General features: G+C 42.7%; 57 protein-coding genes and 3 pseudogenes (2 of these 60 running past the window's edge). 40 read left to right on the top strand and 20 right to left on the bottom strand.

The window, feature by feature from the left end:
* The 5 genes from HMPREF9708_RS01615 to HMPREF9708_RS01595 all read left to right on the top strand — a co-directional run.
* Nucleotides 1-521, top strand: partial view of a hypothetical protein gene (locus HMPREF9708_RS01615; protein ID WP_006308274.1) — the 3' portion only. Its footprint begins 40 nt before the window's first position; 521 of the gene's 561 nt are visible here — the last part of the coding sequence; its start codon lies beyond the left edge, outside the window; the stop codon is at nt 519-521.
* 201 nt (nt 522-722) lie between these two features.
* A complete protein-coding gene (locus HMPREF9708_RS01610) occupies nt 723-1487 on the top strand; it encodes a tRNA threonylcarbamoyladenosine dehydratase (RefSeq protein WP_006308273.1) in 765 nt (254 codons plus the stop codon).
* Nucleotides 1488-1494: 7 nt separating this feature from the next.
* Nucleotides 1495-2310 (top strand): TatD family hydrolase, encoded by an 816-nt coding sequence (locus HMPREF9708_RS01605; protein WP_040447719.1) that lies wholly within the window; start codon nt 1495-1497, stop codon nt 2308-2310.
* Nucleotides 2311-2369: 59 nt separating this feature from the next.
* Entirely contained in the window at nt 2370-3083 is a 714-nt protein-coding gene (locus HMPREF9708_RS01600; RefSeq protein WP_006308271.1) for a GTP pyrophosphokinase, read from the top strand.
* A 29-nt stretch (nt 3084-3112) separates the two neighbouring features.
* Nucleotides 3113-4516, top strand: coding sequence for an MATE family efflux transporter (locus HMPREF9708_RS01595; protein ID WP_006308270.1), 1404 nt, complete (start codon nt 3113-3115; stop codon nt 4514-4516).
* Between the two features lie 52 nt (nt 4517-4568).
* On the opposite strand, the gene HMPREF9708_RS01590 is transcribed toward HMPREF9708_RS01595, so the two are convergent.
* Nucleotides 4569-5480, bottom strand: coding sequence for a diacylglycerol/lipid kinase family protein (locus HMPREF9708_RS01590; RefSeq protein WP_006308269.1), 912 nt, complete (start codon nt 5478-5480; stop codon nt 4569-4571).
* Between the two features lie 99 nt (nt 5481-5579).
* Between HMPREF9708_RS01590 and HMPREF9708_RS01585 the strand changes: the two genes are divergently transcribed.
* Nucleotides 5580-6965, top strand: a complete 1386-nt coding sequence (locus HMPREF9708_RS01585; RefSeq protein ID WP_006308268.1) for a hypothetical protein — start codon at nt 5580-5582, stop codon at nt 6963-6965.
* A gap of 113 nt (nt 6966-7078) precedes the next feature.
* Here HMPREF9708_RS01585 and HMPREF9708_RS01580 read toward each other — a convergent pair whose 3' ends face one another.
* A complete protein-coding gene (locus HMPREF9708_RS01580) occupies nt 7079-8011 on the bottom strand; it encodes a ZinT/AdcA family metal-binding protein (RefSeq protein ID WP_006308267.1) in 933 nt (310 codons plus the stop codon).
* Between the two features lie 215 nt (nt 8012-8226).
* Here HMPREF9708_RS01580 and HMPREF9708_RS01575 point away from each other — a divergent pair, with 215 nt between their 5' ends.
* The 4 genes from HMPREF9708_RS01575 (at nt 8227) to HMPREF9708_RS01560 (ending at nt 10784) form a co-directional block, all read left to right on the top strand.
* Entirely contained in the window at nt 8227-8835 is a 609-nt protein-coding gene (locus HMPREF9708_RS01575; protein WP_006308265.1) for a ribonuclease domain-containing protein, read from the top strand.
* A gap of 5 nt (nt 8836-8840) precedes the next feature.
* Nucleotides 8841-9110 carry a barstar family protein gene (locus tag HMPREF9708_RS01570; RefSeq protein ID WP_083826833.1) on the top strand — a complete coding sequence of 90 codons (270 nt, stop codon included), beginning with the start codon at nt 8841-8843 and terminating at the stop codon, nt 9108-9110.
* Between the two features lie 104 nt (nt 9111-9214).
* Nucleotides 9215-10345 carry a radical SAM family heme chaperone HemW gene (hemW, locus tag HMPREF9708_RS01565; protein WP_006308263.1) on the top strand — a complete coding sequence of 377 codons (1131 nt, stop codon included), beginning with the start codon at nt 9215-9217 and terminating at the stop codon, nt 10343-10345.
* Between the two features lie 106 nt (nt 10346-10451).
* Nucleotides 10452-10784, top strand: coding sequence for a hypothetical protein (locus HMPREF9708_RS01560; protein ID WP_006308262.1), 333 nt, complete (start codon nt 10452-10454; stop codon nt 10782-10784).
* A gap of 80 nt (nt 10785-10864) precedes the next feature.
* On the opposite strand, the gene HMPREF9708_RS01555 is transcribed toward HMPREF9708_RS01560, so the two are convergent.
* Both HMPREF9708_RS01555 and HMPREF9708_RS01550 read right to left on the bottom strand, forming a co-directional pair.
* On the bottom strand, nt 10865-12178 hold the full coding sequence (locus tag HMPREF9708_RS01555; protein WP_006308261.1) for a ClC family H(+)/Cl(-) exchange transporter: 1314 nt from the start codon (nt 12176-12178) through the stop codon (nt 10865-10867).
* Between the two features lie 239 nt (nt 12179-12417).
* Nucleotides 12418-12891 (bottom strand): hypothetical protein, encoded by a 474-nt coding sequence (locus HMPREF9708_RS01550; protein WP_006308260.1) that lies wholly within the window; start codon nt 12889-12891, stop codon nt 12418-12420.
* 269 nt (nt 12892-13160) lie between these two features.
* On the opposite strand from HMPREF9708_RS01550, the gene HMPREF9708_RS01545 reads away from it, so the two are divergent.
* Together HMPREF9708_RS01545 and gloB are read left to right on the top strand one after the other, a co-directional pair.
* Complete coding sequence (locus HMPREF9708_RS01545; protein ID WP_198004220.1) at nt 13161-13682, top strand: methylated-DNA--[protein]-cysteine S-methyltransferase; 522 nt, start codon at nt 13161-13163, stop codon at nt 13680-13682.
* 55 nt (nt 13683-13737) lie between these two features.
* Nucleotides 13738-14439 (top strand): hydroxyacylglutathione hydrolase, encoded by a 702-nt coding sequence (gene gloB, locus HMPREF9708_RS01540; protein WP_006308258.1) that lies wholly within the window; start codon nt 13738-13740, stop codon nt 14437-14439.
* A gap of 89 nt (nt 14440-14528) precedes the next feature.
* On the opposite strand, the gene HMPREF9708_RS01535 is transcribed toward gloB, so the two are convergent.
* The gene (locus HMPREF9708_RS01535; RefSeq protein WP_006308252.1) at nt 14529-15995 is read right to left on the bottom strand and encodes an NCS2 family permease; all 1467 of its coding nucleotides are present in this window, start codon (nt 15993-15995) and stop codon (nt 14529-14531) included.
* Nucleotides 15996-16220: 225 nt separating this feature from the next.
* On the opposite strand from HMPREF9708_RS01535, the gene HMPREF9708_RS01530 reads away from it, so the two are divergent.
* The 9 genes from HMPREF9708_RS01530 (at nt 16221) to HMPREF9708_RS01485 (ending at nt 22925) form a co-directional block, all read left to right on the top strand.
* On the top strand, nt 16221-16691 hold the full coding sequence (locus HMPREF9708_RS01530) for a polymorphic toxin type 50 domain-containing protein (RefSeq protein ID WP_006308245.1): 471 nt from the start codon (nt 16221-16223) through the stop codon (nt 16689-16691).
* On the top strand, nt 16679-17041 hold the full coding sequence (locus HMPREF9708_RS01525; RefSeq protein WP_083826832.1) for a Rep family protein: 363 nt from the start codon (nt 16679-16681) through the stop codon (nt 17039-17041). The genes HMPREF9708_RS01530 and HMPREF9708_RS01525 overlap by 13 nt, the downstream gene beginning before the upstream one ends.
* Nucleotides 17042-17333: 292 nt before the next feature.
* A complete protein-coding gene (locus HMPREF9708_RS01520; RefSeq protein ID WP_006308241.1) occupies nt 17334-17867 on the top strand; it encodes a GNAT family N-acetyltransferase in 534 nt (177 codons plus the stop codon).
* Nucleotides 17868-18069: 202 nt separating this feature from the next.
* A complete protein-coding gene (locus HMPREF9708_RS01515; RefSeq protein WP_006308237.1) occupies nt 18070-18237 on the top strand; it encodes a cop-6 protein in 168 nt (55 codons plus the stop codon).
* An 80-nt stretch (nt 18238-18317) separates the two neighbouring features.
* Complete coding sequence (locus tag HMPREF9708_RS08475) at nt 18318-18764, top strand: Rep family protein (RefSeq protein WP_006308229.1); 447 nt, start codon at nt 18318-18320, stop codon at nt 18762-18764.
* Between the two features lie 247 nt (nt 18765-19011).
* Nucleotides 19012-20361, top strand: coding sequence for an MATE family efflux transporter (locus HMPREF9708_RS01500; protein WP_006308227.1), 1350 nt, complete (start codon nt 19012-19014; stop codon nt 20359-20361).
* A gap of 58 nt (nt 20362-20419) precedes the next feature.
* Entirely contained in the window at nt 20420-21247 is an 828-nt protein-coding gene (locus tag HMPREF9708_RS01495; protein ID WP_006308226.1) for an exodeoxyribonuclease III, read from the top strand.
* Nucleotides 21248-21547: 300 nt separating this feature from the next.
* The gene (locus HMPREF9708_RS01490) at nt 21548-22081 is read left to right on the top strand and encodes a DUF1836 domain-containing protein (protein ID WP_006308225.1); all 534 of its coding nucleotides are present in this window, start codon (nt 21548-21550) and stop codon (nt 22079-22081) included.
* The gene (locus HMPREF9708_RS01485) at nt 22074-22925 is read left to right on the top strand and encodes a DegV family protein (protein WP_006308224.1); all 852 of its coding nucleotides are present in this window, start codon (nt 22074-22076) and stop codon (nt 22923-22925) included. The genes HMPREF9708_RS01490 and HMPREF9708_RS01485 overlap by 8 nt, the downstream gene beginning before the upstream one ends.
* A 77-nt stretch (nt 22926-23002) precedes the next feature.
* Here the strand turns inward: HMPREF9708_RS01485 and HMPREF9708_RS07985 are convergent.
* Nucleotides 23003-24173, bottom strand: a pseudogene (locus tag HMPREF9708_RS07985) (5-methyltetrahydropteroyltriglutamate--homocysteine methyltransferase).
* A 170-nt stretch (nt 24174-24343) separates the two neighbouring features.
* On the opposite strand from HMPREF9708_RS07985, the pseudogene HMPREF9708_RS01470 reads away from it, so the two are divergent.
* The 5 genes and pseudogenes from HMPREF9708_RS01470 (at nt 24344) to HMPREF9708_RS01450 (ending at nt 27701) form a co-directional block, all read left to right on the top strand.
* Nucleotides 24344-25243, top strand: a pseudogene (locus tag HMPREF9708_RS01470) (LysR family transcriptional regulator).
* Nucleotides 25244-25252: 9 nt separating this feature from the next.
* Nucleotides 25253-26089: an NAD(P)H-hydrate dehydratase gene (locus tag HMPREF9708_RS01465; protein WP_006308220.1), complete on the top strand. Its 837-nt coding sequence runs from the start codon at nt 25253-25255 to the stop codon at nt 26087-26089.
* The gene (locus tag HMPREF9708_RS01460; protein ID WP_006308219.1) at nt 26086-26610 is read left to right on the top strand and encodes a hypothetical protein; all 525 of its coding nucleotides are present in this window, start codon (nt 26086-26088) and stop codon (nt 26608-26610) included. The genes HMPREF9708_RS01465 and HMPREF9708_RS01460 overlap by 4 nt, the downstream gene beginning before the upstream one ends.
* Nucleotides 26601-27083 (top strand): GNAT family N-acetyltransferase, encoded by a 483-nt coding sequence (locus tag HMPREF9708_RS01455; RefSeq protein ID WP_006308218.1) that lies wholly within the window; start codon nt 26601-26603, stop codon nt 27081-27083. The genes HMPREF9708_RS01460 and HMPREF9708_RS01455 overlap by 10 nt, the downstream gene beginning before the upstream one ends.
* A 207-nt stretch (nt 27084-27290) precedes the next feature.
* Entirely contained in the window at nt 27291-27701 is a 411-nt protein-coding gene (locus tag HMPREF9708_RS01450; RefSeq protein WP_006308217.1) for a hypothetical protein, read from the top strand.
* Nucleotides 27702-27852: 151 nt separating this feature from the next.
* Here the strand turns inward: HMPREF9708_RS01450 and sdaAB are convergent, their stop codons facing one another.
* From sdaAB to HMPREF9708_RS01420, 7 genes and pseudogenes are all read right to left on the bottom strand, one after another.
* Nucleotides 27853-28563 carry an L-serine ammonia-lyase, iron-sulfur-dependent subunit beta gene (gene sdaAB, locus HMPREF9708_RS08470; protein WP_269534838.1) on the bottom strand — a complete coding sequence of 237 codons (711 nt, stop codon included), beginning with the start codon at nt 28561-28563 and terminating at the stop codon, nt 27853-27855.
* Between the two features lie 36 nt (nt 28564-28599).
* Nucleotides 28600-29454, bottom strand: a pseudogene (gene sdaAA / locus HMPREF9708_RS08465) (L-serine ammonia-lyase, iron-sulfur-dependent, subunit alpha); the annotation flags it as partial.
* Between the two features lie 146 nt (nt 29455-29600).
* Nucleotides 29601-30554: a DUF697 domain-containing protein gene (locus HMPREF9708_RS01440; protein ID WP_006308215.1), complete on the bottom strand. Its 954-nt coding sequence runs from the start codon at nt 30552-30554 to the stop codon at nt 29601-29603.
* Nucleotides 30555-30847: 293 nt separating this feature from the next.
* Nucleotides 30848-32182: a DUF438 domain-containing protein gene (locus tag HMPREF9708_RS01435; protein WP_006308214.1), complete on the bottom strand. Its 1335-nt coding sequence runs from the start codon at nt 32180-32182 to the stop codon at nt 30848-30850.
* Between the two features lie 40 nt (nt 32183-32222).
* The gene (locus HMPREF9708_RS01430) at nt 32223-32471 is read right to left on the bottom strand and encodes a DUF1858 domain-containing protein (RefSeq protein WP_006308213.1); all 249 of its coding nucleotides are present in this window, start codon (nt 32469-32471) and stop codon (nt 32223-32225) included.
* A gap of 2 nt (nt 32472-32473) precedes the next feature.
* A complete protein-coding gene (locus tag HMPREF9708_RS01425) occupies nt 32474-32950 on the bottom strand; it encodes a threonine/serine exporter family protein (RefSeq protein WP_006308212.1) in 477 nt (158 codons plus the stop codon).
* The gene (locus tag HMPREF9708_RS01420) at nt 32941-33732 is read right to left on the bottom strand and encodes a threonine/serine exporter family protein (RefSeq protein WP_006308211.1); all 792 of its coding nucleotides are present in this window, start codon (nt 33730-33732) and stop codon (nt 32941-32943) included. The genes HMPREF9708_RS01425 and HMPREF9708_RS01420 overlap by 10 nt, the downstream gene beginning before the upstream one ends.
* Before the next feature lie 120 nt (nt 33733-33852).
* Here HMPREF9708_RS01420 and HMPREF9708_RS01415 point away from each other — a divergent pair, with 120 nt between their 5' ends.
* From HMPREF9708_RS01415 to galE, 11 genes are all read left to right on the top strand, one after another.
* A complete protein-coding gene (locus tag HMPREF9708_RS01415; RefSeq protein WP_006308210.1) occupies nt 33853-34797 on the top strand; it encodes a RecX family transcriptional regulator in 945 nt (314 codons plus the stop codon).
* Between the two features lie 4 nt (nt 34798-34801).
* The gene (gene mutY, locus HMPREF9708_RS01410) at nt 34802-36022 is read left to right on the top strand and encodes an A/G-specific adenine glycosylase (RefSeq protein ID WP_006308208.1); all 1221 of its coding nucleotides are present in this window, start codon (nt 34802-34804) and stop codon (nt 36020-36022) included.
* A 146-nt stretch (nt 36023-36168) separates the two neighbouring features.
* On the top strand, nt 36169-36723 hold the full coding sequence (ntdP, locus tag HMPREF9708_RS01405) for a nucleoside tri-diphosphate phosphatase (protein ID WP_006308205.1): 555 nt from the start codon (nt 36169-36171) through the stop codon (nt 36721-36723).
* Between the two features lie 116 nt (nt 36724-36839).
* On the top strand, nt 36840-38717 hold the full coding sequence (gene pulA, locus HMPREF9708_RS01400; protein ID WP_006308203.1) for a type I pullulanase: 1878 nt from the start codon (nt 36840-36842) through the stop codon (nt 38715-38717).
* A gap of 271 nt (nt 38718-38988) precedes the next feature.
* Entirely contained in the window at nt 38989-40782 is a 1794-nt protein-coding gene (gene glmS, locus HMPREF9708_RS01395) for a glutamine--fructose-6-phosphate transaminase (isomerizing) (protein ID WP_006308200.1), read from the top strand.
* Between the two features lie 118 nt (nt 40783-40900).
* On the top strand, nt 40901-41806 hold the full coding sequence (locus tag HMPREF9708_RS01390) for a YitT family protein (RefSeq protein ID WP_006308198.1): 906 nt from the start codon (nt 40901-40903) through the stop codon (nt 41804-41806).
* A gap of 108 nt (nt 41807-41914) precedes the next feature.
* On the top strand, nt 41915-42565 hold the full coding sequence (gene fsa, locus HMPREF9708_RS01385) for a fructose-6-phosphate aldolase (RefSeq protein ID WP_006308190.1): 651 nt from the start codon (nt 41915-41917) through the stop codon (nt 42563-42565).
* Between the two features lie 77 nt (nt 42566-42642).
* Nucleotides 42643-43707: an aldose epimerase family protein gene (locus HMPREF9708_RS01380; protein WP_006308188.1), complete on the top strand. Its 1065-nt coding sequence runs from the start codon at nt 42643-42645 to the stop codon at nt 43705-43707.
* Nucleotides 43694-44857, top strand: a complete 1164-nt coding sequence (locus tag HMPREF9708_RS01375; RefSeq protein WP_006308186.1) for a galactokinase — start codon at nt 43694-43696, stop codon at nt 44855-44857. The genes HMPREF9708_RS01380 and HMPREF9708_RS01375 overlap by 14 nt, the downstream gene beginning before the upstream one ends.
* Nucleotides 44858-44869: 12 nt before the next feature.
* Entirely contained in the window at nt 44870-46372 is a 1503-nt protein-coding gene (galT, locus tag HMPREF9708_RS01370; RefSeq protein ID WP_006308184.1) for a UDP-glucose--hexose-1-phosphate uridylyltransferase, read from the top strand.
* On the top strand, nt 46360-47349 hold the full coding sequence (gene galE, locus HMPREF9708_RS01365; protein ID WP_006308183.1) for a UDP-glucose 4-epimerase GalE: 990 nt from the start codon (nt 46360-46362) through the stop codon (nt 47347-47349). The genes galT and galE overlap by 13 nt, the downstream gene beginning before the upstream one ends.
* Before the next feature lie 151 nt (nt 47350-47500).
* Here the strand turns inward: galE and HMPREF9708_RS01360 are convergent, their stop codons facing one another.
* The 3 genes from HMPREF9708_RS01360 to HMPREF9708_RS01350 all read right to left on the bottom strand — a co-directional run bounded on the left by HMPREF9708_RS01360 (nt 47501) and on the right by HMPREF9708_RS01350 (nt 51226).
* Complete coding sequence (locus HMPREF9708_RS01360) at nt 47501-48529, bottom strand: ABC transporter permease subunit (protein WP_006308179.1); 1029 nt, start codon at nt 48527-48529, stop codon at nt 47501-47503.
* 15 nt (nt 48530-48544) lie between these two features.
* The gene (locus HMPREF9708_RS01355; protein WP_040447909.1) at nt 48545-50032 is read right to left on the bottom strand and encodes a sugar ABC transporter ATP-binding protein; all 1488 of its coding nucleotides are present in this window, start codon (nt 50030-50032) and stop codon (nt 48545-48547) included.
* A 123-nt stretch (nt 50033-50155) separates the two neighbouring features.
* Nucleotides 50156-51226 carry a galactose ABC transporter substrate-binding protein gene (locus tag HMPREF9708_RS01350; protein WP_006308170.1) on the bottom strand — a complete coding sequence of 357 codons (1071 nt, stop codon included), beginning with the start codon at nt 51224-51226 and terminating at the stop codon, nt 50156-50158.
* 200 nt (nt 51227-51426) lie between these two features.
* Between HMPREF9708_RS01350 and HMPREF9708_RS01345 the strand changes: the two genes are divergently transcribed.
* A complete protein-coding gene (locus tag HMPREF9708_RS01345; RefSeq protein ID WP_006308169.1) occupies nt 51427-51789 on the top strand; it encodes a Spx/MgsR family RNA polymerase-binding regulatory protein in 363 nt (120 codons plus the stop codon).
* 40 nt (nt 51790-51829) lie between these two features.
* On the opposite strand, the gene HMPREF9708_RS08340 is transcribed toward HMPREF9708_RS01345, so the two are convergent.
* The 4 genes from HMPREF9708_RS08340 to HMPREF9708_RS01330 all read right to left on the bottom strand — a co-directional run bounded on the left by HMPREF9708_RS08340 (nt 51830) and on the right by HMPREF9708_RS01330 (nt 55155).
* Complete coding sequence (locus HMPREF9708_RS08340; RefSeq protein ID WP_006308168.1) at nt 51830-51988, bottom strand: hypothetical protein; 159 nt, start codon at nt 51986-51988, stop codon at nt 51830-51832.
* A gap of 331 nt (nt 51989-52319) precedes the next feature.
* The gene (locus HMPREF9708_RS01340; RefSeq protein ID WP_006308167.1) at nt 52320-52922 is read right to left on the bottom strand and encodes a TVP38/TMEM64 family protein; all 603 of its coding nucleotides are present in this window, start codon (nt 52920-52922) and stop codon (nt 52320-52322) included.
* Between the two features lie 88 nt (nt 52923-53010).
* The gene (locus tag HMPREF9708_RS01335; protein WP_006308166.1) at nt 53011-53907 is read right to left on the bottom strand and encodes a selenium metabolism-associated LysR family transcriptional regulator; all 897 of its coding nucleotides are present in this window, start codon (nt 53905-53907) and stop codon (nt 53011-53013) included.
* 105 nt (nt 53908-54012) lie between these two features.
* On the bottom strand, nt 54013-55155 hold the full coding sequence (locus HMPREF9708_RS01330) for a cysteine desulfurase (RefSeq protein ID WP_006308165.1): 1143 nt from the start codon (nt 55153-55155) through the stop codon (nt 54013-54015).
* A gap of 203 nt (nt 55156-55358) precedes the next feature.
* Between HMPREF9708_RS01330 and HMPREF9708_RS01325 the strand changes: the two genes are divergently transcribed.
* Entirely contained in the window at nt 55359-56444 is a 1086-nt protein-coding gene (locus HMPREF9708_RS01325) for a sulfurtransferase (protein WP_006308164.1), read from the top strand.
* A gap of 126 nt (nt 56445-56570) precedes the next feature.
* Nucleotides 56571-57671 carry the 5' portion of an ABC transporter substrate-binding protein gene (locus tag HMPREF9708_RS01320; RefSeq protein ID WP_006308162.1) on the top strand. The gene runs 126 nt beyond the window's last position, so 1101 of the gene's 1227 nt are visible here — the first part of the coding sequence; it begins with the start codon at nt 56571-56573; its stop codon lies beyond the right edge, outside the window.

Below are 57671 nucleotides of genomic sequence, written 5' to 3'. Positions count from 1 at the left end.
ATGTAGGTCTTTTTGAGACTTTAGATCATGGAAGAGAATTTGTGAGTCAGATTCCAGGCTATCAATGTATTGAAGAAGAGGGGTTTATCGACGAATCGATTGATCCAGGACAGATTCCATCCTATTTGGAAATTGAATATCATGGTCATCTTATTCCATTGACTCGGTGGATGTTTGTAGACCAAGGAAAAGTCCTGATCGATTGGCAGGAATTACCGAACCTTTCCCAAGCAGGGCAAGGAATGATCCAAGGATCAACCCGCTTAGATGCTTACCATATTGAGAATCGCGAGCTAAAAGATTATATTAAACAGCGCGAAGCTAACTATGAATGGGTTAAGGATTATTTACAAGCTAAGGGTTACCAAGTCGATCGGGCCTATCAAGGATCTGAGGATGGCGAAGCCATTGTTTATCAAGCCAAGGATCATTCAGATTGGCACTTCCTCTGTCATATGGACCCTTCGTTTGTAGCGGAAAGAGATCTTGAAACGGCCATCGAAGCCTGGTTGGTTGACTAAATGAGTGAGGCTTCTATTTACTTTGGCGGCTGGTAAATTATCTGGCTGTCCAACCATTGTGGTCTAGATAAGCGTCTAATATAAAGTGGCCTTGAGCCACTTTTTTTATTCTTGGATTTAGGACTTTTAACCTTGCTTGATATAGGGTATCTTATAAGTAATGACGAAAGACTGGATTGAAGTGGACGAAGGGGGGAAAAGATGGTAGCGAGTGATTATGATGAACGTTTTTCACGCTTACATTTATTACTACAAGATGAAGGGCTAGACCGTCTACAAGCCGCCCGAGTCATGGTTTTAGGTTTGGGGGGTGTCGGCTCATCTTGTGCGGAAGCACTTGCCAGAGGGGGGATCGGCCATCTGATGTTAGTCGACCGCGATATTATTGAAGCAAGTAATATCAACCGGCAAGCCTTAGCCTTTACCTCGACTATTGGGCGAAGTAAGACTTCCGTAATGGAGGCAATGGTTCATGCTATCAACCCTGAGTGCAAGGTGATGACCGCCCAGACCTTCTTGAACCAGGAGAATATTGAATCCGTTCTGTCTGGATTCCCTCGTCCAGATTATGTCATCGATTGTATTGATACGATTTCACCCAAATTAATGGTTGCTCAATGGTGTATGGACCATAAGCTCCCGCTCATAGCTTCGATGGGTGGTGGGAATAAATTGGATCCCAGCTTTTTGAAATTTGATTTGATTGAGAATACCCGCTATTGTCCCTTGTCTAAGGCCATCCGACGAGAATGTCGACGGCGAGGAATCGGTCAATTAGAAGTGCTTTATACAGATGAGGAGCCGGTTAAGATCGACCACCAAGCAAGTTGCTTAAAGAAAGAAACGCTCGGGACGATGAGTTATTTTCCACCGATTATGGGTCAGATGCTGGCAGGGAAGGTGATCCGACGCTTAGTTGGCTTCGAATCTTATTCGGTCCGGCCAATTCCCTTAAGTCGGGGGTAGATTAAAGATGGCAATACTTGATACCCATTATCATTGGGATTTTATCCCATCATCTAGACTTAGACAGCAATTTGCTGACCACTTAAAAAATAGAGGCTATGGACTAGTGGCCCAGACAGTCCGGCCGACTGATTTTGATCGAATCTTGCGTGAAGCTAATCAGTTGCCACTTACAAGCCGTCCTTTGCTCTCTCTAGGCTTTCACCCATGGTATATTCAAGACCGAGACCAAGTTGCATCTGAAATGGCGGCCTTTCAAAAAGGTCTAAAGGCCACTCACTTGATTGGTGAGGTGGGCCTGGACTATAGTCCAAACCGGCTAAAAAATGTTGAGATGAGTTTACAAAAAAGTGTTTTTAAACAACTATTACAAGCAGTGGCGGACCAATCGACCGATTCGAGCCCCTATCTTTTATCGATTCATACGGTTCGCTCGGCAAATGATGTCCTCGATATCTGGACCGAATTGGGGCTAGCAGATTCCAGTATGATCCCAATCCTTCATCGTTTTAATGGAACCAGTGATGAATTGACGCGTCACCTGCGGTTAGGAGGCTACATCTCGGTTCATCCCCAGATGTTTAATTCCAAGAAGGGGCGGGCTTATCTTCAGCAAATCCCTCTGGACCGTCTCCTGCTTGAATCGGACTTACCAGAGGGACAGACAGACCAGGATTTAGCGAGTCTTGTGGATTCAATTATTTGCAGTCTCACGTCGACTCTACAAACTTTGGTTGAAGTTAGAGGGCAAGAAGTAATCGACCACTTAATGGCCAACCAAGAAAGGCTCTATAATTTCCCCTCCCGAATGAAAGATATCTAGAAGTGACTGGTTCAGGAATCAAAGTGGTCATTCAAGCGATAGAATAAAGGAGAATGTTCATGTCAAAAGAGGCAAAATTATCGATTCATCGTGATATTAATCTTCCCTTAGATGAAGAGCAATTGATCGAGACTGGTTTGGAGATGACGCAACCTTTCATGCAGCTTATGATGTGCTATAAAGGAGCAATGATGGAAGTCGAGACGAAATTCAAGGTCTTGAATGAACAGTTCTCGCTACAATACGACCGTCAGCCGATCTCTGCGATTAAGTCACGGCTAAAGAATCCCTTGAGCATTGTTCGTAAATTAAGACGCTATCAATTTCCCGTTTCCGTTGAGAGTATCGAAGCCAATCTGAATGATATTGCAGGGGTGCGGGTCATCTGTTCCTTTAAGGATGATGTTTATGCCTTGGCACGTGCCTTATCTGATCAGGATGATATTGAGATTCTGAGGATCAAGGATTATATTGCAAACCCTAAACCGAATGGTTATCGGAGTTTGCACTTGATTGTCGCCGTTCCAATCTTTCTCAAGGATGAGAAAAAGGTAATGCGGGCTGAGATTCAATTTAGAACGATCGCGATGGATGCATGGGCGAGTTTAGAGCACCAGTTACGCTATAAGAAAGATATGTACTTCTCAGAGGAGATGGCCAGAGAACTGAAAGCCTGCGCTGATTTGAGTGCTGAAGTGGATCAGCGGATGAATCACTTACAGTCAATTGTCTTGAAAGAAGAGGATAACAAAACTTATAAAGATTCAATTTAAATATAATACTGTGAGAAGGAGTTCTTCGCTTGGTTGATTATTTAGAAAGTATTCGTTCAGGAAAAGGATTGACTCGGCGCCAGGCCCTGTCAATGATTGTTCATTTAAGTATTCCAGTTATTCTAGCTCAAATATCGTCGATCATTATGCAATACATTGATGCCTCTATGGTTGGACATATTAATGTGAATGCCTCTGCATCGATTGGCTTGATTTCAACCACCACCTGGCTATTAGGAAATATGGTAAGTGCTTTGGCGATTGGCTTCTATGTTCAAGTTGCCCAGCAAATTGGGGCGAATAAGAACCAGGCAGCCCGCAATATTGTCCGGTATGGTCTTATCACCAATCTGGTTTTGAGTCTTATTTTGATGGCGATTTCGATCCTAATTGCTGGCCCCTTGCCTCACTGGTTAGGCGGAAATCCGGAGATTAATGCTCAAGCCAGTGCTTATTTCTTTGTCTTTGCCTTTACGGTTCCCATTCTAGCGATCAATTATACCGTTGCGGGTATGCTACAAAGTTCGGGGAATATGCGGGTGCCGAGTCTCTTGAGTATCCTAATGTGTGTATTAGATGTTGTTTTTAACTTTTTTCTTATCTTTCCGACACGTCCCATACAAATGTTTGGGCGGACTTTTGTGGTTTGGGGTTTTAACCTAGGGGTCGTTGGAGCCGCTCTCGGGACCTTGTTGGCTGAGATTGTGGCAGGGGGCTTGATGGCCTATTTTCTTTTGACCAAATCTCCAAGTCTGCACTTGCGCAAAGAAGGCTATGTGACCGGCTATTCAGATGTTTTGAAGCGGGCCCTAAAGATTGCCTTACCTGTTGGTGTCGAGTCGATTGCGGTTAATTTTGCTTATATCGCCCAAACAATTATTGTTTCCCCTTTAGGCACTGTGGCAATTGCTGCCCATTCTTTTGCAGTGACAGCTGAGAGTTTATGTTATATGCCTGGCTATGGGATTGGGGCTGCTGCGACGACTATTGTTGGCCAGTCTATTGGGGCAGGTCAACGTCATTTGGCTATCCGGTTGGGGTGGTTATCGACGGCTTTTGGTGTGGCTTTAATGACTGGAACGGGCATCCTGATGTATATTTTTGCTCCTGCCATGATTGGGATGTTATCACCTGATCCTCAAGTTATTGAATTAGGAGCTCGACTCTTACGGATTGAGGCCTTTGTTGAACCGCTCTATGCAGCTTCGATTGTTATTCTTGGCGTCTTTCGTGGGGATGAAGATACCCTAGTTCCTGGAATTATGAATCTAGCCTCCATGTGGCTGGTACGGATTCCTTTGGCGGTCCTATTAGTCGGATCATTTGGTTTAATTGGTGTTTGGATAGCCATGGCGAGCGAACTGGCTGTTCGAGGCCTGATCTTTATTGGTCGGTTTTGGCTTAAGACTCGTCGGACATTAAAGTCGGTATAAACAAACACAACAGTCAGACATCCTCGTAATTAAGGGGTCTGACTGTTGAGATTTAAGGGGTCGATTCGGCCTGCAAAGGGACAAAGACTTCAAGTGCCCTGGGGATCACTTTTATCTGGAGGGGTAGAAGGGGACCCTGGTCACCATCCAGATTACAGTGGCTCTCACTGGTTGAATCCGCCAGATGGATCTGACATTCTTCCAGCTGGTCATAATCGATTAGATCGTTGGCAAGGACCCCTCGATTAAGAATCTGAGTAGCTAGACCGATTTTTTCACTGATGGTCGACTCCTTCAACCCTACTAGATTAAGTAATCCATCATCCAACCTAGCGTCTTGAAAGAGATGCTGCATTCTTAAGAGAGCGTTACCTAGAGAAAGAACAATCAAGCTATACTGGTATTCTTGAGTTTGACTGTGCTTAGTAATGCGATAGGATTGAGCTTGACCCTCTTCGAGTGAAGATAGGACCTGCTTGAAATAGTCTAAGCTACCCAACTCAGCCAATTCGTAGCTATCCATTTGTTTGATTGATTCGACAATTGGGCCGATGGCGACTGAAGAGAGAAAGCAAGTCTGGTTACACTGGCCAATATCGATCCACTGCTTTTTAACGGATTGATAAGCTTGGATGGCTTGGTTGTAATTCCGAGGGAATCCCAGCATGCTGGCAGCATTATTGAAGGTTCCTAAAGGAACAATCCCTAGAGTTGGACGGGTAGGGTATGGAAGAATGGCATTCATACCGGCATTAATAGTGCCATCTCCCCCCATAAGAAATAAAGCGTCATACTGGTCTGTAGCACTTTGTTTAGCCCAAGCGCATAGGTCCTCCATACTCTGACTTTGGATAAGATGGACTGAGTCGTAGTCTGTCTGGAGAATTTCTTGTAATGGCTCAACCAAGTCTGGAGCCTTTTGTTTACCAGATTCTGGGTTCATGATGATCATGGCCTTAGGCATAGGAACCATCCTTTCAATAAAGCTAGGTATATTGTCTTTCATCATGTATTATAGTGGATGAGAAAGATTTTTTGAATAATTATGTAGGAGGAATGAAGGATGAAATCAGTCGTAAAAGCCCTAGTAAGTATGGCTATAATTGGACTCTTATCCGGGTGTGATCAGGAAAAACCTGCCGACCCAGACCCTCAAATGGAACAATTGGAGCAGACGATTGAGCAGCAACTTATCGCTGAAGACCTGCAAGCGATCCACCAGGTTTTTAACCAGAGTCAGTCTACCAGCTTCGAGGGAGAAATGACAGTCGAAATGGACGATTATATTCTCACTAAGCATTCAAAAGGGCAGGAGAATTATCAAGATGAAGCCTTAGCAGAAGGGTTAATAACTAATATAATTCAGGTAAATGATCAGAAGTGGCAAGAAGCCTTCTATCATCAGGATAGTAAGGATTACTACCAACCTGCCAAGAAAGCCTGGCAAGAAAGCACGAATGAGCGCTTACCAGACTTTTTCATGGTTTATATGAATTACTTCTTTAATGGTGAAGATCTCTTCCATAGGCAAGACAACCGCTTCGAGAAGTCCATCACCAATACTGGTCAGCTGGACCAGATCGCGACCTACTTAGATTGGCCGATTGCCTTTAGTCCAGATGCGGAATACGATCTCAGAATGGGACTCGATTTCAATCCAGAAAATAATGAAGTCACCCGGGTGGATGTCATCGCAGAGGTGACTGATCAGAATCGAACTTATAAAATTAACCAGGTTTTGGATGTCCAATTATCACCAGATCCTTCTGAAATTGAAGTGGATCTTAAAGAAGGGCCTAAGCATTTACAATATGATCCCGATGAATTTTTGGATGCTTTTATTGCAGCAAATCCAATCTCTGCTATCTACACTTATACCTTAAATGGACGTGAAATAGCAGAGGGCCATAATGAGGAATGGATTCTCTATCAGAATGTCTTAGATGATCTCCCGATCTACACCTCGATCGGGAATTTGAAGGAAAATAAACTAGAGGATTATCATCGCCTAGATCCCCAAGAAGATTCAAAGTCAAAAACATCCGGCAAGCAAAATCTTTATCGTCACTTTATCCAAGAGTTTCAAACAGATTTCGAGGATTTAGACTTGATTGAAGAGCCTGACGATCAAGAACAAGGCGTGATCGAAACCTACCGCTGGTTAGGTGAGGATCTTGAGAGCTTCCAAGAGAAAGTTGGTGATCTGGATATTGCCTTTCTTGCAAAGGAAGGGGAGGTCGCTTATGGTATAGAATACATGGTAAACCGCCAGACACTTACGTTAGAAACGATTATTCTTTGGAGTGCAGAAGTGAGTGAACAGAGTGTGGAGGATGTCTTCGTTCTTAACTTCCATAACTTTAACCAATTTAACCCCAATAATTTGGTAGCAATGAACCAGTCGAAAGACACGAAAGAAAAAGTGGAAGAAGAGACTACTAAAGAATAAGCGGTTGCGATCAAAGGATTATGGTTTCTTCAATTTACATCTAAAGGTTTTTAACCATAAAAGAACCAGGAGCCCTTAATAGGCGCTCCTGGTTTTTCAATACCTTTTTGTTTCTAATGATTCAGAAGATCAGCCAAGATTTGACCGGCATCCCAATCAGCTGGATAATAGGTTGGCCAATTTTCTAGTTCTTCGATTAATTGGTCATGGCCCTCATCAGAGAAGTAGAGGTGGAAGTGGGAAAGATCATGAGCGGGTGCAATATTATGGTCAGAGAATTGAACGCTAGCAGGCGCTTCTTCATCCCCTTCGGTCTTGGTGAAGAGGTAGCGAACGCCACGGTTGCCTTTCTCGTATTCAAGAATTTGATAGCCACTGTATTCATAAGTAGCCGTTGCTTCTTGGTCACCACGCTTAAAGGTGATCGAATCTTCGGTGATGGTTACTTGTCCGACATCTGTCTGGTAACCCTTAGTATAATATTCCTTGTATTCTTCGGCATTCATTTCACTATCCTTATCCATGGCTTTTTGTTCCATGACAGGGTCCAGTGTGCCATCTTCCAGATAAGGATAGACAGATTGCCATTCGCCTGCCCATTCTGATAAGTCACGGTCTTTAACGTCAGCATCTTCGAAATATCCTTCAGAAATTTGAATTTGCTTGTCATAGGCTTCGGCCAATTCTGGATGACCTGCTAAATGTTCTTCTGTTTCTTTGACGAGTTCCTCTGGGAGGTCACTCAAAGCGATCTTGTGGTAATGGTCACCATGGGCCATGATGAAATGGTCGCCTTCTTTCTTGACAACATGCGCTGGGTCAAATTCAAAGGCATGGTCATGGTCATCATGGTCATGGTGGTCGTGGTGGTCGTGGTCATGCCCCTCGTGATCATGATCTTCATGGTCTTCATGGTCTTCGTGGTCTTCTTGGGCCATTATGGTTTCTTTAGCAGGGAGGTCGATATCTCCACAGCATGCCAAGATGGGACTTGTGGCAGTCATGAATAATGAAGCTAAGGCAACAGGGATTAAAAATTTTTTCATGGTATTCCTCCTTAAAAGTAATGATTACTATTGAAGTCTACCATATTTTTTTATGCTTGCCAACAGAAAACGATTCTATTTTCTACCTAATGGAGGAGGTTATTTGGGTCAATACTTGCCAGTTGCATGAAATGATGCTATTTAGGTTGTTTTACAGCTGTTTTTAGAAAGAACTTGTGGTAGAGTCATAAAGAGAAGTATTAAAGGAGGCCGTTATGGATAAAAAGACTAAAAAAGTGATATGGGTTATCCTCATCCTATTTGGTATCTATCGTATTGTATCAGGAGCGATTAATCTCACTGGACCGACTGATCCAAATGGTCATTCAGAGATTCAATCGCATCAAAGAGCAGAGAAACAACTAGATGCCCCTGAAGATTCGATCAAGTCGGGACAAAACGATGGGGATATGCACATTGATTATGAGCCGGAAGGCGCCGATGATCAAGAACAGTCTCTTGAAACACAAGATTCTTCTGAGTCAAAATCATCCTCCTCCCTGGAGGAATCGGGCCATTATTATGCAAGGGATGATGTAGCCCTATATATTCATCTCTATGGTCATTTACCAGATAACTACATCACCAAGTCTGAGGCAGACCAAAGGGGTTGGTCACCGGGGGACCGTGACTATGTGGTAGGGGGCAATCGATTCGGTAATCGCGAGGGCAAATTGCCTAAGAAGCCGGGCCGTCAGTACTATGAAGCAGATGTGCAGGCGGGGTATACCCACCATCGAGGGCCACAACGCCTCGTCTACTCGGATGATGGGTTAATCTTTTATACATCAGATCACTATGAGACATTTGAGCAATTATACTAGGAGGGATGACGGTGATATACAGGTTAGATGGTCGTCAATTTTTGAATCGTGAGAGGGCCTATGAGTATTTAATTGAAGAATTAAGTTTACCTTCTTATACCGGCCATAATCTTGATGCCTTGTGGGATGTGGTTATGGATAAGGGCAATATGGAGCTAGAAATTCTTTATGGTCGCTCGATTTTAGATCATTTAGAAGGGTATGGTCGTCAGCTCTTGGACTTGTTTGGCGATTTAAATCAAGAGGCAGGTTATCACGTGGTAGTTTATTGGTAAGGTTGCAGTCGAACTTTCTGAATAAGTCTACTGGACAGTAGGCTTTTTTTTATTGCTAGAAATCGGTATAATAAGGTGACTTTTTAACAAGGAGGGATGGGGTAATGACGGAACGATTAGGGCTCTATCTTCATATCCCCTTTTGCCAGAAAAAATGTCATTATTGTGATTTTTTAACCTTCTCAGACATGGATGATAAGATGGATGAGTACGTCGATTATCTATGTAAGGAGATTGCCCTTTACCAGGGTCATCCAGCTCAGATTGATAGCCTCTACTTCGGGGGAGGAACGCCTTCTTACCTATCGAGTCAACAGATGGCCCAAATAATGGCAGCAGTTTATCGCCATTTTAACTTGAGCGATGATTGTGAGATATCGATTGAAATGAACCCCGAATCGATAACAGCAGGTAAGCTGACGACCTATCTAGAATATGGCTTTAACCGTTTCTCGATGGGCGTGCAGTCTTTTGATGATCAGGTTTTGAAGTTGATGGGACGCCTTCATAACCGCCAGACTGTCTTTGACAAGGTAGACTTAATGCAATCGATGGGTATTGACCGTTTAGGGATTGATATGATGTTTGGTAATCCCAAGCAAACAATGTCAGTCCTGCAAGAGGATGTCCGGTTAGCTATGACCTTGCCGATCCATCATATTTCTTATTACTCCTTAATGATTAAAGACCGGACCCCTTTTCAACGTTGGGTCTTAACTGGTCAAATTAAGTTAATTGAAGATGAAGAAGAGCGTTCGATGTATCATTATATCCAAGACCAACTTGCCCAGCATGGCTTCCATCAATATGAGATTTCAAACTTTGCCAAGCCGGGATATGAGAGTCGTCATAATAAGAAATACTGGCAGCTTGAGAATTATCTAGGATTAGGACTTGGAGCTTCTTCAAATATTGATTTAGTTCGTTTTGTGAACCATCGACGCTTTGCGGATTATTATCAGATGATTGATGCTGGCCAAGCGCCGGTTCAATACCGCGAAGAGATGACTATGGAAGAGCGAGAGAAGGAATTTATTATGCTGAACCTGCGCTTATTGAAAGGGTTCAGGCTTGAAGAGATTAATCAACGGTTTGGAATTGACTTTCTCTCGAAGTACCAGACCGTGCTCGATAAGCATCTTCAAACAGGAATTATTAACTATGATGCAGACCGCGTCTGGTTTACAGATTTTGGCTTGGATGTTGGGAATCAATTTTATTTGGATATTTTGTAGGGCGCAGTATCCCTTACTTTCAGTCTTAAGGCCGATTCAGTTGAGAGATAATGAGGTATAATTTAAGTAAGCTATGAAGGAAAAGTCGAGTATAAGGAGTGGTATTATGGAAAAAGTTATTGGTTACTTTAAACAGCAAGATCAGAATTATTGGATTTATAATTATGTCGCTTCACTAATCTACTATGCATTAAATGGATTTCATGACACTGAGAGTTTAATACTCTTCCCAATTGCCATTACATTGATTTCTTGTGTGCTTATTTTTGAAGTGAACCAGAAAGATTATACACGCTACCTTGGTTTCTTCCCATTGCAAAAGGACATTGCTCAGTTAGTCATCCTAGTAGTGGTTAACTTGGTGATATGGAAATTTGCGGGGATCCTGGCACTTATTGCAGCGATTTATCTCTTTTGGAAAAATCAAAATAGAGCCTAGTCCCAGTAATCTACAAAAAAGGTTGAGAGAAGTGTTCACTTCTTTCAACCTTTTTTTCACATTATGAGAGTCAGTAGCGATTAAGCGCCTTCTGACTTGATTGATTCAGATAGCGGGCTGGCTTTTCGATTTTGGAGGAGCAGGTCAAGGAGGCTGGTGTAAATGGGAGGACTACCGAGGAAATCAGCGACGATGTGCGCGGTATAGCTGGCAATAATGATCGGCAGTAGCCAGGGGAGTGAAGCCCCTGTCATCTCAGCAATCAGGATAATTCCTGTCAGTGGTGCGCGGACGATTGCTGAGAAATGACTGCTCATTGCCAAGACAGCAAAGTAGGGAATGACCTCTGCAGAGACTATTCCAATCTCATGCAAGAAGCTGCCATAGATGTTTCCTACAAGTGATCCAATAGCTAAGAGAGGGAAAAAGATACCCCCGGGGATGCCTGAGCAGAAGGCCAGGACGAGTAAAATCAATTTTACCAAGTAAAGATAGATTAAAGTTAAAAGGGACTCATTATGGCCAAAGGGGAATTGAATCAATTCATCGCCTGATCCGTAGAGGCGAAGATCAAGGAAGAGGAAACAAGCGGTTACTGCAAAGGGAATGAGCGCTTTAACCCAAGCGGGAACCTGCCATTTCCCATAGACCATCTTACCGTGAATAATTAAATAATTAAATAAGACCCCAGAAAAGCCTATGATACATCCGAGAATGACGCTCAGAAATAGATTGGGAACATCAAAGTCAATAAAGCGAGGAATGGGAATACTGGGATTGATACCAAGTAACTTGTTAGCGGTAATCGCTGCACTGATAACCGTCAGTCCGCCATAAAGGAAGAGATTACGTCCTGTTCGATGATAGAGTTCTTCAACGATAAAGATGAGTCCTGAAAGCGGTGCGTTGAAGGCTGCTGCTAAGCCACCTCCAGCAGCCCCAGCGATAAGGGCATTTGTCAAACGGCGAGAACTATTGCTAATTTGACCGATTCCTTGACCAATGGTGGCACCAATTTGGACCGAGGGGCCCTCACGACCCAGGGTCAAGCCCGATCCAATGGTCGCAAGTCCACCAAAGAACTTGAAGAAAAGGACGCGGTACCATTTTTGATGCAACTGGCCAGATATTTGTCCAGCTACTTGTGGGATACCAGACCCTCCAATGTTCGGTTCACGACTGACACAATAGCCCGCAAAGAGAGCGAGGGCTAGAAAGACACCACAAAAGATGAAACCCGATTTGAAACTGGCTTGGCTGGCTAATAGTAGGTCAAAATTAAAATGAGCGATCAGCTGAATGCCAATGCGAAAGGCCCCTACAATTAAGCCTGTTATAATTCCTGTAACGAGCGCTAATAATAAGCTTCGAACTTGAATAACTGTTTGTTTCATAATAAACCTCCAATCTTATTGTAGAATTTGAATGGTTAGACTGCAAGACCCTTTTATCAAGCTTTGGCTTATTGTTAGACCTAAATGATTAGGTCTAACTGTATGGCCATACAAGATCTCATCAGACCAATATCGTGTAATGGTGATATGAAGACATTCGAATTGACCGCTATCATTCAAGCTTCATAAATGACAGGAAAAAACCCAAAGCCTGGATCTGGGCTTAGGGTTTTTTAAAGTTAACGGTATTCGATTTTGATATTGACAGAGCCAAGAAGCTGAACGAGGTCTGTTTGATCTTTAAGCCGGTAGGTCTGTTCAAAGTAATGCTTGTCTGATTTACCAAGTAACTTTAGCTGACCACGAGACTCATCTTGAGTGATCACGACCTTCTGGACGGTGGGAAAGGGGCGGCGAATCATGATGCCAAGCATACCATTAAATACCGCAAAGTCCGTTTTGGATACTCCTTTGCTGAGGGACTGGCTGAGGAAGAGGAAGATGACCATAATGAGGGTGAGGTAGGTGATATAGTTTGGCATTCCTTGGCTTATTTTAAATAAGAGGAAGCAGCATAGGATAAAGGCAATAATTTGGGAGATGATCCAAGGGCGTGTGAGGGCTTCGTGAACGATATTTTTACGATAGGCTAGCCAATTATAGACAATGAGGCCAAAAGCAATAAGATTAAAAAGGATTAAAATAATTTCCATAGGAGACTCCTTACTAGCTGTTTAATTAGTAATAACTATATCATAGGCTCCATGCATTTCCTAGTGTCGCTCCTTGGATTACGCTAATAGAAAGGAAAGGATTGGCCAGTTAGGTTATTTGATTAAGTCCGCCAATCAATGAAATCACTCTGATGGGGTCAATTTCAAGACTTGCAGGTGAAGAGTTGGTTATCAATCTCGCATTTGGTAAAATGATCCTAGATTGTTGACCTCAGGAGAGAGGGCGTTTGATGAAAGGGGGACTGAGAGTGAATCGATTTAATGATTTCTTATCACCGATTGGCAGATTGACCATGATCATCAACCAAGACGATGAACTGGTGCGTCTATCGTTTGATGCTACGAGGAAATACTCTCAACAAGCAGTCTGCTCGGGGGTTTATTGGAAGGATTTAGCCCCCTTTGAAGAAGTAATCGCTTGGCTATCGGCCTATTTTGACGGACAAGCTCCTAAAGCAACGGACTTAGAACTCAACCCTCAAGGAGCAAGTGACTTTCGCCTACTGACTTGGCAAGCGCTCCTAAACGTGCCTTATGGACATGTGACGACTTACCAGCAGTTGGCTGATGAAGTGGCTAAGATGCAAGGTCGCCCTTCTCAATCGGCGCAAGCGATTGGCAATGCTTTGCGAAGCAATCCACTCCCGATTATTATCCCTTGCCACCGGGTGATTACAAGTGATCACCGGCTGGGTGGTTACCATGGGGGTCAAGACCGTAAGGCCTGGCTCTTGCGCCATGAAGGCGTTGATGTTGACTCCCTTTTGTAAAGTTTTTTGATAGACAGAATAGGTCGAGCTATTGATCAGGAAAGGATAGAAAATCATGAATATTCACTATTTGAAAGCCTTAGAGGATAACTATATTTGGTTCATTCAAGCCGAGAATCAGGTTCTAGTGGTGGATCCGGGTGAAAGTCAACCCGTCCTAGATTATCTAAAGGAGCAAGAATTAGATCTGGCGGGGATCCTCCTCACCCATAACCACGCGGACCATACCGATGGAGTAAAAGCGATTAAAGACGTTTACCCAACGATTCCAGTTGTTGGGTCGATCGAGACAAAAGAATGGGCAACTAACGTTTATGGGGAGGGGGACCGGTTTGGTTTAATGAATTTAACCTTCCAGGTACTCAAGACACCTGGTCATACGAATGACCATATCGCTTTCTTGGTTGAGGGACATTTGTTCTGTGGGGATGCGCTCTTTGCAGCAGGATGCGGTCGAGTCTTTACTGGGGATTACCAAGCGGCTTATGAGACGATCCAAAGATTACAATCTTTGCCTGAAGCGACGAAGGTTTATGCCGGTCATGAATATACCTTGACCAACTTAGCTTTTGCAGCTAGCCTAACAGACAATCCTGGTCCACTCAGACAAGTTCAAGACCAGGTCAAAAGCCAATTAGACCAAGGTCAAGCCAGTCTGCCAACTACCATTAAACAAGAACGGGAATGGAATCCTTTTATGCAAGCAAGGAGTCTGGAGGAATTTACCCGTCTGCGTCAGTTGCGGGATCAATTCTAGTTGCTATTCGCATTTGACCGCAATAAAAGACCTAGCCCTGATAGTGTAAATAAGGGGCTAGGTCTTCTTGTTTGATGAATGGACGAATCTTAGAGAATGGCCATGACAATATAATTTAGAATGAATAGTACCATCGATACCCAAATAATGGGATGGATTTCCTTGGCTTTGCCAGTAAAGATCTTAACGATTCCGTAGAAAATAAAGCCAGCCGCAATCCCGTTCGAGATGGAATAGGAGAATCCCATGAAGACAGAAGCAAAGAAGGCAGGAACCGCCATTTCAAAGTTGGTCCAGTCGATGTCCTTTAGAGAGCTGACCATTAAAATACCGACAATAATTAAAGCGGGTGCTGTCGCTTGAGAAGGAACAAGGCCAATGATGGGTGACAAGAAGGCAGCCAAAATAAAGCAGATGGCTGTCACGATAGAGGTCATCCCTGTGCGACCGCCGGCCCCAATCCCAGCGGATGATTCCACAAAGGTAGTCGTATTAGATGTCCCGAGAATGGCACCAAAGATTGTACCAACAGAATCTCCAAAGAGTGCCTTGTCCATCTTAGAGTTAAAGCCAGTACCAGACTCTAAGGCGAGTTCATCTTCTTGGGAGAAGATGCCAGATCGGCGGCCAGTTCCAATGAAAGTTCCAACCGTATCAAAGACATCCGATAAAGAGAAAGCAAAGATGGTCATCAAGACAACAGGTAAGCGTGATAGATCATTGAAGAGTGATGGAATTCCTGCTTGGGTGAAGATGACACCAAAGGTCTCTCCAAGTTGACTGAAGGAAGATGAGATGGAATTTTGGGAGAAGTCAAGGGCTGTTAAATCAATCATTCCAACTAAGAAGGCGAAGAGGGTGGTCGCAATAATTCCGATCAGAATGGCTCCCTTAACATGGCGGACCATGAGAATGATGGTTAGGATTAATCCAAGAATAGCAACGATGGCGCCGATTTCGGTGAAGTTCACTAATTCAGGCAAAATCCCACCATTTGTCACGACACTATAGACACCATCCGTAATCGGCATGGCAGCGGGATCCGCCCCATTAATAGAAAGAATATTTGAACCATCAGAAGTAAATTGAAGCAGGCCTGCGTTCTTGAAGCCGATATAAGCGATAAAAATTCCGATCCCAGCTGAAATTGCATGTTGTAAAAAGTCGGGGATCGATGTGATGAGAAGCTTACGAACACGCGTGACGGTAATTAACACATTGAGTAACCCACAGATAAAGACCATGGATAAAGCTTCTTGCCAGGTGAATCCAAGTGCAAAGACGACAGTATAAGTAAAGAAGGCATTCAGTCCCATACCAGGAGCTAATGCATAGGGAACATTAGCAAACAGTCCGATAAAAGCAGTTGAAATAGCAGCAGCAAAGACAGTGGCTAAGAAGACCCCTTGAGCAGGCATGCCAGTCTGACTCAACATAGCAGGGTTGACAAAAATAATATAGGACATAGCTAGGAAGGTTGTAATCCCAGCTTGAACCTCTGTTCCAAAGGTCGTCCCATTTGCATCAAATTTGAAAAAGTGCTTGATTTTTTCCATAAGAACCTCCATCGAATTAGATCATAACAAGCTCATTATAGGTCACAAACTTTCAGAAGGCGACCAATATTCGAATAAAAGAAAAATAATTATTCTTAATGTTCGGATTTTTGGCGCGGGTTTGATAAAGTTTTTTTCGGCTTTACAGACAGGGTTGTAGACGGTGGAAAGCAGACGTTTATACACGGACAATTATTAAATCAACTAAGTCAGGTCAAAGATGGATTGGTTAAAGACTTTAAAAAGAGGTATAATAAGTTTAACGATCATCTCACCGAGAAAATTATAGAAGATCAGTTTAAAGATTTAACGAGCCATGACTTGAAACGGATTAAGAAAGTTATGGCGGATCATGAAGAGCTAGGCAAGAGGTTGCAGTTGAAAGAGGAAAAGCAGAAGCAGCACATCTATGGAACTAAAGATTATAAGGAACGTGTTGAAAGAGATTTAAGTAAGGGAAAAACGCCTCCTAGTTATTTTAAGAACGTTTCTGAAACTGAACTTCACAGATGTATGTTGAACGAGATTAATATGAGAAGTATTTTTAATGATTATCAATATATAGATGTAGGCGGTTTCGATGGAGATGTTTTAATTCCCAATGAAAGACCTGAAAAAGCCGATAGAATTAAAATACATCAAGGTAAGCAGGGGTTGCATGGAGTCCCTAATAATATGAACAAATTAAAGAAATAACAGAAAATCTGAACGCAACTATTCCACAAATTGCAGGAAGTGTTAAAGGTCTTGTTAGATATATGCTTCACATGGATGACCCGGATAAATTTAAATATCAAAAAGAAGATATGATAGTTTATGGTGGTGTGGATGTAGATGAATTATTAAAGAAAACAACAACAGACAGATACAAATTGATTAAAGAAATGATTGAGTTCATTGATGAACAAGGCATTATAGAATTTAAGAGTTTAATGGATTATGCAATGAAGTTTAAATTTGATGATTGGTTTCCGCTTTTATGTGATAACTCTGCGTATGTTATTCAAGAGTATATTAAGTCAAATCGACATAAGTCTGAACGATAGATTTTGAATTTAAGAGTGTCACAAGACACTAAGAAGACTAGGAGTAACGATTTAGAGCTGTAGAGGTACTTTTATGCCGAGAAAACTTTTTGAGCCTGACAGACCCTAAAATAAGCTTGCTCGTGGTGGTTCTACTAGAACCGCCACAAAGCTTAGGGTTTTTAGGGTCGCAGCGCATCAGGCTCATAAAAGGAAATTGGAATAAATATAAAAATATTTAAGATAGACATGGGTTGAATATAATAAGCCTTTTAAATAAGTTAGATTGATAAAGACATATAGGAGGATTTAAATGTTATTTGAAGATGAAAAGTTATACCTAAGAAAAGTGAGATCCGATGATGTAGATATGTACCATAAGTGGAGAAATGATATTGATGTTATGAAAACAACTAGTCCATTTTTGAATGTTTATACTTACGATGAAACTAAAGATTTTTTTGATAATGTCATCCTTTCTTCTAGTGGGAGTGAAGGATATATCATTATGGATAAAGCAGAAAATATTGAAGTGGGCATTGTTTCTCTAACAAACATTGATTATAAGAATAGAAATTGTGAAATTATAATAGACCTTGGAAATAAAGAGTTTTGGGGCAAAGGATATGGACGGATAGCGACAGAACTTTTACTAGATTTTGCATTTAAAGAAATGAACATGCATAGGGTTTTTCTTAATGTGTTTTCATTTAATGAAAGAGCCATTGGTCTGTATAAGAAAATAGGATTTAGAGAAGAAGGCAGAAGTAGAGAGAGTATTTTTAGAAATGGTGAATATCATGATGTTGTTCAAATGGGATTACTTGAATCTGAATTTAAAAAATAATATGATTTTAGTTTAATAATTTGAGCCCCTTTAAAGGGGCATTTTTTGTGGGGATTGGATGGAAAATAGGGCCACTTCCTAGGGGGGTACTACGCCCCCCCTAGGTGTCCATTGTCCAATCAAATAAATAAATATCCTGATTTTAATGTTAAAATGACATTTTTTATGTTAAGGTGAAAAAACGCTATTAGGAGGGACGGTGATGGTTGTGGATAGAAAAGAAGAGAAGAAAGTCGCTGTTACTTTAAGATTAACGACAGAAGAAAATGAGATATTAAATCGAATCAAAGAAAAATATAATATTAGCAAATCAGATGCAACCGGTATTCTAATTAAAAAATATGCAAAGGAGGAATACGGTGCATTTTAAACAAAAAAGATAGACAGCACTGGCATGCTGACTATCCTAGGACTAACTTTTGTTAAATGTATTAGCACCGTTATTATAACATGAGCGAAAATGTAATAAAAGAAACAGGAAATAAGAAAAATTCAAGAGGTCGTAATTGGACATTTGTATTATATCCAGAATCAGCAAAGATTGATTGGTTAGAGTATTTAAAGGAGCTGCATATTCAATTTGTAGTCTCTCCACTACATGATAAAGATAAAGATGCAGAAGGTAAGATAAAAAAAGCACATCATCATATTTTGGTGATGTATGAAAGAGGTGAACAAATGGTTAGAGCGTATGATTACTTTACTAAGAAATGTCTAGGTAAAAAGATTATTCTGAGCATGAAAGATGGAACTACAGAAACAGGAAAGTTTTTAGATTTTGATGATATTGAAGATAACGACATTGGAGACGGTTTTGTACTCGATGTAAACGGAGACGATTCAATTGGACGTCTAGTTCTTGAAAAAGACGTCGAACGAGTAGAATTTGAAAACTAGCACTCACTCATTTGAGGGGTGCTATTTTTATGCACAAAATTAAAGGAGGTGAGCCTATCTTGAAACCATTGAAAACTGATAGAAAGGCTTAGGTGATCCAAATGTATCTTGACTAGTAAAGGATTCTTGGACGGAATTGCTTTATCTTTTCTATTGAAAGTGAATGAATGAAAAGAGTGAATAGAGTCTTGAAGATCTTTTTTATTTACACTATACTGTCCAAGTTCATTATTAAGGAGGTGATTAAATGAATGATATGACAGTAGGCTCTCCGATTAAGAAGATCATTCGTTTCTCGGTTCCTTTGATTATTGGTAATTTATTTCAGCTCTTATACAGTATGGTGGATACCTTTATTGTTGGACGTACGATCGGACTAGAGGCTCTAGCAGGCATCGGAGTCGCAGGCCCTCTATCTTTCTTTGTGATTGGTTTTGCCCAAGGCTTTACGGGTGGGACCGCGATTCCACTGGCCCAAGCTTTTGGCGCTAAGGACTATATGAAGGTTAAGCGTAGCATTGGGCTCAATATTTTATTGGCTTTCAGTGTGACACTTGTTTTAACCATCGCTTCAACTTTTTTTCTAAGGGATATCTTAGCTTTTTTGAAGACGCCTGCGACGATTTTCCCCTATGCCTATCAATATATGATCATCATTTTTTCGGGGATGATCGTCACCGTTCTCTATAATATGGTGAGTAATCTCTTGCGGTCGGTCGGGGATAGTCAGACTCCGGTTAAGGCTTTGATCGTTGCGATCATACTAAATATTGGTTTGGACTATCTTTTTATAGTGACCTTTGACTTGGGAGTAGCAGGGGCTGCTTATGCAACCATCTTAGCTCAAGCAATTGCGACAGGGATCTGTTGGTGGGTGATTCACCAGGATATCTATGTTTTGCAGGTCCATCCCAAAGAGTTTGACTTTATTAAATCTGAATTCCTATTTCACTGTCGACTCGGCTTTCCCATGGGCTTTCAATCCTCAATTATTGCGATTGGGTCAGTATCCATTACCATGGCTTTAAATCGCTTAGGCTCAGATGCCGTAGCGGGTTACTCAGCTTCCGTAACAATTGACCAGCTAGTGATCCAAGTTCTAATGTCATTTGGAATCGCTACGGCGACCTTTGTCGCCCAGAACTATGGTGCTCAGCAGTATCAAAGAATCCTCCAAGGCGTCAAGCAGACCTTGATCTTATCAATTACGACGGCAGTCATCTTTGGGGTGATCTTAATTATATATGGTGGGACTTTCACGACTATTTTTGGAGACCAAGCTGCAGGAGAGACTCTGCGTTTTTATGGGACGACCTTCTTCCGTTTGACGGGTCCTTTCTATGGTTTATTGGCCACCCTCTTTGTTTTACGGTATACCCAACAAGGCCTGAATGATAGTTTGTCTCCCACCTTGGCAGGATTATCTGAATTGGCAATGCGGATTATTGCGGCCTTTGTTTTGACTCCTTTAATTGGATTTCCTGGGACTGTTATCTCAAATCCCATGGCTTGGCTAGGTGCGGTCCTTATCCTAGTTCCCGCCTTTACTAAAGAGCGCCGACGCCTAATAAGACTTGAACAAGGTCAGGAAGCCTAGGTCAGAAGCTTAATATATGGTAGAATAGAGGGAGATTACAGACCAAAAGGAGACGATTATGTTAATTATTTCTTGGAATATTGACTCTTTAAATGCGGCCTTAACCAGTGATTCGAACCGGGCTAAGATGTCACAGAGCGTCTTGGATAAGATAATGGCACTCGATCCCGATGTGTTAGCCATTCAAGAGACTAAATTGAGGGAAGCAGGTCCTAGTTCAAAGCACCAGGAGATCTTGGCTCAAAGATTTCCTCATCATCACGTTGTCTGGCATTCTTCTCACGGGGTTGCACGAAAGGGGTATGCTGGCACCATGTTCCTTTATAAGGAAGGAATTGATGCGATCGTGACCAAGCCCGAGATCGATGGGCCCGAGCCAATGGATTCCGAAGGGCGGATTATCACTTTAGAATTAGACAACTGCTTCCTGACGAATGTCTATACGCCGAATGCGGGGAGTCAACTTGGCCGATTAGAAGAACGCCAAGCTTGGGACTTGAAGTATGCAGATTATCTAGCGACTTTAGATAAGCAAAAACCTGTCATTGCAATGGGAGATTTTAATGTGGCCCATGAAGAAATTGACCTGGCTCATCCAGCCAATAATCATTTCTCAGCTGGCTTTACGGATGAAGAGCGCCAAGGATTTACCCACTTATTGAGTCGGGGCTTTGTCGATACTTTTCGTCATCTTCATGGTTCGGTCGAAGGGGTCTATACTTGGTGGGCCCAACGGGTTCGAACCAGTAAAATTAACAATTCAGGTTGGAGGATTGACTACTTCTTAGTCAGTGAACGGTTGAAGGATGCTATTAAGCGCAGTGAGATGATCGACTCGGGTGACCGCCAAGATCATACACCTATCCTACTTGAGATTGACTTGTAGACCTTTGATTGAATTCAGATCGGATATAAAGAATGAGAATTAGGACTAGGCTGGGTGAGCCTAGTCCTTTTTTATAGGCTCTACTAAGAGAGACCAAGGGATTTAAATTTTGAATGGGTCCCTCTTGACAAGTGGAGCGGTCATGATAATATATAGTTATCGAAACTAGATAAAGGCTAATCATTGAAAAGAAAACACGACTAGCTACTTGGTTGGAGGACAGCCATCGCGTCTAGTTGGAGAGATCGACACCGTTGACTCGTGAAGAGGAGTGGCACTTCATACAAGGGAGGAACTTTAATGCCTATGACTATTCGAGAGGTTTTGTGCTTCTCCTGTCCAAGTTGGCAGGAATTACCACCAGACCCACTGTTCAATCATGAGGTCGTGGACTATTTGAACCAGGCACTACAAGCGATTAGCCATCATGGCCCCCTAATCACTTCTACGATGATTCAAAATTATGTGAAGTGGGGCTTTCTTACTCGACCGCAAGGTCGTAAGTATACGCGAGACCATCTCGCCCAGTTGATCATTATCTCGATTTTCAAGCAGGTCTTAACGATTGATCAAGTTAAAGAGGGCATGGACTTGCAGCTGAGGCATGGAAGTCTAGCTGATCAATATAATCACTTTGTCAAGATCATGAATGATACCATCTACCAAGTCTTTAGTTCGATTAATAACTCGGAACCCCAACAAAAGAACCTAGCCCCTTTGGAAGATAGTCGTCGGGGATTATTGGCTGTTTCCTATGCGTTTGCCTATAAGCTTTTGGCTCAAATGATGATTGATCAAGGGGGTTACCAAGAAATGAGGAATGATGATGAATAAATTAGCGATTATTGCCGATACGACTCAGGATTTAACACTTGAAATGGGGAGAAGGATGAACATTGAGATCGTTCCCTATATTGTTCAAATGGATGATCAGGTCTATCGTGACCAGGTGGATCTGACTTCTCAAGTCTTTTATCAAGAGATGGAATCTGCTCGGGAATTATTAACGGCTGTTCCACCGGTTCAAGATGTGATGGATTGCCTGGCAAAAGTTCAGGAGCAAGGGTATGACCAGGCCTTGGTGATCACTTCATCTAGTAAATTAACAGGCATGCGTCAACTCTATGAAATTCTTAAATCCAATGGTGACACGATTCCGTTGACTATTTTTGAGACAGACCATATTGCGATTGCGAGTGGGCTTTTCACCCTCTATGCTGCGGAATTACGTAATCAAGGTCACTCTCTTAACAAAATAGTGGCGGAACTCGAAAGAGTCCACCATCAGATGCGTGTTTTTGCGGTCTTTCGAACTTTGAAATATGTGATTAAAGGTGGCCGGCTGAATAAATACCAGTCGCTCCTGGGAACATTATTGAACATTAATCCGCTCTTGACCTTAAAAGAAGGAGAAATTACCATTGTCAAGAAGACGCGTGGACGGAAAAGGTCTTACCAGCTCTTGAAGTCGACCCTGCAAGAACAAATTCGGGGCCATCAAAAGTATATAATGGCTCTTTTTGGATCAGCAAATTCACAAGAGCTCAAGCAGCTCGAGGCAGACCTTGATCAAGAAATTCAAGGAGCGTCTGCTTATTATGTGACGGATTTAACCCCTGTGTTGGGAGTTCATGCAGGGCCTTTAGCGCTCGGGGGAGCGGTAATGGTGCTCGATTAAGAGGAATTGGTTGATAAATGAGAAAGTAAAAAAAACATCTGTCAATTAGGCGACAGATGTTTTTTTGTTGGGAGGATTTATTCACCCCAGAATTTATAGGCAATTTCTTGTCCTTGCTTGATTTTAGACCATTCTTGGTCTCGAGTGAGTTCATTCCCACCATCACAAGAGGCAAAACCACACTGGTGAGATAAGTAGAGCCGGTCTTTTGGAATATATTGACTGGCCTCTTGCAGCTGTTCGAGGATGGCTGTTTCGTTCTCGAGTCCACTGATTTTGGAAGAAAGGAAGCCAAGGACAACTTCGGTTTCAGGCTTATCACGGAAAGCTTCCAGGGCTGATAAGTCTCCTGCACGTTTATCATCCCATTCTAAGAAGAAGCGGCCATAATTTTGGCGTTTAAGGAAGAAGTTGGATACTTCTGTATAGGATCCTGCTCCTGCATTACGAGAGGCGTAGTTGCCACGGCAGTTATGCGTGTAAACCTTGAGATCGAGATCGTGAGCTGCCGCAATAATTTCATTATTGAGGTCCACAAAGCTTTGGGCGATGGATTCAATCTCTGCTTGGCTTAATTCATCACGATTTAAGAAGGAATTGGGATTATCTTCAGCAAACATTCCCCCCATAGGCAGTCATCAAATTGAATAATTGTTCCCCCGGCTTCACGGTATTCCTTTAAGAACTCGCGGTAAGCTTGGGCTAGCCCCTTACGAAATGCTATTTGATCAGGGTAGGCTTTAAGATAGTTGGCGGGGTTTAGACTTAATTCACCGTAGACATGAGAGGGGGAAGGGATGGTTAATTTAACGACGGCTTGCTCTTTTGCCAGGTCCTTGGTCGCTTGAAGTGTTGGATAAAGGGATGGTCTTTGCCTAAGATCGGACCAGTAATCTCAATCCCAATATCCTTACGGGTCTCATAATTATACTCTTGACTCTTTTGATCGTCTTCAAAGAAGTAACCATGATCCGCAATATAACGACGAACACCTTTTAGTCCCCATACAAAGTCTAGGTGCCAGAGTGAACGTGCAAATTCTCGATCCGTAATTTCAGGTAAACCAGCTTCGATCTGTTGGCTGACAATCTCTTTGACAGACTCATTTTCACATTCTAAATAGCCTGGAAGGCCATCGTAGAAGGGATACTTAATGTCATCGTGAACTTCAATTTGGCGCTTATATGCCAAGAGTGGTTCGGGTCTTAAGAAGGATCCGACGGTTAAGAAACGTTTCGATTGTGTCATGATATCAAACTCCTTTTATTAGAATGAGATTAAGACTAGTTTAACGAATTTGCGATAATATTAATAATAGCTATTTTATTGCCTATATGATAGCCTATGGTTATGATAATCTTAAATAAACTGGCCGACGGGATGCCAGCCTTTAAGAGTGAGGTGAATTAACGAAACGGATTGAACAATTGCAGTACCTCCTAAAAGTGGCTGAAGCGGGATCCTTCACTCAAGCAGCGCGGGAATTATTTATGACACAACCCTCTCTCTCCAAGGCCATCAAGGAACTGGAGAAAGAATTGAATCTATCGCTTCTTATTCGCAAGAAGACAGGAGCCATCCTAACGGTTGAGGGTGAGGAGTTTCTCTCTTATGCCCGGCAGGTGATCGAACCATTTGAACTCCTTAAGGGACGCTATCAAGGGGAGGCGCCCAAGCGAATCTTTTCAGTGGCGAGTCAGCATTATGCCTTTGCTGTGGATGCCTTTGTTCGACTCCTAAAGCAAGAAAACTTTGATCATTATCAGGCGACTTTTAAGGAATTAAGGACCTTTGAGGTAATCGAAGAGGTTGAGAATCTCAAGTGTGAGGTAGGGGTTTTATACCGGTCTAAGTATAATGGCCAAGTCCTAAATGCCCAATTGAAGGAAAGGCAGCTGACTTTTGTTCCACTCAGGGTCGCTAAGCCTCATGTCTTTGTCTTTAGGAATCATCCCTTGGTGAATCAAGACCAGGTCACCTTCGAAGACTTGGCCCCCTTTCCTCGCTTAAGTTATGAATAAGGGGACTACAATTCCTTTTGCTTCTGGGAAGAGACCTATGCGGATCGTCATGTTGCTAAGCAAATAATTGTCAGTGACCGTGCGACCTTATTTAACTTGGCAATTGGCCTAAAAGGGTATACTATTTCATCAGGGATTATTAATTCGGACCTGAATGGGGACGATATTGTTGCGATTCCTTTGTTAGCAGATGAAGCGATTGAAATCGGCTATATTACCAATAATCGCCACACCCTGACGCCGATGGCGGTTAAATATCTAGCTATACTGGAAGAGCGACTACGTGTGAGTCAGTAAGGAGGTTCTATGCAAGCGATTGAAGAAGAAATGGCTCATTTATTGGGCCTCCGACCAAAGACAGTCTATAAGCATCAATTGGGTCAAGCTTTGATTATTGGCGGGAATCAGGGAATGGCAGGTGCTTGCATGCTAGCTAGTCGGGCTTGCGTCTATAGTGGAGCAGGCTTAACCCGGGTCTTAACTCATCCATATCATGTGCAGGTTCTACATGGCTATTTGCCAGAAGCGCTAGCTCATAGTTGGGACCGAGAAGAGGTGGTAAGCGACTGGCTAACGGGTGCAGATACGATCCTCATAGGACCAGGACTTGGCCGAGATGCGAGAGCGCATGACTTGTTGCGACAAGTCTTTGATCAGGCAAGACCTGATCAAACGCTTATCTTAGATGCAGATGGGTTAAATTTATGGGCTCAAGACCCGCTTAAGAGTCAAGCTCCCCTTGTTATGACACCTCATGAAGGAGAATGGCAGCGCTTAGTAGCCGGGCAAGCCAAGCAAGAACCTAGTGCATGGGCTCAAGCAATGGGGGTCTATTTAGTAAAGAAAGGACATCAAACAGTCCTTTATGGTCCTGATGGAAGTGTCCATCCAAATATACCCGGTAACCCAGGTATGGCGACTGGTGGGATGGGAGATTGTTTGGCCGGGATGATCATTGGTATGATGGGCCAGACTCAAGGGGTATTGGCGGGCTGTCGGCTAGCCACATACCTGCACACTAATATTGCCAATCAAATCTTCCAGCAGGATTTGACCGTTTTACCCAGTCGTTTGGTTGAAGCCATTCCATCCGCCATGAAGGATCTGACCCGGCCCTTAGCAGAAGGAGTTAAAAGTCGATGACTCAACCGCAACGATTGGCCTTGACCCCTCAATCAGATGGAAAGATGTGGGTAGCAGAATTAATTGGACCGGATCCTACCTATCGCTTTCAACGTATGTTTTTGCCTGAAATAGAAGAAGGAGTCTTCTTGATCTATGATGGAATATACCAGATCTATGGCTGTCACCCGCAGGTAAGCCCCTTTAACAAGGAATACTGTCGCGTAGTCAATGGCCATATGGAGCGACGACTTGATCTAAGAAGACTTCAAGCACTTCTACCAGAGATGGTGGCCAGAGAAGACCAACGCCGAGACCGGATTAAGCAGATGATCCGAGGTAAATTAGAGGAGGTTAAGACAGCAGTTCCCCATGAACAGGTGAATGAGGCGATTGACCACCAGATTGATTACTTGAATGAGGTTGAAGGGTCAGCCGCCTTGATGCAGGCCTATCACCAGGTCAATCGACAACTCCCTATGATGATTGCAGACTATCAACGCCAGATTCAAATGATGAGAGGAGAAAATGAATGGTTATAAGAAGAGCAAGTGAAGAGGATTTAGACAGCATTTATTTGATTGAAGCGACCAATTTTGCTGAAGGGGTTGCGACAACTCGTGAAGCCTTTGAGGAGAAACTCTCCATTCAGCAAGGCCACTTCTTAGTGGCGGAAGACCAGGGGAAGATTGTTGGCTTTATTGAGGGCTTTGCTAGCGATTCGCCGTGGGTGCAAGACTTCATGTTTCACGGATCGGATGGGTTTGATTCACAAGGAGCGCATGAGGCTTTATTATCACTTGCTGTCCTTCCTGACTATCAATCGAAGGGCTATGGACGCGCTCTGATGCAACAGATGATCCAAGATTGTCGTGACCGTCAACAAAAGAGTGTGGCTTTAACTTGTCTCAAAGGGCTCATTCCTTATTATGAACGGCTGGGCTATCGTTTAGCACAGGAGTCTGATTCAAAGCATGGCGGACAAACTTGGTATGATCTTTATATTGAGTTTTAATGATTTTTAATTTTTTTAATTTTAAATTCATTGTTCTATTATAGAATGCGATATGCTAAAATGAATATCACCTACTAATTGGTCATTTTTTATTCTTAATGATAGCCGGAGAACCTTTAATTATTTTAGGAAACGGATTGAAGTGCTGTCTCTAGAATGACCTGACCAGTAGGTGATGAACTTAATATTAAAGAAGGAGGAGAGTGAATGGATAAAATTCCCCTCTTTAAGACGAGTGTCGGACGATTTGCGAGAGCTTTAGAATTTATCATTGCAGTGGCCATTGCCTTGGGAGTTGTCCTCGGCTTTTTTGACCTCGTTAAATACTATAGTTTGATTCTTAAGGCGGATGTCCTCGGTACCTATGATGTTTTTCAAGGATTTCTAGGGTTTGCTCTTTTGCTGATTGTGGGAATTGAGATGATCTTTATGTTGCTTTACCATTCGACCAAGGCAATTCTAGAGCTGATCCTTTTTGTTATTGCCCGAAAGCTCTTGATTTATGCTAATACGATGACTGATATTGTGCTGGGAGCAGTTGCTATTTTAATTATCTTTATGACCCTGCACTTCTTTGTCAAAGATCGAGAAAAGCGGGTTCTACAGCGCAAGGCCTGATAGCAAAAACAATTTTAACTTTATTTCAAAAAAAGAAAACAGCCGCACCCTTAAGTTAGAGGGGTGCGGCTTTCATTTGCCAAGGGTTCATACTGATGAGTGATTGCCTAGGTGAGATCTTGAGCGTGCTGGTCGACTCAAGTGCCCTTGATTACTTAATATGAATGGACATCAAGTCTTCGATAAAGTTGAATTTATCCTTCATGAATTGAATGTCATCTGGCGTTAAGGCTTGGTCCATCTCATAGATGGAGATAGCGGGTCCATTAATCTTGGCCCGTTCATGAGCCATATAGGAGATGTTAATGTCGTGTTCAACCAAGAAAGTAGATAGAGCCCCGATCGTTCCTTTGCGGTCACGGTGACGAACAATGAGGGTAGGTCTTTCGCCAGAGAAGCGGACGTTGTACTCTTCAAATTTCTCTACTTCAATTTTTCCTCCACCAATTGAAGAAGCGATGATCGTGATATGACGGTTTGGACCAAACAAGTGAACGCGAGCGGTATTCGGATGATAATTTCCGAGGTTCCGTTCAAGGAAGTTTACTTTCAAACCGCGTTCTTTGGCTATTTCTCGTGCGTTCTTAATCTCAGGGTCACGAGTGGTAAAGCCTAAGACTCCAGCAATTAAAGCAAGGTCCGTTCCATGTCCTTGGTAGGTCTTAGCAAAGGAGTCCATGAGGGTGAAGACAACTTCTTCCGGTTCTTCTCCTAATAATTGTCGGGCAACATTTCCAATTCGGACGGCACCAGCCGTATGAGAAGAAGAAGGGCCAACCATGACTGGGCCAATAATCTCAAAACCAGATTGATACCGGGCGGTTACTCCGTCGTCGATTACTTTCTCACCGGTTCCAGACATTTCAACTTCAACGTCCTTGACGAGTTCATCATTATTTCCAAAGACTTGTTCTTTAATTCGGCGGCCAGTTGGTGTACCAGCAAGTCCCCCGATACCTGTTTCACGTAAGCTTTCAGGGAGTTCATTACCTACCGCATCCATGGCATCGATCACTTCATCGGTTGGAATGATTGAAACGACATCTGCTAAGGCCATATCTGCTGAAGCCATCGCCGTTAGGGCATGTAATCCATTACGGGTAATGCAGGGGATTTCAACTAGACCTGCAACGGGATCACAGACTAACCCCAAAGAATTCTTCAAGGCTAAGCCAACAGCATTACTAACTTGTTCAGGTGTTCCGCCATGTAATTCAACAAGGGAACCAGCCGCCATGGCTGTTGCGGAGCCGATTTCTGCTTGGCAACCTCCTTGGGCACCTGAAATGGAAGCCCGGTTCGCAATAACAAGTCCTAAGGCAGAGGCTGTGAACATGACTCTTACAATCTCTTCGCGAGAGAATTTATTGGTATCATACATATGAGTCAAGACTGCTGGCAGAATGCCGGCTGAACCAGCTGTTGGTGTGGCCACGATGCGTCCCATCGAAGCGTTCACCTCATTGACAGCCATGGCATTAGCCACCACTTCTAGGGTAAAGGGATCGACGAGCGACTGCTTCTTTTGAGCATATTGGAAGACGCGATAGCCGTCACCACCTGCTACACCAGTTTTGGCCATGGTTAATTCCTGGGTACCTTTACGTACCGCTTTAACCATAACATCAAATTGTTCAGCCATCTGGGTCATCATATCTTCTTCTGTGATGCCTTGTAATTCCACTTCATTATTGATCATTAATTGAGAAATGGTTAGTTTTGATTCATTGGCCTCATCTACGAGTCCTTTCATACTTGTGAATGACAAATAATCAACCCCTATCTGGATAATCTTCTAGTGCATTATAACACAGCTTGTCTGATTTGAAAGCATGAAACAGATGAGAATTCAGCTTTCAATTCCTCATCTTTAGAGCATTGTGATAGCCATTCTCAGATTTATTTAGCAAAAGGATTTAATTTCTTAGTCGTTGAGATGCCTGCTTTTTTGACGGATTTAGTCATAATTTTGACGACATTGATGGACCCATCCTTTATAATAGATCCTAATAACTTGGTTGCTTCAAGAGTAGCCGAACGTTTGGCTGTTTGATTGTCTAGATCCCGCAGACTTCCTAGATAATTGATGGTAATAATGCCGACTCTAAGGGTTAGGAGGGCATTAACTGAACCTTCTAGAATTGAATTGGCGATCAGATTGGTGATGCTGACAGATCCTGGAATCATGGAAAGGATACTTCCACCTAAGATCGATGTAATTAACGGTTCGATTTGGGCTTCAATTAAGTCGAGGTCCTCAATCCCACGTGCCATGAGGGTTGTAGTGGCGACATTGGTATAGATGGCGACGACTTTACCTACGCTAGGTCGTGTATCATAGGTTTTTATTAACTTCCAAACCATTTTAGTTAGGATTAAGAGAACAGTTAAGCTATCTAAGGACCCATTCTGGGATATAGCCGTTGAAAGAAAGACAGTTGAAGCCTGAGTTTTGATTTCTTTAACGCTGGCTTCATGTAGGACCTGGTAAGCCGCTTTGACCTGCTGATCATCCGGCAAATCTGCTACTTGGTCCCAGTCAAATTCTAATAATTCAAGGTTGGGGTTGTGCTTTAATTTTAGGAGTGTCAATCGAACATAGGTTTCATATTCTTCTGGACCCGCACCATCTGCCAATTCGACTTCCTTTGGTAGGGAGACGAGGATGCGGACTGTCTTGATCGTGAAGTAGACCAATAACGCAACTAAGAGACCGATCACTATGAGGCCCAGGATTGGATGAATGAGTGCAAGATTGCGGTAAAGTTGGGCCAATTGGTTAAAAATAAAAATCGTAAAAATGATGAGGGAGCCAAAGGCGAAGGCTTTGAGCCACTTATGCCATTGTTTCATTTCATTCCTCCTTTTAAGCGCTGCTGCTTAAATCGATAAATCGATTGAAGCGATCTGTTCTGGTAAATAGTCTCTTGGATAAGAGAGTTTAAGGAATCTAACTTTATTATAGCAGAGGAGAGGGGTGGCGCTTCATGCTTAGGACTGAATTTTATAAAAAAAAGCTAGCGGTCTTATTAAGTAACTTTGAGGAGGTAACTTAAAAATAAAAAAAGTGAACCCAGGTCAATTCAAAGTGACCTGGGCTGAATATCCGTCATCAGCTGGTTAGTTAAAAATTTAGCAAATAGAACTTACTTATTATATTTCTTACGCTCTGGTTCTTGGATACCATCTTCCTGGTCCGTCGAAACGCGCCTTGAATCCGCTTGATCTTTTAAGTCGAAGAGGGGTTCAATATTTTGAACAGTCTCTAATACCCCCATAAAATCACCATTCTCATCGTAAACTCCTCGATAGATAATCAAGGCAAAGAAGCCATTACGTGAAAACCACATGGTTTCACTTTCCGTGCGTTTAGTTCTTAGATTTTCAATGACACGCTTAACCTTATCAACTACTTTTGGTGGGTGACATTTCTCGACATGGCGGCCAATAGCAGTTTGACTGCGCGGTAGGATCTTGCGTTCGTGACCTATTTGTTGGTTAAAATAGCTAAAGATATTATCCTTGGAGACAAAGGTTATTTCAACTTGTAGGTGGTCGAGAATTCGGTCAATTTCTTTAAGTGTGAGATAGCCACCATCAAATTTCACTTTTATGGCTTGATCGATTGGATCTTTGACATCTAGAATTCTCTTAACTTCTTCCTCTTGGTCTTCCTGGATATCTTCAATAACTGTTAAATCTTCTCTTTGCGGTTGCCAACGCTCACTAGGGCGGATAATGCCATAGCCATATATGTCTGAATCTTCTGCAACTTTGATCCAATCATCTTCGGTGAAGATTTCCAGTAAAATTTGTAGGAGGATGGTTTCTTCCTTGAAGACCATTTCTTTAAATTCATCTTCAAAAGCAGAAAAGTCTAAAAGAACCTCGTTTAAAGGCAGATCAGGCAAGGCACTAATACTCGCTAGAGCCTGGTCATAAAGCTCTCGGATCTGATCGTCCACCCCCCACATGACTTTCGGCGGTGAAGTATGACCCAGGCGTTCCATGATTGGAAAGATCACTTCTTCCTTGCGAGCGTAGTGGTTTTTGAATTGGCCTAATAAGGTCATTTGGCGCTTGAGCCCATTTAGAAGACCGGTCTCCCATTCCTTAACAGGGAGTTCTTTTAGTTTATCAAATAAGCGGTGGATTCGTATCAACGCTGCTTGGAAGGCAATGTTTTCATCCTTAAAGACACGTACCGGATGGCCAGGTAAGTCAGCATCTGCAATCGATTGTTCATTGATGGCTCCTTTGAAGAGATTGGCATGGACGTTGCAAAGCTGCATGACATCTTCGAAGGTAATTCCAGTATCACTGTTCATTAACTGGTGTTCCATCATAGAGATCTCAATGGCCGAAACACCCGTAAAGTGTTGATTAAAATCTTCTTGCACACTCTTAGGGTCAGCCCCTTGATGAAGTTTGATTAGGATATTTTTTAATATTTCGAGTCGTTCTTGATCTTTTTGAGTCATCACTTACCACCTTAAATGATTTAATACTTTTGACTTTGGTTTATTCAGTTAGATCTTGGTTGGTGATGATTTGATAGCCATTCCATTCAAGATTTTCAATAATAGAAGCAAGGGGCTTATTAATGATTTTTGCTCCTTGGCGCAAACTCGTTACTCTGCCAACGGATTGTAGCAGGGTGGGATTGGCCAGGGGTTCGAAGCCCAATTCTACTAGAACATCGAGGATTTCAGGATGGTCTTGAATCATTTTATAGACGGGCTGATCGATATTAATCCGATTATCAAGCATAATTATTCTCCTTCCATTTCATTGATCATTCCCAGGCGCCGCTTTTCAATATGGTATTTGTAAGTTTCCATGGCAGAATCGACCACGAAGACAGCTAGACCAATCGCAAGCGCAATAATCAAGGCATTATAGAAGGAAGTTCCCGCAGCAAGGAGGTCATTATTCATAAAGTTATAGGCGGTTTCATAGATGGCAAGGCCAGGAACATAGAGGAAAAAGGCTGGGATATAGAAGACATTAACCACTGTCTTGAGCTTACGAGACATCACTTGTCCCATGATGGATACGAGCAAACTCCCAATGAAGGTGGCTACGAAATGGTTGCTGATCGAGAGGACGATTAAATAGACAGTATAGGAAAGGATTCCTGGAAGTCCAGTCCAATAGATAAACCGCTTAGGCACCTTGACATTGACAGCGGCTGCGACAGTGGCAGCATATGCTGCGACCAGTTTAATTAGAATGGAAACTAAGTCCATAAATGAATCACTCCTCTCGATAGGGCCAAGCCAATTCCAGTACCTAAAGCCAGACTGAGTCCTAGGATAATCGCATCAATGGCCCGGGTTAAACCCGTCGAATAATCACCATGTAGAAAGTCTCGGATAGCATTTGTGAAGGCTGTACCAGGATATAAAGGCATGAGGGTCGCAGCAATCACAATATCTAGGTTAAAGTTAGGGGTTACATAAAAATCAATTAAGGGTAGAACAAAGGCGAGGGCTGCAGTCATCAATACATTGATGGAAAAACGATTCAAGCCAAAACGGTCATCTGATAATTCAAAGAATAAAATCAAAATAGCTGGAATGAGCGAGATCACTAGGTCGCCTGGGCTACCATTGAGAATCCCCACATAGCACATAATTAAAGCAATGATTGAGACGAAATTATTATGTGTGCTATACTCTTCAATCTGAAAGGTCTGGAGTCGATGAATCGCTTCTTGGCTAGTGATCTCGTCCCGCATAAATCGATCAGTTACCTGATGGACTTGGTGGATACACCGCATATGATTTTGACGGTTGTTGACTCGAATAACCAGGGTGGTTTCATCTGACTCGGTCTCGTCTTGGCTTGAAGATTCAATATTAATGAAGAGTCCAGAAGCGGATGAGAAGGCGTCCGCATATTCCAGTTGAGACTTGGAGAGAATTTGGCGGACTGTGCGCTCAACCCGATAGCCTTCAGCTTCTGATTGAATCAGGATGCGCCCGGCTAAATTAGCTAATTGTAAGATATCCTTGTCTTGCCGATCCATCGCTATTCTCCTTGTTCCTATGATTTATAGATTGATTCTATCATAACGAATCGAAAGAGATAGTCAATCAAAGGCAGATAAGTTGTCAACATGTTAAAATAGATCAGAAGAGGTGGAATTATGAAAGTATCCAAAATAGAAAGACAAAAGAAACAATCCCAGCGATATTCCATTTTCCTGAATAATCAATTTGCATTTGGAGTGGATGAGCAGGTTCTGATTCAATTTAACTTAAGAAAGGGCATGGACCTAGATCAAGAAATGGTGAATGCCATTCTTAAGGAAGACTACCAGCAGAAGCTCTATCTACGTGGTTTAAACTATCTATCTTATGGCTTGCGTTCTGAAGAAGAAATGCGAACATACCTATTAAAATTGCCAGGCTTGACCCGTGATCACCTGATTGACTTAAGGGACTTTCAAGCAGAAGGTTCTCAAGCAAATAAAAAGGACCAAGCAGGGGGGCATCTGCCGGTTGATCTTGAAGGGGAGTCTTCGACCCCTGTCTTGTTACCTCAAGATCTGGTGGATTTGATTATTGCTCGTTTGAAAGATCAAGACCTAATTAATGATACTCATTATGCAGCGAGTTACGTGCGAACACAAGCTGAATTGAATCGAAAAGGACCGCGAGTGATCTACCATGAGCTGCTGCGGCGGGGGATCCAGGATTCGCTAGCTCGATCTAGCTTAGATGAGGTTTATCATGAGGACTTGATTGAAGCCAATATTGTAAAGTTAGCTGAGAACTACCTCAAAAGTAAAAGAGATTTACCCTATAAAATGCGAACAATAAAAGTCCAACAATACCTCTTACAAAAGGGCTACCCTAAAGAGACTATTGCTACTGGCTTACAAAAGGTTGAAGATACCCAGAATGATCAAGAAGAAGCGCAACTTATAAGTCGATATGCGTATCTTTCTCTTAACAAAAGGCGGGATAAATTACAAGGATATGCCCTTAAACAACGCGTTTTTAATGACTTGCTGCGTAAAGGGTTTACTTATGATATCATTCAGGGCTGGATCCAATCCCATGAAGATGACTTTGAGAATGAGGAGTAGTAGAATGGCTTATTTGGACTGGTCAAACAAGAAGATCGAATCCTTCCGTAAGGCCCTGTTGGATTGGTATGATCAGCATGGAAGGGACCTCCCTTGGCGTCGCGATAAGGACCCTTATCATATATGGGTCAGTGAGATCATGCTGCAACAGACCCAGGTAGAGACGGTCATTCCATACTATGAACGCTTTATTAAGGAATTACCGACAATCAAAGCGCTAGCCGAGTGCCCAGAAGATCAACTGCTTCGCCTTTGGCAAGGTTTGGGTTACTACTCTCGGGTTCGTAACATGCAGCTTGCTGCCAGACAAATACAAGAAGACTTCGATGGAGTGATGCCAGATAATCGATCCGACTTGGAAAAATTAAAAGGAATCGGCCCATATACTGCTGCTGCAATTGCCTCGATTGCTTTTGACCAGGTGGAGCCTGCCATTGATGGCAATTTGCTACGGGTAACAGCCCGCCTTTTTGAAATTGAAGAAGATATTTCTCAGCCCAAAAATCGGAAAGTCTTCAAAGAGATCCTGGATCAGTTAATCGATCCCCAAAGGCCCGGAGATTTTAACCAAGCGATGATGGACATCGGGGCGACGATTATGACACCCAGTAATTATGATGCCCATGAGAGTCCGATTAAGGCGTTCGATCAATCTTATCAACGGGGAACAGCTGCTCTTTATCCCGTCAAGAAACCTAAGAAAAAGGCGCAAAGCCAAGAGTGGTTGGCCTATTACATTGTGGATCGATCAGGGAATGTATTGATTCGACAACACCAAGCGGATGAATTGCTAGCGGGTTTATGGCACTTCCCCTTAATTAAAGCTGCTCATGCAGAAACGATAAAGTCGGAGGGCCTCGTGGCCAGTACGTTCTTGAATTATTTCACACAACTCGATCAAATAGCCGAGCAAGATCGCGAAGATCTGAGTCGGGATTTTAAAGTGTTCTTAAACAGTGATTTGCCAATGGTCAAGCATGTCTTCAGCCACCGCATCTGGCAAGTCAAGTGTCTAGGGATGGTTTATCAAGGGCGGCCCCAGGACCTTTTAGACCAACTTCATCTGCAAGATTCGAGCTTTACTTGGCTTACGGTGGATCAATTAACCAGCTATCCTTTCTCCAGCTTGCAGGAAAAGATCATGAAAAGAATTAAAGAATCGGATTTGCTAAAGGATGAAGGGGCAGGTAGGAGGATGGATGAAAAGAAGTCATTCGATCCGTAAGGAGGGGATCGCTCCTTCATCCATGAGAGGGCCATTTGAATTTGTTAAATTAACTCAGCCAAAAGTGATTGAATTATGCTATAATAATTAGCGGACAGTTTCTAGCCTAAGGCTAGCTATTTACACAAGAGAAAGTAGGTTCAGTGATGAAGCAACCCAAAGAAGGTGAATTCATTACTGTCAAAAGTTATAAGCACGATGGTTCATTGCATCGTACATGGCGAGATACCATGGTTTTAAAGACGAGTGAGCAATCGATCATTGGTTGTAACGATCATACCCTAGTGATTGAGTCAGACGGACGTCGATGGGTAACACGCGAAGCGGCTCTTGTCTATTATCACCAGAATTTCTGGTTTAATATTGTGGCAATGATTCGCAAGCGCGGTGTGACCTATTATTGCAACCTGGCCTCACCCTATGTTCTGGATAGGGAAGCGCTGAAATATATTGATTATGATCTGGATATTAAGATGTTCCCCGATGGAGAGAAGCGTCTTTTAGATCTGGATGAGTATGAGATCCATAGTCGGCGTTACCAGTATCCACCAGAAATAGACCGAATCTTAAAATATAATATTCAGGAATTGGTTCGCTGGATCGAGGAGGAAAAGGGTCCCTTTAACCCTGCCTTTATCGATATTTGGTATGAACGGTATTGCCAATTAACACATCGTAAGAAACACCCTATAACTGAATAGTTGAATTCACTTGGCCCAAAGATTGTGTCTAAAGCAATAGTGAGTGACTCTGTGTCGCTTGCTATTGTTTTTTTATTTAGAATATAATAAAAATACGAGAGATAAGGAGGATTTTCATGGTAGATAGCTCAGCAGATTTTGATCAATTCTCATATGATGGGCCTTTGGGTGCCCTTTATGCTAAAGAAAAGACTCTTTTTCAATTGTGGGCTCCAACTGCTAGTCAGGTCGACTTGGTTATCTTTGAAGGATACTATGGACCTGTCAGGGAAAAAATCGCGATGACTTATTCTGCGAGTGACCATATCTATTGTTGCGAATTAGCGGGGGATCAGGATCAATTGACCTATCGTTATCTGTTAACTTTTTCTGATGGGACTTGTACTGAAAGTGTCGATCCTTATAGTCGGGCTGTAACCGTCAATGGCCGACGATCAGTAGTCGTCGACTTATCGAAGACCAACCCAAGGGGTTGGAGTAAGCGCATGCCGCCTCTTTCAGCAGAAGCGCCCATCATTATCTATGAAATGAGTGTGCGGGACTTCACTAAGAGTTCCACCAGTCAAGTTCGCCATCCTGGCAAGTTTTTGGGTCTGTGTGAAGAAGAGACCCGGGGAGTGAAAGGGCAAGTCACCGGTCTTTCTTATCTCAAGTCTTTGGGTATCAGTCATGTGCAAGTAATGCCAGTCTTTGACTTTCAATCGGTTGATGAGACCTTAGAAGAACCCTTCGAATATAATTGGGGCTATGACCCTCAGAATTACAACGTGCCAGAAGGATCTTACGCAAGTGACCCCTATGATCCAACTTGTCGTATCCTTGAGTTAAAGCAGATGATTCAGGCCCTTCATCAAGCTGGGATCAGAATCATCATGGATGTTGTATATAATCATGTCTATCAAATTGAGACCCATCCCTTTCATCGAACGGTCCCAGGTTATTATTTCCGTTATGATGAGAGCGGACAACTAACCAATGGTTCAGGTGTGGGGAATGATACAGCGAGTGAGCATCGCATGATGCGTAAGTATATCCTTGATAGCGTCACCTATTGGGCACAAGAATACCACATCGATGGCTTTCGCTTTGACCTGATGGGCCTTCATGATATTGAGACGATGAAGGCTATCCGTCAGGCTTTAGACCAGATTGATCCGACCATCCTGATGCTGGGTGAGGGTTGGAATATGCCCACTCCCTTTGGCCAGGAACAAGCTGCTAATCTAGGAAACGCCTGCCAAATGCCTCGAATTGCCCATTTTAATGATGGTTTTCGCGAAGCGGTCAAAGGGAATGACTTCAATCCAGAGGCTAAAGGGTTTGTGAACGGTGCTTACTTTATGGAAGAGAAATTAGCCCATAATTTTTTGTCCCATTACCAGTGGGGAACCTTCTTGGCTCCCAATCAGGTGATTCAGTATAGTGAAGCCCATGATAATTACACGCTTTATGACCGTTTAATCCAGGCGAACCCCCTCTTGAGTCCTGAAGTCATCATCCGTCAGCAGGAGCTAGCCCTATCTTTAACCATTCTAAGCCAAGGGATTCCCTTTATTCATTCGGGTCAAGAGTTCTTAAGAACTAAAGGGGGAATTCGAGATTCTTATAACCAAAGTGACGCCATTAATCAAATTGATTGGGAGCGTGCAGAACTGTACAGCGAAACGGTTCAGTTTGTTCGCGATTTGATTCAATTACGCAAGCAAGAACCTATGCTTTGCCAGCCGTCCATTCAATCAATCCAGTCCAGTACCCGCATTAATCAAGCGAGTGAGCGTATTTTAGTTATTACTTATCAAGGAAGAGACTACGATCTCCTGCTAATTTTCAATGGCGACCATAATCAAGACACCTTAAGTGTTGAAGAGGGAATCTATCAATTAATCCTGTCTGGTCGGTCAGTCGATTTGACAGGTGTTAACCCTTTACAAGGATTATCTGAAGTTAAGATTGAAGCATACTCCACAACGGTCTTAAAGCATTGGAAGACATGAAAGTAGCCCTGTAACTCTATCAATAAATTTTGACAATTATTGGCAATTACGTTAAATTTAATGAGCTTTTGAAAGTATTGGTAAGGAGGATAAAGATTAGGATAGCGCCTGACCTAACCATGGTGACGAGGATTGAGTCGATCGAAATATTCGGCGGATGGCTCAAGGCAGTGCAGTCTACAGAAATAAGTTAAAGCATGTTCCGAAAGGACTTGGACAGAGCTTATTTCAGCACCAAAAGCAGGAATTCTAGAAGAATTGAGGAATTTGTATGTGTGGAATTGTTGGATTTGTCGGACAAGGTAAGGTCAGTCAGGTATTGTTAAATGGTTTAGAAAAATTAGAATATCGCGGTTATGACTCAGCTGGCGTCTATTTAATGGATGATCAAGGGCATGCCCAGCTTTTTAAGTGTCAAGGAAGAATTGAGAAATTAAAACAATTAGTCGATAAGTCATTTGAGGCTACGATGGGAATTGGCCATACACGTTGGGCGACACATGGTCCAGCTGTGGCCTATAATGCCCATCCCCATCTTTCACCACAAGGCCGCTTTGCGATCGTTCATAATGGGGTGATTGAGAACTTTCAAGAACTCAAGGCCAAGCTGATTGCTAAAGATCAGTTGAAGTCCGACACCGATACAGAAGTGATTGTTGCTTTGATTGAGCAGTATGTCCTCCAAGGGGAATCGACATGGCAGGCCTTTGGGAATGTTTTGCAAGAAATAAAAGGCTCTTATGCCTTTGGCTTGATGGACCAGAAGGATCCAAGCACACTCTATGCGGCTAAGAACAAGTCCCCTTTATTGATTGGTTTAGGCCAAGGCTTTAATCTAATTACTTCGGATGCCATGGCGACAATCGATTTAACCCATGACTATCTCGAAATTAAAGATGGAGATTTGGTCAGGTTGATGGCAGATGAGGTGAAGGTGGAAACCCTTGCAGGTGAAGAAGTTAGCCGGTCGATTTTCAAAGCTGAATTCGATGCCGAAGATCTCGGTAAGGGGGGCTATCCTCACTATATGGCTAAGGAGATAGCTGAGCAGCCAGCCGTCATCCGGCGTAACCTCCAGGCATACTTAAATGAGAGTGGAGGCTACCAATTTGATTCGGGCCTACTTCAAGCCATGCGAGCATCAGATCGGCTATATATTGTTGCTTGCGGGACCTCCTATCATGCTGGTCTGATTGGTAAGGAAGTCTTTGAGTCTTTGACTCAGATTCCAGTGGAAGTGCATATTGCTTCAGAATTTTCTTACCACCTACCTCTCTTAAGCGAGCGCCCATTCTTTATCTTTATCTCCCAATCAGGAGAGACTGCTGATAGCCGTCAGGCCTTAGTCAAGGTGAAAGAGCTGAACCTGCCAAGCCTTGCGATTACGAATGTGAAAGGATCGACTTTAGCGCGTGAATCTACTTATCAAGTCTCATTAAATGCTGGTGTTGAGATTGCTGTTGCGTCGACCAAGGCTTATATTGCCCAAGTAACGGTTCTGATTCTTCTTGCAGCAGCTATAGCAGAGGCTTCGCCAGCGGACTTTGCCCAGCAATTAAGCCTTGCGGGTCAAGCCATCGAGGCCGTCTTGAGCGAACAAGAAACGATTCATCAATGGGTGCAAACCATGCTTAGTCAAGCGGACCGTGCCTTTTATATTGGACGGTATTTGGATGAACGCGTTGCCAGAGAAGCGGCCCTCAAATTAAAAGAAATCTCCTATATTCAAACAGAAGCCTTTGCAGCTGGGGAATTAAAGCACGGAACGATCGCCCTAATTGAAGAAGGGACGCCTGTGGTTGCTTTGGTCAGTGATCCAGCCACTGCTTATCAGACCCTGTCTAACTTGCAGGAAGTTAAAGCGAGAGGGGCCCGGACCTTGGTGATTACAACCGAAGAACTGAGTCAGGGTGAGGATGAATTTATTATCCCTAATGTGCCTGTGCAATTTGCTCCTTTGGTCCTAGCAGTTGTAGGACAACTGATTGCTTATTATGCCACCCTAGACCGGGGGCTCGATATCGACAAACCTCGTAATCTAGCCAAGTCAGTGACGGTTGAATAAGGGTGAAGGGAGTGGTCAAAGAAAATGTCTGACATTTTTGTTTCAGACCATTTCAAAAAGGTGAAGGAATACGTATAATGAAGTCAATCGAATTATCTAGGAAGAGGAGCTTTGTATTATGAAACCCACCATGCCGAGTATCCAATATAAGTTAAAGCCTTGGGCCCTGGCTTATTCTATTGTCACTGTTACGCTAGGCTGTATTATCTATGCGGCAGGCGTCAACAGTCTGGTCATTCCGAACCACTTCGGGAATGGGGGTGTTTCCGGGATTGCGATCATTTTCTACTATCTTAAGCAAATACCGACTGGGACCACTAACTTAATTGTCAACTCGGTGATTTTAATCATTGGCTACCGGTTCATTGAGCGACGCACTTTAATTTTCACGATTTATGCGATGTTTGTTACTTCCTGGGCACTCAATACAATTTTCCCGCCAGTCTTCATCTCAGATAATATTCTGATCTCTGCTATGGCAGGTGGTGTGACGATGGGGATCGGGTTAGGCTTAATGATCAAGGGGCACGGTTCATCAGCGGGAACCGATATTATTGCGATGATTATGCGAAAGTATCTTGGAATTAACTTTGCAGCCGGTGTCTTTATGCTAAATATGCTGATTGTCCTTTCATCATCCTTTGTGATTGGTGCTGAGAATACGATTGTCACAATTTTTATGAAGTTCGTGACTTCGGGTACGATTGCCATGGTAACCGAGGGCCTCAGCCGTCGTAAATCCATGATGATTATTACGGATAAGCCTGATGAAGTTGCTAAAGTCATCTCTGATCGACTGAACCGAGGCATCACGGTTTTCAAGGCTTATGGTTATTTTACTCATGTGGATAAGGAAGTGCTCTATATTGTGGTTTCTCGGTCACAAGTGATTATGATCGAGCGTTTAATTGGCTCACTTGACCCCAACGCCTTTATCACAGTGAGTGAGGTGCAAGAAGTCATTGGGCAAGGATTCAGTTTCTATAATGCTACTAATAAGAACAAGAAATTTTACGATTTATAGTCAATCGTTTGAACCTTCTCCCTTGAGGAGGTTCTTTTTGTATTCTGGGCTTGAGACCTTGTTAGAAAGATTTATAATAGAAGTAAATAATAATTAATGGAGGGTATTATGAAATTTTTTCTAGACACTGCAAATCTTGAGGAAATCAAGAAGATTAATGCTTTAGGCCTAGTGGATGGTGTAACGACAAACCCAACCCTAATCGCAAAGGAAGGTCGCGATTTTGAAACGGTGATTAAAGAGATCTGTCAAGAAGTCTCTGGTCCCGTTTCGGCTGAAGTCATTAGCTTAGACTATGATGGGATGGTTGCAGAAGCACGCAAGGTAGCCCAATGGGCAGAGAATGTGGTTGTCAAGATTCCGATGACGGAAGATGGGTTAAGAGCCGTTAATACCCTATCTAAGGAAGGAATTAAGACTAATGTAACGCTCATTTTCTCAGTTGCTCAAGGACTCTTGGCTGCTAAGGCAGGTGCGACTTATATTTCGCCATTTATCGGACGCATAGATGACATGGGTGAAGAGGGCATGCAATTAATTGAAGACCTCCGCCTGGTCTTAGATAATTATGATTTACAAGCAGAGATTATTGCGGCTTCGATTCGTCATATCAACCATTTCCAAGCAAGTGCCCTGGCTGGAGCAGATATTGCCACTGTCCCAGGCAAGCTCTTTCCCAAGTTATGGGCTCACCCATTGACCGATAAGGGAATTGAATCCTTCTTAGCAGACTGGGATAAATTTCAAGAAGCCCTTTAATGAGTAAACAATTAAGCATCCAAGTTCGGCTGGTCTGAAAACTTGGATGCGCTTTTTTGTTTGATAAATGCTATAATATGAACAAAAGAGGGCGATGGGGTGTCGATGTGCAATATGAAATTAAGGCCTTTGGACAAGGCTATCATGAGATCGTAATTTATAATGAGAATTGGTTGATTGCTTTTAGTGATTTAGGAGCCCGGATCAATCGCTGGCAAGATGCTGGTAAAGATTTGATTCTAGCCAGCCGAGATGCCCAGGAAGCGCTAAGTAACCGATCCCTTTATCTGGGTGCAACCGTTGGCCGAGTGGCTGGAAGAATTGCTGGGGCAAGCTTTGATCTAAATGGGAAGACCCATTCTCTTCTTCCGAATGAAGGGAGTCACCACCTGCATGGAGGCGACCACCCCTTGGATCTGGCCCAATGGGATTTTGACCTGGTGGAAGAAACTGAAGCGATAGCGGTAGTATTCACTTATGAGGATCCCGACCAAAAGAACGGCTATCCAGGCAACTTAAGGCTTGAAGTGACTCATCGTTATCAAAAGGATAATACTTGGACGATTCAATACAAGGCCTCCTGTGATCAGGACACCCTTTTTAATCCAACCAACCATGTCTACTTTAATTTAACCGGTGATCCTAGCCAAGCCATTGACGAGCATTTGATCAAGATTGAATCGGAAGATTATTTACCAATCAATGGGGCCGGAATTCCTTTGGGGCAAGTGGAGCCAGTCAGCCACTTGGGAATTGAACCGGGTCAGTTTGTCACTTTTGGTCACATATTTAACCAGGCCAGCCCTCAAGTTCGGCTAAAATCGGGTCTCGATCATGCTTTTATTTTGCAGGCAAAGAGCCCGCAAGTTGAAGTCTCTGATCAGGATCGTCAGTATCATCTGCAGCTGGTGACCGACCAGGAGTCTCTTGTTGTCTACACAGTGAATGATCCAGCCATCCAGACCCAAGTAGATGGTAAAGTCTTGACCTATCATGGGGCCTTTACTTTGGAAGCTCAAAATGCTCCTGATGCGATTCACTGGCAGGGCCCCCAAGCAACGGTTCTCAGGGCTAATGCGCTTTATCAGGCCATGACTCGTTATCAGATTACGAAAGAGAAGGGATTTAATGAATATCAATGATTTAAAAGAAAAGTTTGAGTCTGTTTTTAAGGAAAAACCAGACCGGGTCTTTTTTTCACCTGGTCGAGTCAATTTGATCGGGGAACATATTGATTACAATGGGGGGCATGTCTTTCCTTGTGCGATCAGTCTGGGGACCTATGGGCTCGTCAGTATGCGCGCTGATGACCAGGTTGCCTGTTACTCGCTGAACTTTGAAGCGGATGGTGTGCGCACCTTTTCAACGAAAGCCATTCGCTACCAGGCCGATCAGACTTGGTTAAATTATATTAGTGGAACGGTTCATCTCATGCAAGAGCAAGCTGGGCGAGCTGTCAGAGGCTTTAATCTGTTGATTCAAGGCGATATTCCCAATGGAGCAGGACTTTCGTCCTCTGCTTCCCTAGAACTGCTGGTAGCCTATATTGCCAACCAAACTTCACAATTAGGCTTATCCCGTTTGGACCTAGTCAAGGTCGGTCAAGCAGTTGAAAATCAATTCATTGGGGTTAATACAGGGATTATGGACCAATTTGCTGTGGCGATGGGTCAGGAGAATGAAGCCCTCTTTTTAGATGTAAATACCTTAGAATTTGACCGCGTGCCAGCGGACTTTGGTGAATATGCGTTATTGATTATGAACACCAACAAACGGCGAGAATTAGCAGACTCTAAGTATAATCAGCGAAGAGCAGAATGTGAGGAAGCTCTCGCACGCTTACAAAAGATACTTGAAATTAAGCATTTGGGAGACTTAGATGTCGAAACTTTTGAAGCGAATCGTCATCTCATAGCCGATCCAATTCTTGAGGCACGGGCTAAACATGCAGTTTATGAAAACCAAAGAACACTTCAAGCACGGGCTGCCCTGATGGACCATGATATTGAGCAATTTGCTAACCTGCTCAACCAGTCCCACCAAAGTCTTAAGGAAGACTATCAAGTAACAGGTATTGAATTAGATACACTGGTTCAAGCCGCTTGGGACCATGAAGCTGTTTTGGGGGCGCGCATGACGGGGGCTGGAATGGGAGGTTGTGCCATTGCCCTGGTCCAAAAGGAGTACTTGGATCAAGTACAGACAGAGATTGCCCAGGCCTATCAGCAAAAGATTGGTTATACCCCAAGTTTTTATCTAGCAGAAGTAGGCAGTGGGACCTGTGAACGATAAGGAGCGTTTATCTTGGAGATCAATCAAGTTATATCATCATTTGTACATACAGCCATTCAAGAAGGCTACTTGGCCGAACTTGATCGAACCTATATGATCAATCGTTTATTAGCAATTCTTAAGCTTGACAACTACCAAACAACTGAACCGCATGAGGGAGCGCTATTAACCTTTTTAGACAAATTGGTTGACTTTGCGATTGCACAAGGTGTAATTGAAGAGACCTCTTTCGAAATAGAAGCCTTGGAAGCAGCTATTATGGATCTGATCACACCGTTTCCTTCGCAAGTCAACCAGCATTTTTGGGAGCTTTATCAGCAAGATAAAAAACAAGCGACCGACTTCTTCTATCGCTTATCCCAAGCTAATGACTATATTAAGACCCGTAAGATTGCTCAGAATATTGAGTTTAAGGCGGAGACTCCTTATGGTTTGTTAGATATTACGATTAATTTATCTAAGCCCGAGAAGGACCCCAAGATGATCGCCTACCTTAAGACCCTGCCTCCAGCCAAATATCCACTCTGTGCCCTATGCTTGGAGAATGAAGGGTATCGAGGAAGCCCCAAGCAAGCGGCTAGGCAGAATCACCGCATTATTCGTGTCAAGGTGAAGGACCGTGACTATGGTTTTCAATATTCACCCTATGTTTATTTCAATGAACATTCGATCTTTATTAACCAACTGCATCAACCGATGTCCATTAATCAGCGGACATTTGAGAATTTGTTGGAACTGGTGAAAGTCTTTCCGCACTATTTTGTAGGATCCAATGCAGACTTATCTATCACAGGTGGATCCATTCTAGCGCATGACCACTATCAAGCAGGCCGGTTTGAATTTGCGATGGCGCGAGCAAGCGTACTTGAAAGCTTTACCCTCAAGGCCTTCCCTAGTGTGGAAATTGACCATCTGCATTGGCCCATGTCGGTGATGCGTTTGCGCCATCAAGATCCAGATCAAATCAGTCAAGCAGCTGGTTATATTCTTGGCCATTGGCGAGATTATTCAGATGCCAGTCTGGATATTCTGGCAAGGAGTGGGGATGAAATCCACAACACTATTACCCCCATTGCGCGTTATAAGGATGGTTTCTATGAGTTGGACTTGGTTTTGCGGAATAACCGAACCTCTGCTCAGTATCCAGATGGTATTTTCCATCCACACCCCGATGTTCAACATATTAAAAGGGAAAACATTGGTTTAATTGAGGTTATGGGACTGGCTATTTTGCCACCGCGCCTATTGTCTGAATTAGAGGCCGTTCAAGCTTATCTAGCGGGCAAGATTTCTTTAGATCAAGTCGCCGAGATCCATCAGGACTGGGCGCAAGCCTTGCAGGAAGACTATTCTCCAGACCAATCGGTTGAGGAATATGTCAAAGAAGCATTAGGAGTGAAGTTTGCACGTATCTTGGAAGATGCTGGTGTCTTCAAACTCGACCAAGCAGGTCGAGCTGGTTTTCAACGTTTCATTGAATCATTGAATAAAGGAGTGGAAGGATGCATTATTTAGTTGTAGGTGGGGCCGGTTATATCGGATCCCATGCAGTTGATTTATTAGTTAACCAGGGGCATAAGGTAACGGTTCTCGATAATCTTGTGACCGGCCATCAGAAAGCTATTCATCCAGAGGCAGAATTTGTTCAAGGAGATGTGCGTGATCGTCAGATACTCGATCAAATTTTTGCAGACGATGATTTTGATGGTGTTTTCCACTTTGCGGCTTTCTCATTGGTTGGGGAGTCAGTTGATCAACCCTTGAAATATTTTGATAATAATGTCCAAGGGATGATTCAATTGTTAGAGAGTATGCAGGAACATCAAGTGAAGAAGATTGTTTTTTCTTCAACAGCGGCTGTTTATGGTAATGTAGACCAAGAATTTATTCAAGAAGATGCTGTTAAATTGCCAACTAGCCCTTATGGGGAGAGCAAGCTCATGATGGAGAAGATCATTGATTGGTGCGACCAAGCTTATGGCATCCGCTATGTATCACTGCGCTATTTCAATGTGGCCGGGGCCAAGCCAAATGGTGAGATTGGGGAAGACCACCATCCTGAAACCCACTTGATCCCCATTATTTTACAAGTTGCCCAGGGAAAACGAGACCAATTGGAGGTCTTCGGTGATGATTATCCAACGCCAGATGGAACTTGTATTCGGGACTACATCCATGTCAGTGACCTCGTTGAAGCGCATGCCTTGGCAATGGACTACCTCAATAAAGACTTGGAGAGTCAAATCATCAATCTAGGAAGTAACAATGGTTATTCGGTTCTCCAAATGCTGGAAGCAGCCCGGCGCGTGACCAACCATTCAATTCCTGCTCGGATTACAGATCGCCGTCCTGGAGATCCTGCTCGCCTGGTTGCGTCGAGTCAAAAGGCAAGAGAAGTGTTGGGCTGGGTTCCTCATATAACCGATGTGCACGAGATGATCCAATCTGCTTGGGAATGGTTTAATAAATATCCTGAAGGTTATGAGGATTAGTTTGATTTCAAAAATGAGTAAGCCTCCGTTGATAAAGTCATCAGCAGGAGGCTTATTTAACAAAAAAACATGGCATGCGAAGGCCACTTTTCCTATCGGAAAGTATGGAAAAACCTTCATTTATGCCATGTTTTATGGTTTATCAGGTGATTTATTTCTTGCGCATGGTCTTACGAATATCAAGCGCAACGGCGACTACAATGACGAGTCCTTGGAAGACGTTGGTCATTTCAGGGGTGATGCCTAAGAATTGCAGACAAGTCTTCAAGAGCTCGAAGACGAGAACCCCAATTAGAACACCTGGAACAGTTCCGACCCCACCTGAGGTTGAGACCCCACCAATGGTAGCTGCTGCAATGGCTTCTAATTCATAACCAGTACCAGCTGATACTGCCGCTGACCCAGTCTTTGCGGTTAAGAGGAAGCCAGCTAATGCATACATCAGACCCGCTAAACAGTAGATCAAAAGTTTAGACCGTTTAGTATTTACACCAGAGACTTCGGCTGCAATCTCATTGCCCCCAATGGCATACATTTGCTTGCCGTAGATCGTATGGCGATAGAGGATCAGCATAAAGATACCTGCAGCAATTGCGATGATTGTAAGATAGGGAATTTGTAATTGACCAAATTTAAAGCCTTGAGCCCCGAAACGCGTATAAGCTTGATTAAGAGAACCAATTGGAGCGTTCTTTGAGACCATCATATTCAAGCCATAAATCGCAATTTGAGTTCCCAGAGTTGCAATGAAAGGGGGAACATTCAAGCGTGAAATAACCATCCCGTTGATAAAACCAAATAAAAGACCAACTCCTAAGGCAGCTAAGAGTGCGATCACAATCGGGGATCCAGCAATTGACGGATAGAGCACTCCTGAGCTGGCATCTGCTCTTTGCAGGAAGACAGCGGAGACTACAGCAGTGATTCCAACGATCCGACCAGCTGAGAGGTCTGTTCCTCGGATAATCAGAGGACCTGAGATACCTAGGGCAATAATAAACCGAACAGAGACATTGGCAAGGATATTCTTCAAGTTATTAAAGCTTAAGAAGTTGTTCGCACTATAGGCCGTGTAGATCACCATTAAAATAATCACGACAATGAGGGCATTTTCAATGAACCATTCCTTAAAGCTGGGTTTAGGAATATGGACATTTTTAACTTTTTTAATTTTTGCCATCTTATTTCCTCCTTTTTAATCTTGCATAAATTTAGTGGCCAGATCCATGACCTTCTCTTGTGTCGCTTCTTCTTTTGAGAGGAAGCCAGAGATCTTCCCTTCACACATGACCATAATTCGGTCTGAGAGACCAAGAATCTCGCTCATTTCTGATGAAATCAAGATGACAGATTTACCTTGTTTGGCAAGACGGTTAATAATTTCATAGATTTCATACTTGGCACCGACATCAATTCCTCGAGTTGGCTCATCTAGGATGAAGATATCTGGATTGGTAGCTAACCAGCGGGCTAGGATCACCTTCTGTTGGTTACCACCAGAAAGGTTCTCAATTGCGGTCATTTCAGAAGGGGTCTTGGTATTCAGACTTCGAATTCCATTGTCGACCACTTCTGTGATTTGTTGTTGATTTAAAAGGCCGGTCTTAGTCCGATAATTTCTTAAGGATGCAGCGATAATGTTGTCACGGATGGATAAGACACCAAAAATCCCAGAATTTCGCCGGTCTTCTGTCACCAGTGCAAATCCATTACGAATTGCGTCATTAGGATTCTTAATCTCAATTTCTTTGTCACGATGAATGATCTTTCCACCAGGTTGATGGCTTCTTAGTCCAAAGATCGCTTCCATTAGTTCTGAACGTTGTGCACCGACTAGACCTGCAACCCCTAGAATCTCACCTTCTTTGAGGTCAAAACTACAATCTTGGAAGGAAAGTTTATTCGGTGAAGAGAAGTTGCGAATTTGTAATGTGGATTGGGTGCCGGGTTCAAAATTCTTGTCAGGGAACTGGTTGGTTAACTCTCGACCGACCATATTCTTGATAATTTGGCCAATTGTAATCTTGTGAGAGTCATAAGTTCCCACATATTGGCCATCACGCATGATAGTGATTTCATCGGAAATTTTGAGGATCTCGTCCATTTTATGTGAAATATAAATAATGCCCATGCCATCTGCTCTTAGAGCATCAATAACATTAAATAAATTAGCGACTTCGGCTTGAGTTAAGGAGGAGGTAGGTTCATCCATGATTAAAACTTTTGCCTTATGCGAAATAGCCTTGGCGATTTCAACTGATTGTTGTTGGGAGATGGTTAAATTTTTTAGCTTAGTAGAAGGAGAGACATCAAGCCGGATGATGTCGAGGTATTTACGTGTTTCCTCTTCCATTTTTGCATGATCAACAAAGAGTCCCTTCATCGGATAATCACCTAGGAAAATATTTTCAGCCACGGTCATATCGGGGATTGGTTGTAATTCTTGATGGATCATCGCAATTCCATGATCTAGAGCTTCCTTAGAATTTGAGAAGCTAACTTCTTCACCATTCAAGGTAATGGTGCCACCATCTCGATAGTAGATCCCATAGAGACACTTCATTAAGGTTGATTTACCAGCACCATTTTCTCCCATTAAGGCATGAACACTACCTTCTTTCAAGGTTAACTGGGCTTTATCCAAGGCTTTGACCCCAGGGAAGACTTTATCGATGTCAGTCATTTGTAAAATTATGTTCTTTTCTTTTTCCAAACGATCCACGTCCTTTAGTCATTGTCCGTTATATGAAAAGAAGCTTCTTATCATTGTATGATTAGAAGCCTCTTTAAAATTCGTGTTTAAGAATTATTCACCATAGGTCTCTTTTAGACGATTTTGGTAGTCTTCAATCGATTCTTCACGATAGTCTAAACGCTTAAGTTCAGCATCCTCAGGTTTGGTTGCTTTAATGTAATCGTGCCAGAAGTATGGCGCAACTTCTTCACCTTGTAATAATTTAATCGCAATTTCCGCTGCAGTATGAGATTGGTTGAAGTGGTCATTAAGAACGGTACCCGTAAATTCTCCTTTACCGAGCAGTTCAACAACTTCTGGTAGGGCATCTACACCAACGATATAGATATCTTCGTTGATCTTACGTCCTGCACCATTGATGGCTTGAACAGCTCCTAGAGCCATTCCGTCATTGTTTGAGAAGATGACTTCAAGATCATCGCCAAATTGGCTGAGGGCATTGGCTGCAATCTCTTGACCTTTTGCTTGGTCCCAGTTACCACGTTGTGCTTCCCCAAGAATTTCAGTTGGGATAGTTTTTTCTAATGTTTCAACAGAATATTGAGTTCTTTGTTCGGCATCGACGTTCCCAGCATCTCCCATAATCATGAGGTAGTTAACCTTACCATCTCCGTTAATATCACCATGATTATCTAATTCAGCAATCATTTCACCTTGGTAAACACCAGATTGACGCGCATCGACCCCAACATAGGTCGTCTTACCTGGCCAAAGTTCCATTGTTTCAATAGAAGGTTCACGGTTGATTAAAACCACAGGAATATCCGCTGATTGAGCATTAAGAATAATCTGGTCAGCCCCAGTTGGGTCCACTAGATTGGCGATCAATAGGTCTTTACCTTGGGCAATAAAGTTATTCAACTGTTCAGTTTGGGTGGCTTGGTCATTCTTCCCATCTTGGAATTCAAGATTATAGGTATTTCCATCAGCTTCTCCTAGTTCCTTGAAGTAGGCTTCTAGTTCATTACGGAAGAGGGTCATGAAGTTATCGTTATATTGATAAATTGCTACCCCAATCTCATAAGTTTGACCTTCCGCATGGACTTTTGGCTGCTTCACCAATCCAATAAATGAAGTGAACAACATTAAGAATGCTGCTACAATTTTAAACCCTTTGCGCATAAATCTGCCTCCTTAAATAATATTAACTCTATTATAGAAAGCCTTGTGATCCTTGTCAATCCTATCATGTAAACATTTACAAAAATCTAACCATCTTCTAGCTTAAAGAAAGGGAAGACTTATGAGGATTGGGTTTAGCTCGAAACATCTTAGCAGTTATCTCCGTCTGTTTATGGTAAGCTGTTGAAGAGGTGAAGACAATGTTAAAAATTTATGGATTAAAAAAATGTTCGACTACACAGAAGGTAGCCAATTGGATGAAGGACCAAGGGCTTGAGTTAACAGATATTATCGATATCCGTGATTGTCCACCAAGCTTTGAAGAATTAAAATATACTCTTGAAGCTTATTCTGGTAAGCGGGGTAAGATTGTCAATAGCTCAGGTCAGTTGTACCGTGACCTTCATTTGAAAGATAGACTGGATGAGATGAGTGAGGATGATTTTTTAACCCTCTTGAGTGAGCAAGGGATGTTAGTCAAACGTCCGTTGATAACAGATGGGCATAAAGCCTCAGCCGGTTCAAACCAGAAAGATTTGGCGCGTATTTGGTCCATTGAATAATCAAAAAAGCGACTAGCTGTTGAACTAGTCGCTTTTTGTTTTAGTATTTAGTATTGTTTGCTTTTTTTGGAAGAACTATGGCAGCTTCCGGATAAGTAAAACGATAGATTTTTGGATAAAGAGCATTCATGTTCTCTTTATAAGCAAAAGCATTACGATTTGATGGTTTATTTTTCATTAAATTATTGAAAAATTTCATACATAATTCCCCCTTAAAATATTTGTTTGTTGATCCCTCAACTACACTTAGTATATCATCGAATGGAAATAAGATCTTGAAAAGTAAGTAAGAAAAGCTCTTTCATTTATTAGAATTTATCTCATTTTTTAAAAACCGTACTTAAAAAAGGCTAAATAAAGGGAAGGTTAAATTAAATAAAAATGAGTTAAATCAACTTTGTTTTCAGTGGCTAAAATTTAAATGAAAAATCCTCTTTTTGATCCAGATAAAGAGCTTTCAATCAATTTCTATTTTAAAAATTTTTAAAAAGAAAAAAAAAAGCCATCCCTTTTAAAGGCTGGCCTTATTGCTAAAGAAATTGAAATAACCATTCCAGTAAGTAAGTCGTCCCAAAAGCATAAAAGGCAAGGGAAACGGGCTTACCAAAGAGGAGTGAATAGTTGAAGTAGCGTGGTTTCATATTAGTTAGACCTGCACCGTAGCAGAGGATATCAGCTGGGGAAAAAGGAATGAACATCAGAAAAGTGAAGAGGCGTTCTCCAATATGACGCTTTTCAAAAAGGTTAATCATCGAATTGAAGGACTTCTCTCCAAGAATCGCTCGGACGGTTGGCTTTCCATAAAGTCTTGAGATCCAGAAGTTGATGAATGAACCAAGATAGATCGGTAGGAGGTTGTAGATCATTCCCCATAAGGGCCCGAAGGCAAGCATTCCAATCGGGATAGTGATAGCCCCCGGCATAACTGGTATGACGGTTTGAGCGACTTGAATCAACATAAAAACAGAAGGGCCCCAGACGCCGAGCCCGTTGATAAAGTGAAGCATCTTGTCTTTATCGGTGAAGATCCCAATCTTGATGCCCCATACCACCATGGCAATGGTGATTAAGAGTCCAACGATGTTTAAGATGTTTAGAATTGTTTGCGTTCTTGCTTGTCTTGATTGGCTCACAATGTTTCTCCCTTGCTCTAGTCTGTAGCGGATAATCTGAGGTTATTATACCACTAAAAAATCGCTTGTCCTCCGACTCAAGATGGATTTATCCTTGGGCAGGATTTTGTCGCATAAAGTTAATAAACTCACGAACAGAGTCTGGCAAGTGGGCATTTTTGCGGAAGACCAGATAGAAATTACGGGTCGAATCGATATGGTCAATATCGAAGGTTAAAAGTTCTTGATGGAAGACTTCTGTTTGGACGGCCAATTCAGAAATAATCGAGACCCCTGATCCTAGCTTGATGAATTGCTTGATCGCATCATTGCTGTTAACTTCTATGACCTTGTTTAATTTAAGCGGATCAATATTTAATTCGCGTAAGAGTAAGGCTGCTTCCTTGAGAGTGCCTGATCCATCTTCACGTGAGATGAAGGGGTGGGATAGTAATTCTTGCACGCTTACTCCTTTCTCCTGACATTCAAGGTAGTAGTCGTTATAAGGGGTTGCGATAACCAACCGGTCGGTGAAGATCTTCTCAAAATGGAGGTTATTATTCATTGACTTCGATCCAACGATTCCGATGTTTAAGGATCCTAAGGCAATATCATTAATGACATTTATCGTGTCGCTTTGGTGGAGTTGGACCTTTTTCTCAGGGTTTTCTTGGTTAAACTTCGCTAGCACAGGAGGCAAAAGATAGGACGCAGCAATCGAGGAGGCGCCAATTGTGATTTTATGATTGTTCTTCTGAGAGAAGGTCGACTCAATATTGTTGGCCATTTTCATAATGGTTTGCGCATATTTATAAAACTCTTGGCCCTGAGCCGTTAGCTCATGGCTTTTTGTGGTTCGACTGATGAGTTCAATCCCCAGTTCATTTTCTAGCTGTTTAATATGTAGGGAGACAGTTGGTTGGGAAAGATAGAGTTGATTAGCAGCTTCTGAAAAGCTCCCCCATTCAACGATCGTAATAAAGGTTTGGATTTGTTTTAATTCCACGAAGCGTCACTTCTTTCTATGTATTTATCAATTATATCATATATAAGCGAGGAAAATCAGAAACGAATGACTTTAAAGAGCCAGTCCACGCAGGCGTCCGCGCACTTAGGATTCCGCTTGAAGCGCTTTTAAACAAGCGACTACTTGGTCGATTTCATCTCGGGTCGTGAAATGGGAAAGTGAGAAGCGGACGATGCCTTGTTCAACTGTCCCCAAGGCTTCATGCATGAGGGGGGCACAGTGGCCACCGGCCCGGGTCATAATTTTACCGCGATCAACTAATTCTTCCGCTACAATCGCGGAATCCATGTGGCCGATATTTAGGGATAGAATCCCACAATGAACTTGTCCAGGCTTGATATGGCTGTATATCTGGATCTCTGGCAGCCTCTTAATTTGATCGTGGAAATAATCAAGCAAGTCACGTTCCTCTTGCATGATCTTCTCGACTCCATAATCTAAGAGGTATTGAACGGCGGCGCTTAAGCCAGCTAGGCCATGACTATTCAAGGTGCCAGCTTCTAGAGCGGACGGCAAGTCCTTCGGCTGATAGTGGTCAAAAGTTTGGACACCCGTTCCGCCTGACTTCAAGGGGGCAATTTGGATGCCGGGTTTGATGTAGATGCCGCCCGTTCCTTGAGGACCTAGTAAACTTTTATGGCCGGTGAAGCAAAGGACATCGACATCTAGATCTTGAACATCTATGGGAATGGCCCCGAGTGTTTGGGAAGCATCAAGAAAGCCGACGAGCTGGTGTTGGTGAAGGACTTCAAGGATCTTCTTAGCTGGGTTTAAATCGCCTGTTACATTAGAAGCATGGGTGAAGACCATACCCTTGGTATTTGATCGAATGGCTGGTTCAATGGTCTGGGGATCAATGACGCCTTGATCATTGATGGGGAGAAAGGTTAATTCAACCCCTTGATCTTGTAGTTGGTAAAGGGGACGTAGGACGGAGTTATGTTCCATGACGGTGGTTATGACATGGTCACCTGGCTTAAAGTACCCCTTGATGACCGTGTTAAGGCTATCCGTTGCATTATGGGTAAAAATAATTTGGTGAGGATCAGGATTATTAATGAGTTGGCTGACCAGGAGACGGGTATTAAAGATTGTTCTTGAAGCAGCTAGGCTTGATTCTGTTGACCCTCTTCCTGCGTTACCTGAGTGCTGAAGGGCTTCAACCACCGCGTCGATAACAACTTGCGGCTTTCTCAGTGAAGTAGCAGCGTTATCTAAATAGATCATGAGATAGCTCCTTTCATAAAGATCAATATTCATCATTTTCTAGTATACCTAACTTATAAGCAATAATCATCGTCTATGTTTGAGGTTGAAGGGTATATTAGTAAATTAAATAAATGACCCAAGATAATTGTCGCCAAATTGTTAGGCGTGGTTGAAGATGATAGAATGCAATTTGTGAACAAATTAAATTGGAGGTTAAGGAAATGAAGCGATTTTTTTCAGGTTTGATGGCCTGCTTAGTGATCTTGGCACTTGGCAATCCGATGAGTTCCCTACATGGGCAAGAAGAAGCAGAGGAAATACCAGCGGTTACTCAAGAAGCTGCAGAAGAGAAATACCCCGTGGTTGCTGAACGTCAAGTTTACCACGATCCGCAATCAATTAAGGAAATAATGGATCATCCGGAAGGCGAAGACCGCTATGTCTTAGCTGAAGTCACTTGGGGAGAAGCGGATGCTTCACCTGACTATTTGAAGAAGCACCTACCTGGTGCGATTCATATCAATACCGATTCGATTGAGGAAGGTCCGGTCTGGAATTTAAGAAGTCCTGAAGAATTGGCCAAGGCTTTTGCTAGTTATGGGATTGATACGGATACGACTTTACTCCTTTATGGTCCAGATGCTGGAGTAGACCGAGTGGCTTATGCAGCCCTTTATATGGGTGTCAAAAAAGTAAAGATTCTGGATGGGGGTCTTGCTGCTTGGGAAGCGGCTGGTTTTGATCTGGAAGAAGGAGAAGAGCAAGCACAAGTAATTGAAGATTTTGGCACGACGGAGCCCCTTCATCCTGAATACCTTTTATCTTTGGATCAGGTCCAAGAAGAGCTCAAGGATAATGCAGATTTTTGTTTAGTTTCGCTGCGGTCTGAGAATGAGTGGTTGGGACTTGAGTCGGGTTACTCCTACATCCCTAAGGCAGGAGAACCGAAGGGGGCTGTATGGGGACGTCCTGGACTTAGAGGATCAAAAGAAAGTAATATCTCAGATATGGAAGACTTTAAGAACCCTGATGGAACCAACCGCTCTTTTGATGAAATTGCAGCGATGTGGGAAGAGGAAGGCTTTAGTGTCGAGGATGACTTATCCTTCTATTGTGGAACAGGTTGGCGGTCCTGCTTACCATGGTTAATGATGTATGAACGCGGACTTGAAGCGACAATGTTTGACGGTGGTTGGAATGAATGGCAAATGAATGACGACCTAGAAGTTCAGATTGGGGATCCACAATCAGGTGAAGTGGAATACAAGACGGTTAAGGAATTATCAACTGGCAAAGAAACAAAATAGTCAATAATAAACGATTGTGATTTATTGAGAAAAAGTATTACATAATAATTTTATAATCAGTTAGAATACAAGAAAGAGCATATCTTGTCTGAGGTATGCTCCTATCTTATGTAGGAGGAATGTTGAATGAAGAAAAAATTATTGTCCTTATGGTTGGTTGTTTTAAGTATCTTCAGTATTTTATCCCCCTTGGCGGCTCACGCTCAATCAGATGATCTTGACGGACTCAGCTTTGAAGAATTAGTTGAGGCAGCAGATGGTTCAACGGTTAATTTTTATGGTTGGGGTGGCGATGAAACCTTGAACAAATGGTTAGACGAGGTTTATGGTCCAGCCCTCAAGGAAAAGTATAATATTACCTTGAACCGAGTACCAATGGACATCGACCAAATTCTGACCCAGTTATCAAATGAGGAACAAGCTGGTGCAGAAGAAAGCGAAATTGATATGATCTGGATCAATGGGGAAAACTTTAAGACCGCTAGAGAGAACGACTTCTTATATGGGCCCTTCTTAGATAAGTTACCTAATTTCCAAGAATACTACGATGCTGAAAATCCCGAAAACACCCATGACTTTGGTTACCCCATTGAAGGCTATGAGGCACCATACTCTAAGGCTCAATTAGTCATGATTAAGGATGGTGCAAAGACACCAGAATCACCAAAGTCTGCTCAAGAAATTCTTGAATATGCCAAGGCTAACCCTGGTCAATTTACCTATCCGGCTTTACCAGACTTTACAGGTTCTGCATTCGTCCGCAATATTATCTATGAATTTGTTGATTATGAAGTCTTTCAAGACACGGAAGCAGATAAGGAAGTAGTGAAGGAAGCTATCCAACCTGCTATCGATTATCTAAATGAATTAGCGCCTTATCTATGGTCTAAAGGAACATCTTATCCAGCGGATGGTCCAGCCTTAAACAACCTCTTTATGGATGGGGAAGTCGCTTTCTATCAAACTTACGGTGCCTACGAGATCGCTAACAGCATTACAGATGGTGCTTATCCAGAAACGGCAGAATCTTATGTTCTTGATAAAGGTACAATAGGGAACACTTCCTTTATTGCGGTTGGTAAGCGGTCAAGCCGCAAGGCAGCTGCTTTAGTCGCAATCAATGAAATGCTTTCTCCTGAAATGCAATTGTCGAAATACGAACAAATCGGAGAAATTCCAGTCGTGGACAATGCTAAATTAACAGATGAACAAAAAGAGGCTTTCAAT

The organism is Facklamia languida CCUG 37842, from assembly GCF_000245795.1.
Lineage (GTDB): Bacteria > Bacillota > Bacilli > Lactobacillales > Aerococcaceae > Facklamia > Facklamia languida.
Note: the sequence above shows the minus strand (reverse complement) of the source record. Positions and strands in the feature narration are given on the sequence as shown.

Excerpts from the sequence above, each read along its gene's own strand:
- HMPREF9708_RS01610 (WP_006308273.1), top strand. The coding sequence starts at position 723 with ATGGTAGCGAGTGATTATGATGAACGTTTTTCACGCTTACATTTATTA.
- HMPREF9708_RS01605 (WP_040447719.1), top strand. The coding sequence starts at position 1,495 with ATGGCAATACTTGATACCCATTATCATTGGGATTTTATCCCATCATCT.
- HMPREF9708_RS01600 (WP_006308271.1), top strand. The coding sequence starts at position 2,370 with ATGTCAAAAGAGGCAAAATTATCGATTCATCGTGATATTAATCTTCCC.
- HMPREF9708_RS01590 (WP_006308269.1), bottom strand. The coding sequence starts at position 5,480 with ATGCCTAAGGCCATGATCATCATGAACCCAGAATCTGGTAAACAAAAG.
- HMPREF9708_RS01585 (WP_006308268.1), top strand. The coding sequence starts at position 5,580 with ATGAAATCAGTCGTAAAAGCCCTAGTAAGTATGGCTATAATTGGACTC.
- HMPREF9708_RS01580 (WP_006308267.1), bottom strand. The coding sequence starts at position 8,011 with ATGAAAAAATTTTTAATCCCTGTTGCCTTAGCTTCATTATTCATGACT.
- HMPREF9708_RS01575 (WP_006308265.1), top strand. The coding sequence starts at position 8,227 with ATGGATAAAAAGACTAAAAAAGTGATATGGGTTATCCTCATCCTATTT.
- HMPREF9708_RS01570 (WP_083826833.1), top strand. The coding sequence starts at position 8,841 with ATGACGGTGATATACAGGTTAGATGGTCGTCAATTTTTGAATCGTGAG.
- hemW (WP_006308263.1), top strand. The coding sequence starts at position 9,215 with ATGACGGAACGATTAGGGCTCTATCTTCATATCCCCTTTTGCCAGAAA.
- HMPREF9708_RS01560 (WP_006308262.1), top strand. The coding sequence starts at position 10,452 with ATGGAAAAAGTTATTGGTTACTTTAAACAGCAAGATCAGAATTATTGG.
- HMPREF9708_RS01555 (WP_006308261.1), bottom strand. The coding sequence starts at position 12,178 with ATGAAACAAACAGTTATTCAAGTTCGAAGCTTATTATTAGCGCTCGTT.
- HMPREF9708_RS01550 (WP_006308260.1), bottom strand. The coding sequence starts at position 12,891 with ATGGAAATTATTTTAATCCTTTTTAATCTTATTGCTTTTGGCCTCATT.
- gloB (WP_006308258.1), top strand. The coding sequence starts at position 13,738 with ATGAATATTCACTATTTGAAAGCCTTAGAGGATAACTATATTTGGTTC.
- HMPREF9708_RS01535 (WP_006308252.1), bottom strand. The coding sequence starts at position 15,995 with ATGGAAAAAATCAAGCACTTTTTCAAATTTGATGCAAATGGGACGACC.
- HMPREF9708_RS01520 (WP_006308241.1), top strand. The coding sequence starts at position 17,334 with ATGTTATTTGAAGATGAAAAGTTATACCTAAGAAAAGTGAGATCCGAT.
- HMPREF9708_RS01515 (WP_006308237.1), top strand. The coding sequence starts at position 18,070 with ATGGTTGTGGATAGAAAAGAAGAGAAGAAAGTCGCTGTTACTTTAAGA.
- HMPREF9708_RS08475 (WP_006308229.1), top strand. The coding sequence starts at position 18,318 with ATGAGCGAAAATGTAATAAAAGAAACAGGAAATAAGAAAAATTCAAGA.
- HMPREF9708_RS01500 (WP_006308227.1), top strand. The coding sequence starts at position 19,012 with ATGAATGATATGACAGTAGGCTCTCCGATTAAGAAGATCATTCGTTTC.
- HMPREF9708_RS01495 (WP_006308226.1), top strand. The coding sequence starts at position 20,420 with ATGTTAATTATTTCTTGGAATATTGACTCTTTAAATGCGGCCTTAACC.
- HMPREF9708_RS01490 (WP_006308225.1), top strand. The coding sequence starts at position 21,548 with ATGCCTATGACTATTCGAGAGGTTTTGTGCTTCTCCTGTCCAAGTTGG.
- HMPREF9708_RS01485 (WP_006308224.1), top strand. The coding sequence starts at position 22,074 with ATGAATAAATTAGCGATTATTGCCGATACGACTCAGGATTTAACACTT.
- HMPREF9708_RS01465 (WP_006308220.1), top strand. The coding sequence starts at position 25,253 with ATGCAAGCGATTGAAGAAGAAATGGCTCATTTATTGGGCCTCCGACCA.
- HMPREF9708_RS01460 (WP_006308219.1), top strand. The coding sequence starts at position 26,086 with ATGACTCAACCGCAACGATTGGCCTTGACCCCTCAATCAGATGGAAAG.
- HMPREF9708_RS01455 (WP_006308218.1), top strand. The coding sequence starts at position 26,601 with ATGGTTATAAGAAGAGCAAGTGAAGAGGATTTAGACAGCATTTATTTG.
- HMPREF9708_RS01450 (WP_006308217.1), top strand. The coding sequence starts at position 27,291 with ATGGATAAAATTCCCCTCTTTAAGACGAGTGTCGGACGATTTGCGAGA.
- sdaAB (WP_269534838.1), bottom strand. The coding sequence starts at position 28,563 with ATGTCTGGAACCGGTGAGAAAGTAATCGACGACGGAGTAACCGCCCGG.
- HMPREF9708_RS01440 (WP_006308215.1), bottom strand. The coding sequence starts at position 30,554 with ATGAAACAATGGCATAAGTGGCTCAAAGCCTTCGCCTTTGGCTCCCTC.
- HMPREF9708_RS01435 (WP_006308214.1), bottom strand. The coding sequence starts at position 32,182 with ATGACTCAAAAAGATCAAGAACGACTCGAAATATTAAAAAATATCCTA.
- HMPREF9708_RS01430 (WP_006308213.1), bottom strand. The coding sequence starts at position 32,471 with ATGCTTGATAATCGGATTAATATCGATCAGCCCGTCTATAAAATGATT.
- HMPREF9708_RS01425 (WP_006308212.1), bottom strand. The coding sequence starts at position 32,950 with ATGGACTTAGTTTCCATTCTAATTAAACTGGTCGCAGCATATGCTGCC.
- HMPREF9708_RS01420 (WP_006308211.1), bottom strand. The coding sequence starts at position 33,732 with ATGGATCGGCAAGACAAGGATATCTTACAATTAGCTAATTTAGCCGGG.
- HMPREF9708_RS01415 (WP_006308210.1), top strand. The coding sequence starts at position 33,853 with ATGAAAGTATCCAAAATAGAAAGACAAAAGAAACAATCCCAGCGATAT.
- mutY (WP_006308208.1), top strand. The coding sequence starts at position 34,802 with ATGGCTTATTTGGACTGGTCAAACAAGAAGATCGAATCCTTCCGTAAG.
- ntdP (WP_006308205.1), top strand. The coding sequence starts at position 36,169 with ATGAAGCAACCCAAAGAAGGTGAATTCATTACTGTCAAAAGTTATAAG.
- pulA (WP_006308203.1), top strand. The coding sequence starts at position 36,840 with ATGGTAGATAGCTCAGCAGATTTTGATCAATTCTCATATGATGGGCCT.
- glmS (WP_006308200.1), top strand. The coding sequence starts at position 38,989 with ATGTGTGGAATTGTTGGATTTGTCGGACAAGGTAAGGTCAGTCAGGTA.
- HMPREF9708_RS01390 (WP_006308198.1), top strand. The coding sequence starts at position 40,901 with ATGAAACCCACCATGCCGAGTATCCAATATAAGTTAAAGCCTTGGGCC.
- fsa (WP_006308190.1), top strand. The coding sequence starts at position 41,915 with ATGAAATTTTTTCTAGACACTGCAAATCTTGAGGAAATCAAGAAGATT.
- HMPREF9708_RS01380 (WP_006308188.1), top strand. The coding sequence starts at position 42,643 with ATGAACAAAAGAGGGCGATGGGGTGTCGATGTGCAATATGAAATTAAG.
- HMPREF9708_RS01375 (WP_006308186.1), top strand. The coding sequence starts at position 43,694 with ATGAATATCAATGATTTAAAAGAAAAGTTTGAGTCTGTTTTTAAGGAA.
- galE (WP_006308183.1), top strand. The coding sequence starts at position 46,360 with ATGCATTATTTAGTTGTAGGTGGGGCCGGTTATATCGGATCCCATGCA.
- HMPREF9708_RS01360 (WP_006308179.1), bottom strand. The coding sequence starts at position 48,529 with ATGGCAAAAATTAAAAAAGTTAAAAATGTCCATATTCCTAAACCCAGC.
- HMPREF9708_RS01355 (WP_040447909.1), bottom strand. The coding sequence starts at position 50,032 with ATGACTGACATCGATAAAGTCTTCCCTGGGGTCAAAGCCTTGGATAAA.
- HMPREF9708_RS01350 (WP_006308170.1), bottom strand. The coding sequence starts at position 51,226 with ATGCGCAAAGGGTTTAAAATTGTAGCAGCATTCTTAATGTTGTTCACT.
- HMPREF9708_RS01345 (WP_006308169.1), top strand. The coding sequence starts at position 51,427 with ATGTTAAAAATTTATGGATTAAAAAAATGTTCGACTACACAGAAGGTA.
- HMPREF9708_RS08340 (WP_006308168.1), bottom strand. The coding sequence starts at position 51,988 with ATGAAATTTTTCAATAATTTAATGAAAAATAAACCATCAAATCGTAAT.
- HMPREF9708_RS01330 (WP_006308165.1), bottom strand. The coding sequence starts at position 55,155 with ATGATCTATTTAGATAACGCTGCTACTTCACTGAGAAAGCCGCAAGTT.
- HMPREF9708_RS01325 (WP_006308164.1), top strand. The coding sequence starts at position 55,359 with ATGAAGCGATTTTTTTCAGGTTTGATGGCCTGCTTAGTGATCTTGGCA.